59 protein-coding genes (1 of these 59 cut by a window edge) are annotated in these 53,718 nt (G+C 74.2%); 25 read left to right on the forward strand and 34 right to left on the reverse strand.

Annotation, left to right across the window (positions count from 1 at the left end; all coding sequences use genetic code 11):
* The 3 genes from ACFCZN_RS01020 to ACFCZN_RS01030 form a co-directional block, all read right to left on the reverse strand.
* The coding region (locus tag ACFCZN_RS01020) for a cation-translocating P-type ATPase (protein WP_430555534.1) at positions 1 to 2,839 on the reverse strand (2,839 nt) is incomplete at its 3' end.
* 42 nt (positions 2,840 to 2,881) lie between these two features.
* Entirely contained in the window at positions 2,882 to 3,343 is a 462-nt protein-coding gene (locus ACFCZN_RS01025) for a nitroreductase family deazaflavin-dependent oxidoreductase (RefSeq protein ID WP_430555535.1), read from the reverse strand.
* The gene (locus tag ACFCZN_RS01030) at positions 3,340 to 5,052 is read right to left on the reverse strand and encodes an FAD-dependent oxidoreductase (protein ID WP_430555536.1); all 1,713 of its coding nucleotides are present in this window, start codon (positions 5,050 to 5,052) and stop codon (positions 3,340 to 3,342) included. The genes ACFCZN_RS01025 and ACFCZN_RS01030 overlap by 4 nt, the downstream gene beginning before the upstream one ends.
* Positions 5,053 to 5,303: 251 nt before the next feature.
* On the opposite strand from ACFCZN_RS01030, the gene ACFCZN_RS01035 reads away from it, so the two are divergent.
* On the forward strand, positions 5,304 to 5,681 hold the full coding sequence (locus ACFCZN_RS01035) for a hypothetical protein (protein WP_430555537.1): 378 nt from the start codon (positions 5,304 to 5,306) through the stop codon (positions 5,679 to 5,681).
* Here the strand turns inward: ACFCZN_RS01035 and ACFCZN_RS01040 are convergent.
* A complete protein-coding gene (locus ACFCZN_RS01040) occupies positions 5,657 to 6,430 on the reverse strand; it encodes a response regulator transcription factor (protein ID WP_429762940.1) in 774 nt (257 codons plus the stop codon). The genes ACFCZN_RS01035 and ACFCZN_RS01040 overlap by 25 nt on opposite strands.
* Before the next feature lie 99 nt (positions 6,431 to 6,529).
* On the opposite strand from ACFCZN_RS01040, the gene ACFCZN_RS01045 reads away from it, so the two are divergent.
* Positions 6,530 to 6,817: a UBP-type zinc finger domain-containing protein gene (locus ACFCZN_RS01045; RefSeq protein ID WP_429762938.1), complete on the forward strand. Its 288-nt coding sequence runs from the start codon at positions 6,530 to 6,532 to the stop codon at positions 6,815 to 6,817.
* A gap of 133 nt (positions 6,818 to 6,950) precedes the next feature.
* Here ACFCZN_RS01045 and ACFCZN_RS01050 read toward each other — a convergent pair whose 3' ends face one another.
* The gene (locus ACFCZN_RS01050) at positions 6,951 to 7,559 is read right to left on the reverse strand and encodes a TetR/AcrR family transcriptional regulator (RefSeq protein ID WP_429762937.1); all 609 of its coding nucleotides are present in this window, start codon (positions 7,557 to 7,559) and stop codon (positions 6,951 to 6,953) included.
* 126 nt (positions 7,560 to 7,685) lie between these two features.
* Between ACFCZN_RS01050 and ACFCZN_RS01055 the strand changes: the two genes are divergently transcribed.
* Entirely contained in the window at positions 7,686 to 9,158 is a 1,473-nt protein-coding gene (locus ACFCZN_RS01055) for a serine hydrolase domain-containing protein (protein WP_430555538.1), read from the forward strand.
* A 34-nt stretch (positions 9,159 to 9,192) separates the two neighbouring features.
* Positions 9,193 to 10,365: a serine hydrolase domain-containing protein gene (locus ACFCZN_RS01060; protein WP_430555539.1), complete on the forward strand. Its 1,173-nt coding sequence runs from the start codon at positions 9,193 to 9,195 to the stop codon at positions 10,363 to 10,365.
* A 27-nt stretch (positions 10,366 to 10,392) separates the two neighbouring features.
* On the opposite strand, the gene ACFCZN_RS01065 is transcribed toward ACFCZN_RS01060, so the two are convergent.
* The 3 genes from ACFCZN_RS01065 to ACFCZN_RS01075 are packed head-to-tail and all read right to left on the reverse strand — an operon-like array spanning position 10,393 to position 14,670.
* Positions 10,393 to 11,694, reverse strand: coding sequence for an alpha-hydroxy-acid oxidizing protein (locus ACFCZN_RS01065; protein WP_430555540.1), 1,302 nt, complete (start codon positions 11,692 to 11,694; stop codon positions 10,393 to 10,395).
* Complete coding sequence (locus ACFCZN_RS01070; RefSeq protein WP_430544727.1) at positions 11,691 to 12,002, reverse strand: DUF1330 domain-containing protein; 312 nt, start codon at positions 12,000 to 12,002, stop codon at positions 11,691 to 11,693. The genes ACFCZN_RS01065 and ACFCZN_RS01070 overlap by 4 nt, the downstream gene beginning before the upstream one ends.
* A 34-nt stretch (positions 12,003 to 12,036) precedes the next feature.
* Entirely contained in the window at positions 12,037 to 14,670 is a 2,634-nt protein-coding gene (locus ACFCZN_RS01075; RefSeq protein WP_430555541.1) for a family 78 glycoside hydrolase catalytic domain, read from the reverse strand.
* Between the two features lie 133 nt (positions 14,671 to 14,803).
* On the opposite strand from ACFCZN_RS01075, the gene ACFCZN_RS01080 reads away from it, so the two are divergent.
* Positions 14,804 to 15,913 (forward strand): GntR family transcriptional regulator, encoded by a 1,110-nt coding sequence (locus ACFCZN_RS01080; protein WP_430555542.1) that lies wholly within the window; start codon positions 14,804 to 14,806, stop codon positions 15,911 to 15,913.
* A 32-nt stretch (positions 15,914 to 15,945) separates the two neighbouring features.
* Here the strand turns inward: ACFCZN_RS01080 and ACFCZN_RS01085 are convergent, their stop codons facing one another.
* From ACFCZN_RS01085 to rpmB, 11 genes are all read right to left on the reverse strand, one after another.
* Positions 15,946 to 17,097 (reverse strand): glycoside hydrolase family 76 protein, encoded by a 1,152-nt coding sequence (locus tag ACFCZN_RS01085; RefSeq protein ID WP_429762930.1) that lies wholly within the window; start codon positions 17,095 to 17,097, stop codon positions 15,946 to 15,948.
* Entirely contained in the window at positions 17,094 to 18,359 is a 1,266-nt protein-coding gene (locus ACFCZN_RS01090) for an ABC transporter substrate-binding protein (RefSeq protein WP_430555543.1), read from the reverse strand. The genes ACFCZN_RS01085 and ACFCZN_RS01090 overlap by 4 nt, the downstream gene beginning before the upstream one ends.
* The gene (locus tag ACFCZN_RS01095) at positions 18,343 to 19,302 is read right to left on the reverse strand and encodes a carbohydrate ABC transporter permease (protein WP_430555544.1); all 960 of its coding nucleotides are present in this window, start codon (positions 19,300 to 19,302) and stop codon (positions 18,343 to 18,345) included. Before ACFCZN_RS01095 ends, ACFCZN_RS01090 begins: the two co-directional genes overlap by 17 nt.
* Entirely contained in the window at positions 19,299 to 20,249 is a 951-nt protein-coding gene (locus ACFCZN_RS01100; RefSeq protein WP_430555545.1) for a carbohydrate ABC transporter permease, read from the reverse strand. Before ACFCZN_RS01100 ends, ACFCZN_RS01095 begins: the two co-directional genes overlap by 4 nt.
* A 37-nt stretch (positions 20,250 to 20,286) precedes the next feature.
* Positions 20,287 to 21,609, reverse strand: a complete 1,323-nt coding sequence (locus tag ACFCZN_RS01105) for a glycoside hydrolase family 125 protein (protein ID WP_430555546.1) — start codon at positions 21,607 to 21,609, stop codon at positions 20,287 to 20,289.
* 126 nt (positions 21,610 to 21,735) lie between these two features.
* Entirely contained in the window at positions 21,736 to 21,903 is a 168-nt protein-coding gene (gene rpmF / locus ACFCZN_RS01110; protein WP_429762925.1) for a 50S ribosomal protein L32, read from the reverse strand.
* A gap of 41 nt (positions 21,904 to 21,944) precedes the next feature.
* Positions 21,945 to 22,067, reverse strand: a complete 123-nt coding sequence (gene ykgO / locus ACFCZN_RS01115; protein ID WP_079573901.1) for a type B 50S ribosomal protein L36 — start codon at positions 22,065 to 22,067, stop codon at positions 21,945 to 21,947.
* Positions 22,064 to 22,342 (reverse strand): type B 50S ribosomal protein L31, encoded by a 279-nt coding sequence (locus ACFCZN_RS01120; RefSeq protein ID WP_429762924.1) that lies wholly within the window; start codon positions 22,340 to 22,342, stop codon positions 22,064 to 22,066. Before ACFCZN_RS01120 ends, ykgO begins: the two co-directional genes overlap by 4 nt.
* 14 nt (positions 22,343 to 22,356) lie before the next feature.
* A complete protein-coding gene (rpsN, locus tag ACFCZN_RS01125; RefSeq protein WP_429762923.1) occupies positions 22,357 to 22,662 on the reverse strand; it encodes a 30S ribosomal protein S14 in 306 nt (101 codons plus the stop codon).
* Complete coding sequence (rpmG, locus tag ACFCZN_RS01130; RefSeq protein WP_079573907.1) at positions 22,662 to 22,829, reverse strand: 50S ribosomal protein L33; 168 nt, start codon at positions 22,827 to 22,829, stop codon at positions 22,662 to 22,664. The genes rpsN and rpmG overlap by 1 nt, the downstream gene beginning before the upstream one ends.
* On the reverse strand, positions 22,829 to 23,065 hold the full coding sequence (gene rpmB, locus ACFCZN_RS01135) for a 50S ribosomal protein L28 (RefSeq protein WP_430555547.1): 237 nt from the start codon (positions 23,063 to 23,065) through the stop codon (positions 22,829 to 22,831). The genes rpmG and rpmB overlap by 1 nt, the downstream gene beginning before the upstream one ends.
* Positions 23,066 to 23,159: 94 nt before the next feature.
* On the opposite strand from rpmB, the gene ACFCZN_RS01140 reads away from it, so the two are divergent.
* From ACFCZN_RS01140 to ACFCZN_RS01160, 5 genes are all read left to right on the forward strand, one after another.
* On the forward strand, positions 23,160 to 24,317 hold the full coding sequence (locus ACFCZN_RS01140) for a CobW family GTP-binding protein (protein WP_430555548.1): 1,158 nt from the start codon (positions 23,160 to 23,162) through the stop codon (positions 24,315 to 24,317).
* A 107-nt stretch (positions 24,318 to 24,424) separates the two neighbouring features.
* A complete protein-coding gene (gene nhaA / locus ACFCZN_RS01145) occupies positions 24,425 to 26,248 on the forward strand; it encodes a Na+/H+ antiporter NhaA (RefSeq protein ID WP_429762921.1) in 1,824 nt (607 codons plus the stop codon).
* Positions 26,249 to 26,304: 56 nt separating this feature from the next.
* A complete protein-coding gene (locus ACFCZN_RS01150) occupies positions 26,305 to 26,811 on the forward strand; it encodes a nucleoside deaminase (protein ID WP_430555549.1) in 507 nt (168 codons plus the stop codon).
* A 19-nt stretch (positions 26,812 to 26,830) separates the two neighbouring features.
* On the forward strand, positions 26,831 to 27,676 hold the full coding sequence (locus ACFCZN_RS01155) for a hypothetical protein (protein WP_430555550.1): 846 nt from the start codon (positions 26,831 to 26,833) through the stop codon (positions 27,674 to 27,676).
* A 52-nt stretch (positions 27,677 to 27,728) separates the two neighbouring features.
* Complete coding sequence (locus tag ACFCZN_RS01160) at positions 27,729 to 28,163, forward strand: arsenate reductase ArsC (RefSeq protein WP_429762918.1); 435 nt, start codon at positions 27,729 to 27,731, stop codon at positions 28,161 to 28,163.
* A gap of 99 nt (positions 28,164 to 28,262) precedes the next feature.
* On the opposite strand, the gene ACFCZN_RS01165 is transcribed toward ACFCZN_RS01160, so the two are convergent.
* Positions 28,263 to 29,681: an FAD-dependent oxidoreductase gene (locus tag ACFCZN_RS01165; protein ID WP_430555551.1), complete on the reverse strand. Its 1,419-nt coding sequence runs from the start codon at positions 29,679 to 29,681 to the stop codon at positions 28,263 to 28,265.
* A gap of 85 nt (positions 29,682 to 29,766) precedes the next feature.
* Between ACFCZN_RS01165 and ACFCZN_RS01170 the strand changes: the two genes are divergently transcribed.
* The gene (locus ACFCZN_RS01170) at positions 29,767 to 30,147 is read left to right on the forward strand and encodes an ArsR/SmtB family transcription factor (protein WP_430555552.1); all 381 of its coding nucleotides are present in this window, start codon (positions 29,767 to 29,769) and stop codon (positions 30,145 to 30,147) included.
* Here the strand turns inward: ACFCZN_RS01170 and ACFCZN_RS01175 are convergent.
* Positions 30,116 to 31,378 (reverse strand): MFS transporter, encoded by a 1,263-nt coding sequence (locus ACFCZN_RS01175; protein WP_429762915.1) that lies wholly within the window; start codon positions 31,376 to 31,378, stop codon positions 30,116 to 30,118. The genes ACFCZN_RS01170 and ACFCZN_RS01175 overlap by 32 nt on opposite strands.
* Before the next feature lie 86 nt (positions 31,379 to 31,464).
* Entirely contained in the window at positions 31,465 to 32,340 is an 876-nt protein-coding gene (locus tag ACFCZN_RS01180; RefSeq protein ID WP_430555553.1) for a LysR substrate-binding domain-containing protein, read from the reverse strand.
* Between the two features lie 95 nt (positions 32,341 to 32,435).
* On the opposite strand from ACFCZN_RS01180, the gene ACFCZN_RS01185 reads away from it, so the two are divergent.
* From ACFCZN_RS01185 to ACFCZN_RS01200, 4 genes are all read left to right on the forward strand, one after another.
* A complete protein-coding gene (locus ACFCZN_RS01185; RefSeq protein ID WP_430555554.1) occupies positions 32,436 to 33,683 on the forward strand; it encodes an MFS transporter in 1,248 nt (415 codons plus the stop codon).
* 2 nt (positions 33,684 to 33,685) lie between these two features.
* Complete coding sequence (locus ACFCZN_RS01190; RefSeq protein WP_430555555.1) at positions 33,686 to 34,459, forward strand: alpha/beta fold hydrolase; 774 nt, start codon at positions 33,686 to 33,688, stop codon at positions 34,457 to 34,459.
* A gap of 124 nt (positions 34,460 to 34,583) precedes the next feature.
* Entirely contained in the window at positions 34,584 to 35,168 is a 585-nt protein-coding gene (locus tag ACFCZN_RS01195; protein WP_430555556.1) for a hypothetical protein, read from the forward strand.
* A gap of 155 nt (positions 35,169 to 35,323) precedes the next feature.
* Positions 35,324 to 35,740 carry a VOC family protein gene (locus ACFCZN_RS01200; protein ID WP_429762910.1) on the forward strand — a complete coding sequence of 139 codons (417 nt, stop codon included), beginning with the start codon at positions 35,324 to 35,326 and terminating at the stop codon, positions 35,738 to 35,740.
* A gap of 39 nt (positions 35,741 to 35,779) precedes the next feature.
* Here the strand turns inward: ACFCZN_RS01200 and glmS are convergent, their stop codons facing one another.
* The 4 genes from glmS to ACFCZN_RS01220 form a co-directional block, all read right to left on the reverse strand.
* Positions 35,780 to 37,618 (reverse strand): glutamine--fructose-6-phosphate transaminase (isomerizing), encoded by a 1,839-nt coding sequence (gene glmS / locus ACFCZN_RS01205; protein WP_429762909.1) that lies wholly within the window; start codon positions 37,616 to 37,618, stop codon positions 35,780 to 35,782.
* A gap of 28 nt (positions 37,619 to 37,646) precedes the next feature.
* Positions 37,647 to 37,907 (reverse strand): hypothetical protein, encoded by a 261-nt coding sequence (locus ACFCZN_RS01210; RefSeq protein ID WP_429762908.1) that lies wholly within the window; start codon positions 37,905 to 37,907, stop codon positions 37,647 to 37,649.
* Between the two features lie 89 nt (positions 37,908 to 37,996).
* Positions 37,997 to 38,242: a DUF2180 family protein gene (locus ACFCZN_RS01215; RefSeq protein WP_429762907.1), complete on the reverse strand. Its 246-nt coding sequence runs from the start codon at positions 38,240 to 38,242 to the stop codon at positions 37,997 to 37,999.
* A 171-nt stretch (positions 38,243 to 38,413) separates the two neighbouring features.
* Positions 38,414 to 38,890 (reverse strand): MarR family winged helix-turn-helix transcriptional regulator, encoded by a 477-nt coding sequence (locus ACFCZN_RS01220; RefSeq protein WP_430555557.1) that lies wholly within the window; start codon positions 38,888 to 38,890, stop codon positions 38,414 to 38,416.
* 85 nt (positions 38,891 to 38,975) lie between these two features.
* On the opposite strand from ACFCZN_RS01220, the gene ACFCZN_RS01225 reads away from it, so the two are divergent.
* Positions 38,976 to 40,460, forward strand: a complete 1,485-nt coding sequence (locus ACFCZN_RS01225) for an MFS transporter (protein ID WP_430555558.1) — start codon at positions 38,976 to 38,978, stop codon at positions 40,458 to 40,460.
* Positions 40,461 to 40,566: 106 nt separating this feature from the next.
* Here ACFCZN_RS01225 and ACFCZN_RS01230 read toward each other — a convergent pair whose 3' ends face one another.
* Positions 40,567 to 40,920, reverse strand: a complete 354-nt coding sequence (locus ACFCZN_RS01230) for a nuclear transport factor 2 family protein (protein ID WP_429762904.1) — start codon at positions 40,918 to 40,920, stop codon at positions 40,567 to 40,569.
* A gap of 115 nt (positions 40,921 to 41,035) precedes the next feature.
* Here ACFCZN_RS01230 and ACFCZN_RS01235 point away from each other — a divergent pair, with 115 nt between their 5' ends.
* Positions 41,036 to 41,821 (forward strand): helix-turn-helix domain-containing protein, encoded by a 786-nt coding sequence (locus ACFCZN_RS01235; protein WP_429762903.1) that lies wholly within the window; start codon positions 41,036 to 41,038, stop codon positions 41,819 to 41,821.
* Positions 41,822 to 41,854: 33 nt separating this feature from the next.
* Here the strand turns inward: ACFCZN_RS01235 and ACFCZN_RS01240 are convergent, their stop codons facing one another.
* Positions 41,855 to 42,910, reverse strand: a complete 1,056-nt coding sequence (locus tag ACFCZN_RS01240; protein ID WP_430555559.1) for a YdcF family protein — start codon at positions 42,908 to 42,910, stop codon at positions 41,855 to 41,857.
* Between the two features lie 71 nt (positions 42,911 to 42,981).
* Between ACFCZN_RS01240 and ACFCZN_RS01245 the strand changes: the two genes are divergently transcribed.
* Entirely contained in the window at positions 42,982 to 43,413 is a 432-nt protein-coding gene (locus tag ACFCZN_RS01245; RefSeq protein WP_430555560.1) for a VOC family protein, read from the forward strand.
* On the opposite strand, the gene ACFCZN_RS01250 is transcribed toward ACFCZN_RS01245, so the two are convergent.
* Genes ACFCZN_RS01250 through ACFCZN_RS01260 form a run of 3 tightly spaced genes read right to left on the reverse strand, consistent with a single transcriptional unit; the run spans position 43,367 to position 45,741 of the window.
* Positions 43,367 to 44,584: an MFS transporter gene (locus ACFCZN_RS01250; RefSeq protein WP_430555561.1), complete on the reverse strand. Its 1,218-nt coding sequence runs from the start codon at positions 44,582 to 44,584 to the stop codon at positions 43,367 to 43,369. The genes ACFCZN_RS01245 and ACFCZN_RS01250 overlap by 47 nt on opposite strands.
* The gene (locus ACFCZN_RS01255) at positions 44,577 to 45,146 is read right to left on the reverse strand and encodes a TetR/AcrR family transcriptional regulator (RefSeq protein WP_429762900.1); all 570 of its coding nucleotides are present in this window, start codon (positions 45,144 to 45,146) and stop codon (positions 44,577 to 44,579) included. Before ACFCZN_RS01255 ends, ACFCZN_RS01250 begins: the two co-directional genes overlap by 8 nt.
* A complete protein-coding gene (locus ACFCZN_RS01260) occupies positions 45,139 to 45,741 on the reverse strand; it encodes a sugar O-acetyltransferase (protein WP_430555562.1) in 603 nt (200 codons plus the stop codon). Before ACFCZN_RS01260 ends, ACFCZN_RS01255 begins: the two co-directional genes overlap by 8 nt.
* Positions 45,742 to 45,818: 77 nt before the next feature.
* Between ACFCZN_RS01260 and ACFCZN_RS01265 the strand changes: the two genes are divergently transcribed.
* A complete protein-coding gene (locus ACFCZN_RS01265) occupies positions 45,819 to 46,667 on the forward strand; it encodes an alpha/beta hydrolase (protein WP_430555563.1) in 849 nt (282 codons plus the stop codon).
* Here ACFCZN_RS01265 and ACFCZN_RS01270 read toward each other — a convergent pair.
* Complete coding sequence (locus ACFCZN_RS01270; protein WP_430555564.1) at positions 46,591 to 47,838, reverse strand: low temperature requirement protein A; 1,248 nt, start codon at positions 47,836 to 47,838, stop codon at positions 46,591 to 46,593. The two genes, ACFCZN_RS01265 and ACFCZN_RS01270, sit on opposite strands and share 77 nt — an antisense overlap.
* Positions 47,839 to 47,895: 57 nt before the next feature.
* On the opposite strand from ACFCZN_RS01270, the gene ACFCZN_RS01275 reads away from it, so the two are divergent.
* The 6 genes from ACFCZN_RS01275 to ACFCZN_RS01300 all read left to right on the forward strand — a co-directional run bounded on the left by ACFCZN_RS01275 (position 47,896) and on the right by ACFCZN_RS01300 (position 52,461).
* On the forward strand, positions 47,896 to 48,561 hold the full coding sequence (locus tag ACFCZN_RS01275) for a hypothetical protein (protein ID WP_430555565.1): 666 nt from the start codon (positions 47,896 to 47,898) through the stop codon (positions 48,559 to 48,561).
* Between the two features lie 82 nt (positions 48,562 to 48,643).
* Positions 48,644 to 49,123: a DUF2975 domain-containing protein gene (locus tag ACFCZN_RS01280; RefSeq protein ID WP_429762895.1), complete on the forward strand. Its 480-nt coding sequence runs from the start codon at positions 48,644 to 48,646 to the stop codon at positions 49,121 to 49,123.
* Positions 49,123 to 49,359 carry a helix-turn-helix domain-containing protein gene (locus ACFCZN_RS01285; RefSeq protein ID WP_429762894.1) on the forward strand — a complete coding sequence of 79 codons (237 nt, stop codon included), beginning with the start codon at positions 49,123 to 49,125 and terminating at the stop codon, positions 49,357 to 49,359. Before ACFCZN_RS01280 ends, ACFCZN_RS01285 begins: the two co-directional genes overlap by 1 nt.
* Positions 49,349 to 50,497 carry an FAD-dependent oxidoreductase gene (locus ACFCZN_RS01290; RefSeq protein ID WP_429762893.1) on the forward strand — a complete coding sequence of 383 codons (1,149 nt, stop codon included), beginning with the start codon at positions 49,349 to 49,351 and terminating at the stop codon, positions 50,495 to 50,497. Before ACFCZN_RS01285 ends, ACFCZN_RS01290 begins: the two co-directional genes overlap by 11 nt.
* Positions 50,498 to 50,591: 94 nt before the next feature.
* A complete protein-coding gene (locus ACFCZN_RS01295) occupies positions 50,592 to 51,815 on the forward strand; it encodes a Fic family protein (RefSeq protein WP_430555566.1) in 1,224 nt (407 codons plus the stop codon).
* Positions 51,816 to 51,819: 4 nt separating this feature from the next.
* Positions 51,820 to 52,461: a LysE family translocator gene (locus tag ACFCZN_RS01300; RefSeq protein WP_430555567.1), complete on the forward strand. Its 642-nt coding sequence runs from the start codon at positions 51,820 to 51,822 to the stop codon at positions 52,459 to 52,461.
* Positions 52,462 to 52,473: 12 nt separating this feature from the next.
* Here the strand turns inward: ACFCZN_RS01300 and ACFCZN_RS01305 are convergent, their stop codons facing one another.
* Both ACFCZN_RS01305 and ACFCZN_RS01310 read right to left on the reverse strand, forming a co-directional pair.
* Entirely contained in the window at positions 52,474 to 53,493 is a 1,020-nt protein-coding gene (locus ACFCZN_RS01305) for a zinc-dependent alcohol dehydrogenase family protein (RefSeq protein ID WP_430555568.1), read from the reverse strand.
* Positions 53,494 to 53,519: 26 nt separating this feature from the next.
* A protein-coding gene (locus ACFCZN_RS01310) for a multidrug effflux MFS transporter (RefSeq protein WP_430555569.1) crosses the window boundary here: on the reverse strand, positions 53,520 to 53,718 show its end. It continues 1,043 nt past the right edge of the window; 199 of the gene's 1,242 nt are visible here — the last part of the coding sequence; the start codon falls outside the window, past its right edge; the stop codon is at positions 53,520 to 53,522.

Below are 53,718 nucleotides of genomic sequence, written 5' to 3' on the forward strand. Positions count from 1 at the left end.
GGGGCGGGTGGGCACAACGGTGGGGTGGGGGGGGGGGGGGGGGGTGGGTGGGGGGGGGGGAGGGGGGGGGGGGGGGGGGGGGGGGGGGGGGGGGGGGGGGGGCCGGGGGGGGGCGTGGCCGCCCCCGGCCCACCGCCTTGACCACCTCGACGAGCAGGAAGACGACGACGGCCAGGCCGAGCGTCTTGCCCCACTCCTCGATGCCGATGGGGGCGGCGTCGAACCAGTCGTGCATGAACGGCGTGTAGACGAACACGCACTGCAGGGCGAGGAGCGCGACGGCCGAGATCCAGATGACGCGGTTGCCGCGCAGGACGTCGAGGGTGAGGCTCGACCGGTCCAGGAACCGGCAGTTGAACAGGTACGCGAGCTGGCCGAGCGCCAGCATCGTCACGGCCGTGGTCTGCGCCTCGGCGAGCGGCGCGCCCTGCGCCCGCTCGGCGTAGAAGACGAGCAGCGTGGCGCCGCCGATGAGCAGGGACACGATGAGGATGCGCCGCACGAACGCGGCGTCGAGGATCGAGGCCTTCGGGTCGCGGGGCGGCCGGGACATCACGTCCGGCTCGGCCTTCTCGTACGCGAGCCCGAGGGACAGCGTGACGGCCGTGATCATGTTGATCCACAGCACCTGCACGGGCGCGAGCGGCAGCACCAGGCCGAACAGCACGGCCACGAGGATGACCAGCGACTGCGCGCCGTTGGTGGGCAGCAGGAAGAGCACGGACTTGCGGATGTTGTCGTAGATCCGCCGCCCCTCCTCCACGGCCCGCTCGATGGTGGCGAAGTTGTCGTCGGCGAGCACCACCTCGGCCGCGTCCTTCGTGGCCTCCGTGCCCTTGATGCCCATCGCGACGCCGACGTCGGCCTGCGTGAGCGCGGGGGCGTCGTTGACGCCGTCGCCCGTCATCGCGACCACCTCGCCGTGCGCCTGCAGCGCCGACACGATGCGGATCTTGTGCTCCGGGCTCGTGCGGGCGTACACGTGCACGTCCTGCACGACGCCGCGCAGCTGCTCGGTGCTCATCGCCTCCAGCTCCGCGCCGGTGAGGACGGCGGGGCCCGTGCCGTCCGGGCCGACCTCGTCGTGGACGATGCCCATCTCGCGGCCGATCGCCACGGCGGTGCCGGCGTGGTCGCCGGTGATCATCGTGACGGCGATGCCGGCGTCGCGGCACTGGGCGATGGCTTCGATCGCCTCGGGTCGCGGCGGGTCGACGATGCCGACCAGGCCGCACAGCTCGAGGCCGGTGAGCGAGTCGGCGAGCTCCCCGGCCGGCGCTCCGCGACGGGCCGCCGCGAGCACCCGCAGCCCCCGGCCGCCGATCTCGTCGATCTGCGCCTCCCAGAACGCGCGGTCGATCGGCTGCGCCGTGCCGTCCGGCGCGGTCTGCGTGGTGCACCGGTCGAGCACCCGGTCGGGCGCGCCCTTGAGGTGCACGACCTCCGCGCCGTCGGGCGCCCGGTCGAGGGTCGCCATGTACTTGTTCTCGGACTCGAACGGCACCAGGTCCCGCCGCGACCAGCCCGTCGTCTCGAAGCCGGCCTTCATGCCGAGGCTGCGCAGCGCGCCCTCCGTCGGCTCGCCGACCAGCCGCCAGTCCTCGCCCTGCCCGCCGGGCTCCCCCGGCACCACGCGCGCGTCGTTGCACAGCATCATCGCGGCGACGACGGCGGTGAGGTCCCGGTCGTCGACGAGGTCGGCGTGCCGCGACCCCTCGCCCGCGAGCGTGAGCTCGCCGACGGGTGCGTAGCCCGCGCCCGCGACGTCGAACGACCGGCCGGCGGTGCGCACCGTCCGCGCCGTCATCTCGTTCTTGGTCAGCGTGCCCGTCTTGTCCGAGCAGATCGTCGTGACGGAGCCGAGCGTCTCGACGGCGGGCAGCTTGCGCGTGATGGCGCGGCGGCGCGCCATCTGCTGCACGCCGAGCGCCAGGGTGATCGTCACCAGGGCGGGCAGCCCCTCGGGGACGGCGGCGACGGCGAACCCGATGGACGCCGAGACCAGCTCCGGCACGGAGAAGTCGTGCACCACGCGCCCGACGACGACCATCACCACGGCCATGCCGAGGATGAGCACCGCGAGCAGCTTGCCGAACCGGTCGAGCTGCTTGGTCAGCGGCGTCTCCAGGCTCGTGACCTCGGAGATCATCGTCTGGATGCGGCCGATCTCGGTGCGCTCGCCGGTGGCGGTGACCACCCCGACGCCCTGGCCCGCGGCCACGAGCGTGCCGGAGAACAGCATGCTGGTGCGGTCGCCCACCCCGGCGTCGGGGTCCACGGGGTCGACCCGCTTGCTCGCCGCGACCGACTCCCCCGTGAGCGCCGACTCCTCGACGCGCAGGTTGGTGGCCTGCAGCAGGCGCACGTCGGCGGGCACCCGGTCGCCGGAGCGCACGCGCACCACGTCTCCCGGCACGACGTCGTCGGCGTCGATCTTGGCCCACGCGCCGTCGCGGCGGGCCTCGGCGTGCACGGACAGCATCTGCCGGATGCCGTTCAGCGCGCTCTCGGCGCGCCCCTCCTGGATGAAGCCGATCGCCGCGTTCACCACCGCGACCAGCAGGATCACGGTGAAGTCGACCCAGTCGCCGAGGATCGCCTTGAGCACCGCGGAGACCAGCAGGATGTAGATGAGCACGTCGTCGAAGTGCACGAGGACCCGCTTCCACAGCGGGTCCTTCTCCGGCGGCGGCAGCCGGTTGGGACCGACCTCCGCGAGCCGCGCCGTCGCGTCGGCGGCGCTCAGCCCGCCGTCGTCCGTGCGGAGCGCCGCGAGCACCTCGGCGGGCGGTCGTGACCAGGGGCTCGCGTCCGTGGCGACGTCCTGCGCAGATCCCATGCCGCCCATTCGACCGCGGTTCGTCCCGTGCCGCGCGGCGGGTCAGCGACCTGTGTCGTACGGCACCAGCTCGAACACCGGGTGCCGGTCCGCCTCGGCGACGAAGGCCTCCACCGGGGAGTCGACGGTGGCCGCGAAGTACGGCCGGGTGGGCCGGGACCGGCGCACGTACTGCCGCAGCACCGGCCCGGCCTCCTGGGCCGAGGCTGCCCGTACCACGAAGACGTGCCGCGAGAACCCCCGGCGCAGCAGCACGCGCGGGTCGGCGCGCACGTTGTGCACCCACGACACCGCGCCGTAGGGGGCCACCAGCCAGCGGCGCCCGCCGAGGGTGACGAGGGTCGCGGGGTTCGTGCGGGGCAGCCCGGAGCGCCGGCCCCGGGTGGTCAGCAGGAAGGTGTCCGGGACGAGCCCGAGCCGGACGAGCACGCCGATCACCGCGTCGCCCACGTCGCGGGACCGGCTGCGCCGGAACGTCCGCGGCTCGTGCGGGCCGTCGGTCATGCCGGGCTCCCTCCCCCGAACTCCTGCGCCCGCAGCCAGGCGAGGTGGGTGTGCACCAGCGGCAGCACGGACGCGCCCTCGCCGCTGGCCGACGCGACGCGCTTCATCGAGCCGGCCCGCACGTCGCCGACGGCGAACACGCCGCGCAGCGTCGTCTCCAGGCTGGCGGGCGGACGCCCGTCCACCCAGCGCTCCTGCGGCACGTCGCGGCCGGTGAGGACGAAGCCGTGGTCGTCGCGCGCGACGCCGTCGGGCAGCCAGCCGCAGTCCGGCTCCGCGCCGAGCAGGCAGAACAGGCCGTCGGCGTGCGTCTTCGTCCGCTCGCCGGTGTCCAGGTCCTCGGTGATCAGCCACTGCAGGCGCCCGTCCCCGCCGCCGTCCGTGATCACCGTGCGCGGGCGGACGGCGATGGTGGGCGTCGCCGCGATCTCGCGCACCAGGTAGTCCGACATCGTCTCGGCGATGCTCCCCCGCCGCACGAGGATCGTCACCGAGCCGGCGAACTTCGCCAGGTGCACGGCGGCCTGGCCGGCGGAGTTGCCGCCGCCCACCACGACGACGTCCCGGTCCGTCATCTCGCGCGCCATCGAGCTCGCGGCGCCGTAGTGGACGCCGGTGCCGACGTGCTCGTCGACGCCCGGCACGCCGAGCCGGCGGTAGGAGACGCCGGTCGCGAGCACGACGGTGCGCGCGCACAGCTGTGCGCCCTCGACGTGCACGTGGTGGTGCTCCGGCTCGTCCGCCGGGCCGGGCTCGATGCGCGCCACCGGGCGCCCGGTGTAGAAGCGGGCGCCGAACCGCCCCGCCTGGATGCGCGAGCGCAGCGCCAGCCGCATCCCCGAGATGCCGCGCGGGAACCCGAGGTAGTTGCGGATCATCGAGCTCGACCCGGCCTGGCCGCCGATCGCGTCGCGCTCCAGCACCACCGTCGACAGCCCCTCGGACGCCGCGTACACGGCGGCCGCCAGCCCGGCCGGCCCCGCCCCGACCACGGCGACGTCGGCGATCTCGCCCGGCGGGATGGAGTCGTAGCCGCCGTACATCGCCTCCGCCACGGCCGACGCCGTCGCGCCCGACAGCACCCGCCCGGCGAACGTGCGCACCACGGGCAGGACGGCGCCCGGGCCCGCCGCCAGGAGGATGTCGCGGGCGTCTGCGGCGTCGGGTGCGAGCACGCGGTTCGGGACGCCGAGCCGTTCGAGCAGGTCGCGGACGGCGGCCGCGTCGCGGTCGCCGGGGGGCGCGACGATCTCCGTGGACGTCACGGTGGGGCGGGCCACCGACCAGCCCCACTCCGACAGCAGCTCGACCAGGGCGGTGTGGAACTCCTCGTCGCGGGCGCCGCGCGGGATGCCGACGAACGTGTCCATGTCGCGGCGCAGCAGCGCGGCCCGCATCTCGTCCAGGGCGTCGGCGTACTCGTCGCCGGAGATCAGCGCCACCCGTCGCGCCGTCGAGACGACCGCCGGCACCTGGTGCAGCAGCTCGACCCCTGCCGCGTCCGGCAGCCGCCGCTCCGCCGCGATCATCGCGACCGGCTCCCGCGCGGCCACCAGGTCGCGCAGCCGCTCCAGCGCCGCGTCGGCGGTCCCGACGAGCTCGACCCGGTAGTCCCGGTCGTACCGGGCGCGGAACTCCTGCTCCACCTCGGACGCGTGCGCGTCGGCGACGAGCAGGATCACGGGACGCGCTTCCGGACGCTCGGGCATGCGGTCAGGGTAGGCGGCACCGCAACCCTGAGCAGATCTTGAGGCGATCTTGTCCTGCCGCGGAGGTCGCCCCGAGGTCCGCAGCGCAGGATCGAGTCCGTTCAGCCCCTGATCACCTCCCGGAGCACCATGTCCGCCTCGTCGACCGGTCCCCTCGGGGCCGCCGCGCGCACCTCCCCCTGGGCGCGCGGGCGGGTCCCGCGGCCGGCGAGACGCGTGGTGCTCCGGGAGGAACACCCCGGCGAGCCCCGATGACGCCCGCCCTGCCCCCGGGCACGGCGGCCGCGTGGCAGTCTCTCGTCGACGACCTCGACGGCGACCGGGCCGCGGTCGCCGGCTTTGCGGGCTCCTGGGCCGGCCTCCTGCCGCACCGCACCGGCGCGCTCCTGGGAGCCCTCGCGCGGACCGACGCCGACGGCGCCCGCGACGTGCTCCTGACGCTCGCCTGCACGGCGGACATGCTCGGGATGGACCGGCTCGCGGACGCCGCGTCGCAGGGGCTCGACGCCCTCGAGGAGGACGGGGTGGACGGCGCACAGCGGCACACCGACCGGATCACCGACGAGGCCCGGACCGCCGCGATCGTCATCGCGAGCGCCCTCGCTCAGGAGGGGTGGTCGAACCTGTAGCCCACACCGCGCACCGTGCGGATCCAGCGGGGCGACGCCGCGTCGTCGCGGAGCTTGCGGCGCAGGTTGGTCACGTGCACCTCCACGCTGCGCCGGTCCTGGTCCGTGACCAGGGTGCCGGTGTCGTACTCGCCGGCCCACAGCACCCGGACCAGGTCGTCCTTGGGGATCGCGCGCCCCGGGGCGCCCGCGAGCGCGGCGAGGAGGTCGAACTCGCTGCGCGTGAGGTGCACCTCCGCGCCGTCGACGTCGACGGTGCGCGCCGCCACGTTCACGACGAGCCCGTCGAAGGACGGGACGGCGGTCGCCGGGGCCGCCGGCGGCGCCTCCCGGCGAGGGCGGCGGAGCATCGCCTCGATCCTGGCCCGCAGCTCCCGGGGGCGGAACGGTTTGGTCTGGTAGTCGTCGGCGCCGGCGTCCAGCCCCATGAGCGCGTCGATCTCGTCCGTGCGGGCCGTCAGCATCACGACGTACGTGTCGGACACCGCGCGGATCCGGCGGCACACCTCGAAGCCGTCGATGTCGGGGAGCCCCACGTCGAGGGTCGTGACGAGCGGGTCGAAGCTGCGCACCAGCTCCACGCCCTCGCGGCCCGACGCCGCGGTGCGCGTGACGAAACCCGCCTGCGTCAGCACCGCGTGGAGCAGGTCGCGGACGTCAGGGTCGTCCTCCACGACGACGGCGGTGCGCTCGTAGGCGTCGCCGCTCGAGGGGGCGTCGCCGCTCGAGGGGCGGGGTCCGGCCAGCATGACGACACGCTAGCGGGACGTCGTCCAGGACGCAGCGCACGTGACACGTCCCTAGACTCGCCGAGGGCGGCGTCCGGAGCCGCCGGCGAGGGAGTGATCATGACGAGCACGTGCACGCACCTGGACCGGATCGTCCCCGTCGCGCCCGAGGCGCTCGGCACGTGCCCCGAGTGCGTGGCCGCCGGCGGCACCTGGGTGCACCTGCGGGCCTGCCTGGAGTGCGGCCACGTCGGGTGCTGCGACTCGTCGCCGGCGAAGCACGCGACGGCGCACTTCCACGCCACCGACCACCCGGTGATGCGATCCCTCGAGCCCGGCGAGCACTGGGGCTACTGCTTCCCGGAGGAGCTCCTCATCTCGGGCCGAGACATGCCCGCGACCGCCTGACCCGGGCGCCGCGTCCGACCTGCTGGCCTGTTCCCGGACCGCCGTCGGGCGCACAGCCTTGCCTTGGAGCGCGCTCACACTTCTACCGTGGCGGTCATGACGAGACACCCCTCGTGAACGCGGGCGTCCGCGGTCAGGAAGCCGCCGCGGCGGACCGGAGGACGTGGTCGACGAGCGTCCGCAGCTCGTCGGTGGTCTGCAGCTCGCCCTGGTGGAGCAGCAGCCGGTAGTACACGGGCCCGTACAGCAGCTCGATCACCAGGTCGAGGTCGGCGTCGGCGCGAAGCTGGCCGGCGTCACGGGCCACGGCCAGACGCTGCCTGGCGTCCTCGACGCGCGGGCGGTACAGGTCGTCGACGAGGCCCCGGGCGAGCTGCGGGTCGTGCTGCGTGTCGGCGATCAGGCCGACCAGTGCCCGGCCGAACCGGCGGTCGGCCAACAGCCCGCGCAGCAGACCCTCCATCTGCTCGACGAGGTCGGCCCGCAGGTCGTCGGTGTGCGGGAAGTCGGCCGACGGGTTCGCCGCGTCGTCCAGCGCCTCGAGGACGACCGCGCCCTTGGAGGGCCACCAGCGGTAGATGGTCTTCTTGCTGACGCCCGCGCGCGCGGCGATCGCCTCGACCGTCACCGCGCCGTACCCGTGCTCCCCGCACAGGTCCAGGCTCGCGTCCAGGATGGCGCGTCGGCTCGCCTCGCTCCGAGGCCGGTGGGGGGCGGCAGGTGAGGCGCTCGGATCGGGCATGACACCGATCTTAAAGGAAACGGTACGGAGCGTATTGACACCCCCCACGCGTCCGAGCACACTTCTCAAGACGAAACGCATCGTGTCGTTTCTTCCTCGACGCCTTTCGACCTTCAGGAGCTCATCGTGACGAGTCAGCGCCCACGGCCCGCCGTGCCGCTCCGGCCAGAAACGCTCCCGCGATCGGCGCCGGCCGCCGTCGGGGTGTCGTCGCGGGCCGTGCTCGCCCTGCTCGACCGGCTCGCCGGCGACTCGGTCGAGTGCCACTCGCTCATGATCGTGCGGCGCGGCCACGTGGTGGCCGAGGGGTGGTGGGCGCCCTTCACGGCGGAGCGACCGCACCTGCTGTACTCGCTCACCAAGTCGTTCACGGCCATCGCGGTCGGGCTCGCCATCGAGGACGGGCTGCTCTCGCTCGACGACCGGATCGTGGACGTCCTGCCCGACCACGTCCCGGACGACGTCTCCGACCAGGGACGTCGCCTCACGGTGCACCACCTTCTGTCCATGACGACCGGTCACGACACGGACAGCCTCGCCGAAGCGTGGGAGCTGGAGCCCCGCGACCTGACCCGGGGCTTCCTGCGCGTGCCCTTCCCCCACCGCGAGGGCACCCGGCACGCCTACGACAACGCCACGACCTACGTGCTCGCTCGCATGGTCGAGCGCGCGACCGGGAGCGGCCTGCCCGAGCTGCTCGCCGAGCGCCTCTTCACGCCCATGGGCATCACCGACGCCGAGTGGGACCGCGTCGGCGACGGTGCCGCGTTCGGGTTCCACGGCCTGCACCTGACGACCGAGGCCGTGGCCGCCTTCGGCGAGCTGCTGCTCCGCCGCGGCCGCTGGGGCGACCGCCGGCTCGTCCCGCCCTCGTGGGTCGAGGTCGCGACGGGGCGCCGCGTCGCGACGCACCAGGTCGACGGCTGGTCGGACAACCCCGACACCCGGTGCGGGTACGGGTACCAGTTCTGGATGTCACGCCACGGCTATCGCGGCGAGGGCTCGTTCGGCCAGCTGTGCGCGGTCGTTCCCTCGCACGATCTCGTCGTCGTCGCGACGAGCGCGCTCAGCGGAGGCGGCGAGACGCTCCTGGAGCCGATCTGGGAGTGCCTGCTGCCCGGGCTGGACCGCCCCGACGACGCCGCGGACGACGCGCAGCTCGCCGACCGCCTGCGAGGCCTGGCGCTCGCCCGCCCGAGCGGCACGCTCGGACCCCGGCACCCGACCGGCGCGCGGGTCGTGGCGTCCGCCGCCGACCCGGCCCTGCCCGAGGGGACCCCGGTGACCGTCGACCCCGCCGAGCGCGGGTGGCTCGTGCGGTTCACAGCCTCCCCCGGCGTCCAGGTCGATATCGAGGTCGGCCACGACGACTGGCGGGAGAGCGAGCCGCTCGGCCGCCCCGTGGTGGCGGCCGGCGCGTGGCAGGGGGACGTCTTCGTCGCCGACCTGTACGTCATCACCACTCCGCACCGCCTGCGGACGGTGGTCGACACCCGCACCGGCGCCGCGTCCGTGACGTGGAACGTCGTGCCGCTGACGGGCCCCGACCTCCTCCGCCATCTCCAGTCCCCGCTGATGACCCGGCCCGACGTGGCCTAGCGACCCCTTCACCACCACCGTAAGGAGCTCCCTCATGACCCACCAGGACCTTGCCCGGCGCGGACCTCAGGACGACACCGCGCACGACCGCCCCGAACTGCGCCGAGCGCTCCAGGACGTCGTCGACTCCGGCTTCACCGGTATCCAGCTCCGCGTCGACGACTCCCGCGGCACCTGGAACGGTGCCGCGGGCTCGAGCGTGCTCGGCGAGCCCGGCGCGCCGTCGACCGACGGACACATCCGCATCGGCTCCAACACCAAGACCTTCGTCGCGGCCACGGTCCTGCAGCTCGTCGCCGAGGGTGCGGTCGATCTCGACCGCGCGGCAGCCGACTACCTGCCATCCCTGCCCGTCGATCCCCGGATCACCGTGCGGATGCTGCTGCAGCACACCAGCGGGATCTTCAACTTCACCGGCGAGATCTACGGTCCCGACGCCGCCGTCGAAGGCGGGGTGCCCTGGAACGGGCTGACGATGGTGCGCGGCATCCCCTGGCAGGGCAAGGAGTGGGTCGACGCGCGGTTCCGGCACTACCCGACCGAGGAGCTCGCCCGCCTGGCGCTCTCCCGCCCGGCCCGGTTCGAGCCGGGCACCGACTGGAGCTACTCCAACTCCAACTACGCGCTGGCCCGGCTGATCGTCGAGGGGGTGACCGGACGCTCGCTCGCCGACGAGATGGACCGCCTGGTGCTGTCCCCCCTGGGGCTCACGCAGACCTCGGTGCCCGACACGTCGACGTTGCCCGCACCCCACGCCCACGCGTACTACCGGTACGAGGAGGACGGCCAGGAGACGACGGTCGACGTCACGGCCCAGGACCCGTCCTGGATCTCGAGCGGCGGCGACATGGTCTCCACCACCCGCGACCTCCACCTGTTCGTCTCCGGTCTGACGGGCGGCCGCCTCCTGCCCGCTCCTCTGCTCGCCGAGATGCTCGCGCCGCACCCACCCGCCGGGTACGGGCTCGGGGTCTTCGTCCAGGACACCGCTCACGGCACCCTCATCACGCACAACGGAGGCATGGGCGGCCACGGCGCGCTCATGTACTCCACCCCCGACGGCAGCACCACCCTCACCGCGGGGATCAACTACGTGGACGACGCCGACCAGTCCCTCGGCGCTGCTTTCCAGAGCGCGCTGCAGCGACTCGTCGACGTCGTCTTCGGCGGCCGGGAGACGGCACCGGGACCGACGGCCCCGAGGTGACCCCGGCCGGGCGGACCGCCCGGCGCCTCACGCCCCTCGCGGCGCCGGGGCGGGGCTCACCAGGTCGCGCGTGATCGCCGCGACGTCGCGCGCGCCGACGAGCGCCATGGTGAGGTCCAGCTCCGCGAGCACGTTGCGGATCACCTCCTCGACGCCGTCCTGCCCGGCCACGGCGTACCCGTAGAGGTACGGCCGCCCGAGCAGGACGGCGTCGGCCCCCAGGGCGAGGGCGACCAGCACGTCGGCCCCGGTCCGCACCCCGCTGTCGAGCAGCACCGTGGGGCCGGGCCCGACGGCGTCGCGCACGGCGACGAGGGCGTCGAGCGACGCGACGGCGTTGTCCACCTGCCGCCCCCCGTGGTTGGAGACCACGATCCCGTCGACGCCGAGGTCGAGGGCCCGGCGCGCGTCGTCGGGGTGCAGGATCCCCTTGAGCACGACCGGCAGCCGGGTGCGGTCGCGCAGGGTGGCCAGGTGCTCCCACGACAGGCCCGGGTTGGAGTACACGTCGAGGAACGTCTCGACGGCCGCGCGCGGCTCGGGCGAGCGCAGGTTGTCGCGGAACCGCCCGGGGTAGGCGCGCGTCATCGCGAGGAGCGAGCGCACCGCCCCGGCAGTGACCTGCACGGCGTCGCGCGCCCCGGACGCCGCGGCCCGCGCGACCCGCTCGCGCACCAGCTCGCCGAAGCGCGGGTCGCTCGTGTACTGCGCGATCCCGAGGCCGCGGGCGAACGGCAGCGAGCCGAGGTCGAGATCTTGCGGGCGCCAGCCCAGCACCGTCGTGTCGAGCGTGACGACGAGCGCCCCCGCGCCCGCGGCCTCGGCCCGGGCGATCAGCGAGTCGACGAGGTCCTCGTCGGTGCTCCAGTAGAGCTGGAACCAGCGGGCCGCGGCGCCCATCTCGGCCGCGCAGGCCTCCATGGGATGGCACGCCTGGTTGGACAGCACGAACGGGACGCCGGTCGCGGCGGCCGCGCGCGCGACGGCGAGGTCGGCGTCGGCGCCCAGGAGGGCCGCCGCGCCCACGGGCGCGAGGAGCAGCGGGCTCGCGTGCCGGGTGCCGAACAGCTCGACCGACGGGTCGCGCTCGACGGCGCCGGCCGCCATGCGCGGCACGACCGCCCACCGGTCGAACGCCTCCCGGTTGCGCCGCATCGTGCGTCCCTCGCCCGCGCCGCCGGCGACGTACGCCCAGGCCCGCGCGCTGCTGGCGCGGCGGGCGGCCCGCTCGAGGCCCGCGGCGCTGGTCGGGACCCGGGGGCGCCGGCCCAGCACGCCCGCGCGGTAGATCGCAGACTGCCGGGCCAGCCCCGCCCCGGGCGCGCTCATCCCACGGGGCGCACGCGCAGGATCTCGGTGCGCGCGATCGCGCGGTCGCGCACGTCGAGCCGCGCCTCACGGTCGGGGTCGGCCATGAACGCCGCGAGCGCCTCCTCGTCGGGCATCTCGATGAGCTGCACCTCGGTGGGCTGGACGGCGCCGTGCGCCGCGTCGTCGGTGTGCGCCACGTTCGTCACGCGGTGCAGCACCCGTCCGCCGTGCCGCGGCACCAGCGCCAGCACCTCGGTCTCGTAGTCCGCCAGCGCCGGGGCCTCGCCGTCGGCCGCCCACAGCAGCACGCACAGGGTGATCGCCATCGTCCACCTTCTCTCTCGTCGTCCGCCGATCCTGTCAGTCCCGGGCGGTCCGCGCGGGCGACCCGCCGGTCGTCGCGCCGGTCGTCCCGCCGCGGAGCGGGTGCCCCACGGGCGCCCACCGGCCGGCCACGTGGTGCACGCCCGGGCCGACCGTGCGCCCCGGCTCGTCGAGCGGGAGGTCCAGGTGGGCGGTGACCCCCGGCGGCACCTCGAGGTCGAGCTCGAACCGCCCGGCCGCCAGCCGCCAGGAGACCTCGATCGGCCCGTACGGGCTGTCCAGCCGGGCGGACGCCCGGTCGAGCTGGCCGGTCACCAGCGGGCGCACCAGCACCTCGCGGTAGCCGGGTGCCGCCGGCGCCAGACCGGCGACCGAGCGGTGCAGCCAGTCGGCGACCGCCCCGTACGCGTAGTGGTTGAACGACGTCATCTCGCTGGGGTGGATCGAGCCGTCGGGCAGCAGCGAGTCCCATCGCTCCCAGACCGTCGTGGCGCCCATGCCCACCGGGTAGAGCCAGGACGGACGGGTGCGGGTCAGCAGCATCGCGTGCGCCAGCTCGGGGTGGCCGGCGTCGCACAGGGCGTCCAGGATCAGCGGGGTGCCGAGGAACCCCGTGCTCACGTGGAAGTCCGCCTCGCGCACCAGCGCCACCAGCCGGTCCTCCGCGCGGCGGCGCTGAGCGTCGGTGTCGAGCAGGCCCCAGACGATCGCCAGCGCGTAGACGGTCTGGCAGTCGCTGCGCACCGTCCCGTCGGCCGCGACGTACGCGCCGCGGAACGCGGCCGCGACGTCGGCCGAGAGCCGTGCGTACCGCCGGGCGTCCGCCTCGTGCCCGAGCACCTCGGCCGCGCGGGCCAGCAGGTGGGCGCTGCGCGCCAGGTAGGCCGTCGCGACGACCGCGGGGTCGGCCTTCACCGCCGCCGAGTCGTCCGGCGGCGCGTCCGGGTCCAGCCAGTCGCCGAACTGGAAGCCGGTGTCCCACAGCAGGGTGTCGCCCGCCAGGGCGCGGGCCCGGTCCACCCAGGCCCGCATCGAGTCGTACTGACGCTCCAGGACGCCGACGTCGCCGTAGCGCTCGTACAGGGTCCACGGCACGTGCACCGCCGCGTCCGCCCAGCCGGCGGCCGGCGTGTGCTCCCCGCCGTCCGGCCCGGGTCCGCGCAGCTCGCGCACGACGTCGGGCACCACGTACGGGACGCCCCCGTCGGGACGCTGCTCCGCCGCGAGGTCCTGCAGCCACGAGCCGAGGAACCCGCCCACGTCGAACAGGAAGCTCGCCGTCGGGGCGAACACCTGGATGTCGCCCGTCCACCCGAGCCGCTCGTCCCGCTGCGGACAGTCTGTGGGTACGTCGAGGAAGTTGCCGCGCATGCCCCACACGACGTTCTCGTGCAGCCGGTTCACGTCCGGCTCCGAGCACTCGAACCACCCCGTGCGGCGCAGGTCGGAGCTCACCACCACCGCCTGGGCGTCGCCGGCACGGACCTCGGCCCCCGTCACCTCCGCGTAGCGGAACCCGTGGAACGTGTACGCGGGCTCCAGCACCTGGGTGCCGCCGGCGAGGACATAGGCGTCCGTCGCCTTCGCCGCGCGCAGCGGCCGCACGCCCAGCTCGCCGTCCTCGAGCACCTCCGCGTGCCGCACCGTGACGGTGTCCCCGCGCTCCCCCGCCACGCGCAGGCGCACCCATCCGACGACGTTCTGGCCGAAGTCGACGATCTGCCTGCCGGTCGGCGACGTGCGGACCTCCCGCGCGGGGACGGTCGCGACCTCGCGCACCGGCGGTCCCGTCGGCGCGACCAGCCGCGCGATGTCGGTCGCGGTGTCGGCATCGAGCACGTCGACGGGGCCGTCCGCGACGGCGTCCGGGGCGAGCGGCAGCCGCAGGTCGGTCGTCTGGCCGTCGTACAGGTCGTCGGCGAGGACCCCCGTCGTCCCGGCACGCCAGGCCTCGTCGGTGACCACCGTCTGACGGCGACCGTCCTCGAGCGTGATCTCCAGCTGGGCGAGCAGCGCCAGCCGGTCGCCGTAGGAGTCGCGCTGGTGGGTCCACGTGAGCTGCCCCCGGTACCAGCCGTTGCCGAGGCCCACCACGAGGCGGTCCGCCCCGGGCGCGCGCAGGTGCTCGGTGACGTCGAAGGTCTGGTAGCGCAGGCGTGCGTCGTACGCCGTCCACCCCGGGTCGAGGAGGTGGTCGCCCACGCGGCGGCCGCCGATCCACGCGTCGTAGACCCCGTGCGCGGTGACGTACAGGCGGGCGGACGCCACCGGGCCGCCGAGGTCCAGGTCGCGGGCGAGCACCACGGCGCTGCCGTCCAGCCCTCCGACGTGCCGGGGGCTGACGAACCGCGCCTCGACGTCCTCCGGCCTCAGCAGCCCGGCCTCGATCGCGAGGCGCTCGCTCCAGGGCGACCACCCGTCGTCGGACTCGATCCGCACCTGGACCTCGACCCGCTCGCGCGAGCGCAGGTCGCGGAACGGCCAGGGCACGAGCACCTGCTCGGGCCCCGTCTCCCGCCGCTCCGCCGCGGCGCCGTCGGCGGTGCGCAGCCGCACCTCGTACGCGCGCTGCACCCCGCCCCCGGTCCGCGTCCAGGACAGCCGGGGGGCGGCGGAGCCGATCCCCACCTCCGGGGCGCCGTACTCGGCCACGAGCCGGTCGATGCGCATCGTCGCGCCTCCTCGCGGGACGGACCCGCCGTCGGGATCTTCGAGCGTCCTGGACGCGGGGTGCCCCACAATGGACCAGGAGCGGAGATCATATTCATTCGACTGTTCATACGGTCCGAGGACGGGAGCGAGCTTGACCGAGGCGCTGTACGCCCAGGTGCACGAGGCGCTGCGGGCACGCATCGTCGGCGGCGACCTCGCCGTCGGGGACCGGCTGCCGGCGCAGGCGGAGCTCGTCGAGGAGTTCTCGGTCAGCGCGATCACGATCAAGCGCGCGCTGGACATGCTGCGGGACGAGGGCTTCGTGACCCGGCGTCCGCGCATCGGCACGATCGTCGTCTCCACGACGCCCGCCGGCGGCGCGCGCCCGGACGGGAGGAGCCGCCTGCCGCTGGTCGGCTACGTCGTGCCGGGGTTCGACGACGCCTTCGGGTCGCACCTGCTCGGAGGGCTCCTCGACGCGTCCAGCGAGCGGGCCCACGTCGTGGTGGGGATGTCGCGCGGCGACTCCGAGCTGGAGGAGCGCCTCATCGAGGAGCAGCTCGACCGCGGCCTCGACGGGCTGGTGCTGCTGCCCACGTCGTCGCAGGCCATCCCGCAGAGCGTCGCGGCGCTCGTCGGCCGCGGCTTCCCCCTCGTCATCGTCGACCGCACCCTGACGGGCGTGCCCGTCAGCACCGTGACCTCCGACAACGTCACCGGCGGACGGCTGGCGGCGGAGTACCTCTTCGAGCTCGGGCACACCCGGATCGCGCTGGTCCAGTCCCCCAACGCCGTGTCGACCCTCGACGAGCGGCGGCGCGGGGTGGTGGCCGCGCACGCCGCGCACCAGGTACGCCTCGAGGAGTCCCAGGTGTACTCCGGCGTCCGGTCCGTGGTGCCGGGCTCGGACGTCACGCCCGAGGACGACGTCGACGGCCTGGTCGGGTTCCTCGAGGCCCACCCCGACCTCACCGCGTGCGTGGTCACGGAGTACCACTCCGCGCGCCTCGTGCTGCAGGCCGCGCAGCGGCTGGGCCGTGCCGTGCCGGGCGACCTCTCCGTGATCTGCTTCGACGCCCCGCCGGAGTACGTGGACGCCGCGGTCCCCCTCACCCACGTGGAGCAGGACCAGCACGCGCTCGGGGCGCGCGCCTTCGAGCTGCTCGAGCGGCAGCTCGCCGAGCGGGGCGACGTCTCGCAGGACACCGTGCCCGTACGGATCCTCGCGGGCGGGTCGACGGGACCGGCCCCGGCCCGGTAGCGCGCGGCCCGGCCCGGGCCGCGCGCTGCCCGTCATCCCCGCGCCGCCCGGACCTCGAGCGCCATCACGGCGCTCAGCACGGTCGAGTACCCCACCTGTGTCGGTGCCGGCCGGGTCCAGTCGTCCCCCGGCCGCAGCACCACGCCCGCGTGCCGCAGGCTCTCGACCGCGGCCATCGGCGCACCGTCCGCCGGGCGCGCGCCGCCGTACGGCACCAGGCCGTGCTCCCACAGGGCGTCGGTGCTGGTGCGCACCAGGTCCTCGACCGCGGGGACGGACCGCTCCTCGAGCAGCAGCGCCGCGTACCGGTACCAGACGCCCTTGAACAGGCCGACGTCGCCGCCCGCCGTGTCGGGCACGTCGTCGTCGACCAGGTCTCCCTCGCGCCGGAAGACGCCGCCCGTGGCGAGCTCGCGCACCGACGTGAGGGCCGTCCGCTCGGCGGCGTCCAGCCAGCCGGGGTCCCCCGTGCACCTGTACAGCTCGACGCAGGCCCCGATGTACAAGCCCTGGTTGTAGGTGAAGCGCCAGTGCGTGTCGACGTCCGTGCCGCCCTCGCGGCCGAGCCCGTCCTCGACGAACCCGTCCGGCCCGACCAGGTGCTCCTCGAGCCATGCCACCGTGCGCAGCGCACGGTCGAGGTAGGCGCCGTCGCCGGTGCGCCGCGCCAGCCGCGCGCCGAGGATCGCCAGGGGGCCGTTGGCCGGGGTGTTCTTGTAGTCGGGCTGCTGCTTGCGCCACGACAACGACGGCCCGTGGACGTCGTTCCACCCGAGCGACACCACGTGCTCCCACAGCGCGACGACGTCCGCCTCGAGGGCCGCGCGCTCGCCGTCGTCCGGCGTCGCCTCGGCCAGCCGCAGCAGGGCGAGGGCGTACCAGAGCATGTCGTCGAAGTAGTCGTTGAACAGGCTGCCGCCGTTGCGCTCGCGGATGTTCGCCGCGGTCGCCCGCGCCGCGTCGAGGCACGTGCCGTCGCCGGTCCGGGCGAAGGCGTCGAGCCGGCAGTCGACGACGTGCGCCAGCCACCAGTAGTTGAACGTGGCGTCGGCGGGCTCGGGGTGCCCGTTGTGCAGCAGCTGCGGCGTGGCGGCCCCGTAGAGCAGGTCGATGCTGTGCTGCGCGACGTCGGCGCGCCCCGTCCAGGTCAGCGCGCGCGCGGCGTCGTCGGTCGTGGTCGTCATCGGTTGGCCTCCAGGATGCGGTCGCCCTGCGCGGCGGCGTCGGCGAGGGCGGCGGGGCCGTCCAGGGATCCCGACATCACCTCCTGCAGGGCGGGGATGAGGGCGAGGGTCTCGACGTCCGAGTACCCGGGGACGGGCGGGCGGACGGAGGCGACCTCGATGGTCTCGACCATCGGGGCGAAGCGGTCGTCGACCGTGCCCACCGCGCGTCGCGACGCCTCGACGTTCGCCGGGATGTTCTTGCTGATCTCGGCGAACGCGAGGCTGTTCCCCTGGTCCGCCGCCCACCACTTCATGAGCTCCCACGCACCCTCGGGGCAGGGGGCGTCGGCGGGGACGACGAGGCCGAACCCGCCCATGGAGGCGCCGGAGTCGCCCCGCGGCCCCACGACGGCCGGGACGACGCCGTACTCGAGGCCGTCGACGGCGTCCCAGGTGGGGAGGTTCCAGGGCCCGTCGTACTTGATCGACACCGCACCCTGGGCGAAGGCGTCGATGCCGTCGGAGAAGCCCAGCTCGTACACCCGCCGCTCGTGCAGCAGCTCGTCCCAGAAGTCGAGGACCTCGAGGCCCTGCGGGGAGTCGAAGGCCGTGTAGCGCTCCGTCGGGTCGAGGAGCTCGCCGCCCGCCTGCTTGAGCCACATGCTGAACAGCCCGACGTCCTGGATCTCGAAGCCCGCCCGCGTGAGCCGCCCGCCCTCGCGGACCGTCAGCGCCTCGGCGGCGTCGGCCAGCTCCGCCCACGTCGTCGGCGGGCGGATGCCGGCCTCGTCGAGGTGCGCCTTGTTGTAGAAGAGCGCCCGCGTGTCGACGATGAGCGGCAGGCCGAAGGTCTCGTCGCCGACGCTCATCTCCCGCACCGACTCCGCGTAGAAGGACCCCAGGTCCACGCCGTCGCGCGCCGCCCAGGAGTCGATCGCCTGCAGCGCACCGCGGCGGCCGTACTTGGCCGTCTGCCACCGGTCCCACAGCACCAGGTCGGGCACGTTGCCCGACGCGATGCCGGTGAGCATCTTCTCCTCGAGCACGCCCTGCGGCACGTATCGGAACTCGTACTCGGACTGCGCCGCGTTGAACGCGTCGAGCTGCGTCGTGATCTGCGCGGCCTGGTCGCCCGCCCAGCTGCCCCACATGGTCAGGCGACGGGCGCCCGCGTCCGTGTAGCGGGGCTGGTTCGGCGCGGCGCAGGAGGACAGGACGGCGGCGCCGGCGCCCAGGCCGAGCGCCCGCAGGATCGCGCGGCGGCTAACGGGCGTTGACATGGGAGACCCCCTCGATGATGTAGCGCTGGGCGAAGACGAACAGCAGCAGCACCGGCAGGCTGGTGATCACGGTCCCGGCCATGAGCGGGCCGTAGTCGGTGGCGTAGTCGGTGACGAACGACGCCAGCCCCACCTGCACCGTCCACATCTCCTGGACGTTGAGGACGATCAGCGGCCACATGAAGGAGTTCCAGCCCGCCTGGAACGTGAGGATCGCGAGCACGGCAGCGCCCGCCTTCGCGAGCGGCAGGTAGACCTGCGCGAAGATCCGGAACTCGGACGCGCCGTCGATCCGCGCGGCCTCGCCCAGCTCGTCCGGGACGGAGGAGAAGAACTGCCGCATGAAGAACACGGCGAACGCCCCGGCGGCCCCGGGCAGGATGATCGCCCACCAGGTGTTGAGCAGGCCGACGCCGCCCTGCCCGACGACGTCGTTGCCGCCGGCGAACGGGATGGCGCGCAGCACCAGGAACGAGGGCACCATCGTCACGATGCCGGGCACCATGAGCGACCCCAGCAGGGTGACGAAGAGCGCCCGCTTGCCGCGGAACTTCAGCTTGGCGAACGCGTACCCGGCGAGGGAGCCGAAGAACAGGTTCAGCACGACCCCGGCGACGGCGAGCAGCATGGAGTTGGCGAAGTAGCGGCCGAACGGCACCTCCGTGAGCACGCGGTCGTAGTTCTCGAGCGTGACGGTGCGCGGGATCAGGTCCAGCGCCCCGGACAGGATGTCGCCGGCCGGCTTGAGCGACGTGACCAGCGTCCAGAACAGGGGGAAGACGGTGAGGACCGCCACCGCGACGACGGCGATCCACCAGGCGACGGCGCCCACGCGCTGCGCCGGGGTCCGGTGCTTGGTGTGCAGCACGGCCGGCCGGGAGGCCCCGTCGGCAAGGGTGGCGGTGGCCGCGACGGACAGGCCGGGTGCGGTCTGCGCGCTCATGTGTTGTCCCTCCCCGTGACGCGGGCGTTGATGACCGCGAAGATCGCGATGATCGCGAAGAGCACGAACGAGATCGCCGACGCGTAGCCCATCTCGAGGTTCCCGAAGCCCTGCGTGTAGATGTAGTAGACGAGCGTGATCGTCGAGTTGCCCGGGCCACCCTTGGTGAGCACGTAGGCCTGGTCGAACACCTGGAACGCGCCGATCACCAGGAGGGTCGAGACGAGGAACGTGGTGCGCGACAGGCTCGGCATGACGACGTAGCGCAGCTGCTGCCACCAGCCCGCCCCGTCGATGCGGGCGGCCTCGTAGAGCTGCGGCGGGATCCCCTGCAGGCCGCCGAGGTAGATCATCATGTTGGTGCCGAAGCCGGCCCAGACGCTCATGATGACGATCGCCGGCATGGCCCAGTTCGAGTCGTACAGCCAGGCCGGGCCGTCGATGCCGAACCAGCCGAGCGCGACGTTGACCATGCCGAACTGCGGGTTGAGCAGCCACAGCCAGATCGTCGCGGTCGCCACGGTCGACGAGACCACGGGGACGTAGAAGAAGGTGCGGAAGAGCGTCGAGACCCGCACGTTGCGGTGCAGCAGCAGTGCCGTCGCCAGCGCGACCACGATCCCGAGCGGCACGAACAGCACCGTGTAGTACGCGGTGTTCCGCAGGGCGATGAAGAAGTACGGGTCGAGGAAGAGCCGGCGGTAGTTGTCGAGACCTACCCAGCCCGAGTCGCCGATGACCGAATAGCTCGTGAAGCTCATGACGAGCGCCATGCCCGCCGGGATGACCACGAAGATCGCGAACAGGGCGATCGGGAGGGCCACGAAGAGCCACGCCCACCTCTCCTGGATCCTCCACTGCCGTGAGGGTCTGCGTGGTGCCTGGGCCGGGGGCGCGGGCTCCGCAGCCCTGCCCGGCGGCGCCGTCGCCGCCGTCGTCACCGTCATGGTTCAGATCGCCTCCTTCGCCGATCCGCACGTCCGCCTATGCGTCGTGCCTGAACACTTCCGCCCCGGGTGCTCCGGGGACGTGGTACCCGACGACGTCGAGCACGAGTTCGCAGAACATCGAGTCCGCCCAGCTGAACCACTCCCTCGTGAACTCCTCGGGGCGGTCCACGTGGTACGACTCGCACATCCGCCCGCGTGCCGCGTTGGCCGCGAGCATCGACGCGACGAGAGCGCGCTTCTCCGCCGGGTCCGTCGAGGTCAGGCCCCGGACGGCGGCCGAGATGGGCCAGACGTAGCGCGGCGGCGTGTGCGGGCTACCGAGACCGTCACCGGTCGTGCCGCGCACGTAGGTGGGGTTGTCGTCGCTGAGGGCGAAGCGGCGCGTCGCGACGTAGAGCGGGTCGTCGAGCGCCACGCCGCCGGTGAGCGGCAGGGAGAGCAGGCTCGGCATGTTCGAGTCGTCCATGAGCAGCCGGTGGCCGAGGCCGTCCACCTCGTAGGCGAAGATCCGCCCGTGCTCGGGGTGGTCCACGACGCCGTGCCGGCGGGTGGCGGCATCGAGCTCGGCGGCGAGCTCCTCGGCCCGCGCGGCCAGGCCCGGGTCGGCGAGAGGGCCGAGGGCGAGCTCCGCGAGGTCGCGCAGCGACGCGGCGGCGAACAGGTTGCCGGGCACGTTGTAGTGGTAGACGCACGCGTCGTCGCTGGGGCGGAACGCGCTCCAGGTCATGCCCGTGACGGCGACGGGCGACCCCTGGCCGTCGCGGACGAGCGTGTCGGTCGGCGGGCAGCCGTCGCGCTCGAACCGGTAGTCGGACCGCGCGTCGTGGTCCTGCTCGGTCCGGACCGTGGCGACGACCAGCTCCGCGGCCTTGCGGAACGTGTCGTCGAGGTGGTCCGTGCGCCCGGTGGCGAGCCACAACTGGTGCGCGAGCTGGAGGGGGAACGCGAGCGAGTCGACCTCGTACTTGCGCTCCCAGACGCCGGGCGTCATCGCCGTGCGGTCGGCCTGGTGCCCGGCGCCGTCCGGCGTCCGGTTGAAGGCGTTGGCGTACGGGTCGTGCAGGATCTGGGTGCTCTGGCGCCGGACCAGGGCCGCGACGACGTCGCCGATCCCCGGTTCGAGGTCGAGCAGGGCGAGGTACGGGCGCATCTGTGCCGCGCAGTCGCGCAGCCACATCGCCGGGATGTCGCCGGTGAGTACGAAGGCGGTGCCGTCGGGCTCGAGCACGACGGCGTCGCGCAGGGTGCGCCGCATCGCCTCGGCGAAGACGGCGGCCGTCGGGGCGTCGAACGCCGCGGCGACGCGGTCGGTCACCTCGCGCAGCACGCGCTCGTCGAGCATCTGGTCCGTCACCACGCACTCCATCGTTTGGATATATCGAATAGGCGGGAACATACCAGCGTCGACGGCGGGTGACCAGAGCGGGCACGACGAAGCCCGCGGCGCGTCGCGCCGCGGGCTCGCCCTCGGGTCCCGGCCCCGTCAGCCCGGGTCCACGTCTCCTCGCCGCACCGCCCGCAGCAGCCGGGGCGGGACCTGCACCGTGCGGCCGGCCACGACCACGGGGACGAGCGCCGGCGGGTCGGCCTTCCACCGCGCGCGCCGGCTGCGGGTGCGCGAGCGGGAGGTCTTGCGCTGGGGGACGGCCACGGCCGCTCCTCTCGTCGGGTCGGTCTGGGGGAACCCCCGGCTCAGCCCTGGCGGGCCTTGAACCGGGGGTTCTGCTTGTTGATCACGAACGTCCTGCCGCGGCGGCGGACGACCTTGGCGCCCGGCAGGCGCTTCAGCGACCGCAGCGAGGCCCGGACCTTCATCGGGCGCCCTGCCCGTAGCGCCGACGGAACTTCTCGACGCGGCCCGCGGTGTCGACGACGCGCGCAGCCCCGGTCCAGAACGGGTGGCTGGCGCTCGAGATCTCGACGTCGACCACGGGGTAGGCGTTCCCGTCCTCCCACTCGATCGTGCGCGCGGGGCGGCCGGGCCCGGAGGCGGCGTCCCCCGCCAGCGTGGAGCGCGTGAGGAACGCGGTGCCGGCGCTGGTGTCGCGGAAGACGACGGGGCCGTAGGTGGGGTGGATGCTCTGCTTCATGGTGGTGTCTCCTCTCACCAGCTGGACTTGGTGACGCCGGGCAGCTCGCCCCGCAGCGCCAGCTGGCGCAGACGGATGCGGGACAGACCGAAGCGGCGCAGGTAGCCGCGTGGGCGGCCGTCGACGACGTCGCGGTGGCGCAGGCGGGTGCGGCTCGCGTCGCGGGGCTGGCGCTGCAGCTCCATGACGGCCGTGGCCCGCTCCTCCGCCGCGGACGACGGCGACGCGACGACGCGCTTGAGCTCGGCCCGCCGGGCGGCGTACCGCTCGACGACGTCGCGGCGGCGCGCGTCGGCGGCGATCTTGGACGTCTTGGCCATCAGCGCTCCTCGCGGAAGTCGACGTGCCGGCGCACGACGGGGTCGTACTTGCGCAGCACGACGCGGTCGGGGTCGTTGCGGCGGTTCTTGCGGGTGACGTACGTGAAGCCCGTGCCCGCCGTCGAGCGGAGCTTGACGATCGGGCGCAGGTCGGTGCGGGTGGCCATCAGACCTTCTCTCCTCGTGCCTGGATCCTGGCGACCACGACGTCGATGCCGTCACGGTCGATGGTCTTGATGCCCCGGGCGCTCACCCGCAGCGTGACGGTGCGGCCGAGCGAGGGCACCCAGTAGCGCTTCTTCTGGACGTTCGGGTCCCAGCGGTGCTTCGTCCGCACGTGCGAGTGCGAGATCGCGTGGCCGAACCCCGGGACCGTGCCGAGCACCTGGCAGCGGGCGGACATCGATACCTCCATTATGAGAACGGTTCTCATCAGGGCGCTACAGTGACAGACTTGAGAACTGTTCTCAAGTACCGTCATCCCCAACCCACCGGAGGTGCTCGTGATTCCCGACCGCCCGCACGCGCCTGCCACGCCCGCCGCACCGGCGCTGAGCGTGCTCGTCGCCGTCGACCCCGTGCTGCGCGACGCCGCCGCGGCGAGCCTGACCCTGGGCGCTCCCGACGTCGTCGTGGTGCGCCACGACCTGCTCCCTGACGACGGCGCGCTGCGCCGCGTCGTCGTCGACGCGACCGGCGTCCTGGAGGACGAGACGGTGGCGCTCGAGCACGCGTGCGTGTCGTGCAGCGTGCGCGAGGACGCCGTGCCTGCCCTCGCCCGCCTCGCCGACGACGGTCGCTGGGCCCACCTCGTGCTCGCCCTGCCGGTCACCGCCGAGCCGCTGCCCGTGGCGCGCTCCCTGGCGGCGCAGGCCGAGCCGGGCGGGGTGCTCGAGACCCTCCGGCTCGCCGCGACGGTCGGCGTCGTCGACCTCGACGCCCTGGAGTCCGACCTCCTCGGCGACGACCTGGTCGACGAGCGCGGGCTCGCGCTCACCGACGACGACCAGCGGCCCGTCGGTGAGGCGCTGGCCGCGCAGCTCGAGCAGGTGGACGTGGTCGTCACGAGCGGCGCCTCGGCCACGGGCGGCGGCCTCGTCGACCGGCTGCGCGCCGTCGACAGCCACCGCGTCGAGGGCCTGCACGACCTCGACCCCGTCGCGCTCTCCGCCCGTTCGCACGCCCCCGCCGCGGCCGAGCGCCGCGCCCACCCGCTCGGCGCGCGCGGCGCCCGCCGGCGCGCCAAGGACCCGCGCGACCGGAGCTGGAGCCTGCTGCTGCGCAGCGACCGCCCCTTCCACCCGGAGCGGCTGCTGGCGCACGTCGAGGACCTCGGCACCGGGCCGGTGCGCAGCAGGGGCGTCTTCCACGTGCCGAACCGGCCCGACTCCGCGTGCCTGTGGGACGGCGCGGGCGGCGCCCTGTGCGTCGCGGACCTCGGCACCTGGGACGAGGTCGCGGCCGGGCACCCGCCCGTCACGCGCATCCTCGTGGTGGGGGCGGGCGAGCCGCGCGACGCCAGAGAGGTGCACGACCGCATCCTCGACGCCTTCGGCGAGGCCCTGGCCACCGGCGCCGAGGTGGCGGACGGCGGCCTGCGCTGGCTCGGTCGCGAGGACGTCCTGGCGCCCTGGCTGGGAACACGGACCGCCTGAGCGCTGTTCCTCCCCGCGCGGGCCACGTGCCGGTCCCCGCGACCGGAGCGCGGGGTCGTCATAGGCTCCTCGCGGACCCGCACCCACGACGGACGGGAGGCACCCGCATGGCCGCACGCGCGCTCGCCGAACGGCTGCGCACCGAGTCCGGGGCCGCGCTGCTGCTCGTGGGCGTGACGCTGCTGGCGCTCGTGTGGGCGAACTCGCCGCTGTCCGGCTGGTACGAGCACCTGTGGGAGCTGCCGATCCACGTCGACGTCGGCGACCTGCGCTTCGACATGGACCTGCACCACTGGGTCAACGACGGGCTCATGGTGCTGTTCTTCTTCGTCGTCGGCCTCGAGGTGCGCCAGGAGCTGGCGATCGGGTCGCTGCGGCAGCGCAGCTCGCGCCTCGTGCCGCTCGTGGCGGGCACGCTCGGGGTGATCGTGCCCGCGCTCGTCTTCCTCGCCGTCGCCGGCCACGCCGACCCGCACGGCTGGGGCGTCGTCGTCGGCACGGACACGGCGTTCCTGCTGGGCGTGCTCGCGCTGGTCGGGCCGGCGATGTCGAGCCAGCTGCGCGTCTTCCTGCTCACGCTGTCCGTGGTGGACGACTTCCTCGCCGTCGGCATCATCGGCGTCGTCTACTCCGAGGAGGTCCGCCTCGCGCCGCTCCTCGTCGCCGTCGCCGCGCTCGCCGTGCTGTGGCTGCTGGGCCGGATGCGCGAGTGGCGCAGCTCGCCGTACGTGCTCGTCGTCGTGGTGCTCTGGGGCGCGACCGTGCAGGCGGGCGTCCACCCCTCGATCGCGGGCATGCTCGCCGGGCTGCTCGTGCCCGCCGTCGCCACCCGGCGCGACGACGTGCTGCAGGCCAAGAGCCTGTTCCGCGACTACTGGCAGTCGCCCAGCGCCAGCGTGGCGCGCAACGCCCGCGTCGGGCTGGCCCGGTCCATCTCGGTCAACCACCGTCTCCACGACGTCCTCCGCGGGCCCGTCTCGCTCGTCGTCGTGCCGCTGTTCGCGCTGGCCAACGCGGGGATCGACCTCCGCGGCGGCGCACTGGGCGCGGCGCTCGGGTCGGTGATCACGTGGGGGGTCGTGGCGGGCCTGGTCGTGGGCAAGCTCGTGGGCATCGGCCTCGGCACGTGGGGCGCGGTCCGCGCCGGGCTCGGGCGGCTGCCCGACGGCGTGGGCCCGGGCAGCGTGCTCGGCGGCGCGGCCCTGTCCGGCATCGGCTTCACCGTGTCGCTGCTGGTGGTGGACCTCGCGTTCGACGGCACGCCCGCGGGGCAGGCCGCGACGGTCGGCATCCTCATCGCGATGGTGCTGTCCACCCTGCTGGGGTGGACGATCTTCACCGTCGCCCGCGTGCGGTACGGCGAGGCGAGCGCGGACCTGCCGGTCACGCTGTCCCCCGCCGTCGACCCCGACCGCGACCACGCGAAGGGCGACGTCGACGCCGCGCACACCGTCGTCGAGTACCTCGACTTCGAGTGCCCGTTCTGCGCCCGCGCGACCGGGATGGGAGCCGAGCTGCGCGAGCACTTCGGCGACCGCGTGCGGTACGTCGTGCGGCACCTCCCGCTGCGGGACGTGCACCCGCACGCCTACCTCGCGGCCGTCGCCGCCGAGGCCGCGCACCGGCAGGGCCGGTTCTGGGAGATGCACGACGAGCTGTTCGCCCACCAGTCCCGGCTGGAGCCGGACGACCTGCGCGGGTACGCCGCCACGCTCGGCCTCGACCTCGAGCGGTTCGACGCCGACCTGGCGGACGAGGCCCTGCACGCCCGGGTCCGCGCGGACGAGGCGAGCGCCGCGGCGTCCGGCGCCCGCGGCACGCCGACGTTCTTCCTCGACGGCGTCCGGCACCGCGGCCCCCACGACGCGCGCACGCTCATCGCGGCGCTCGAGGCGAACGAGGACGACCCGGCGCTGCGCCGCCGTTCCTGAGATCGAGGCCGACGGGGCCCGCCGCGCCCGGTCGTCGGGTGCGAGAGGATGGGGATATGGGATACCAACCGGAGCCCGTGACGGACGCCGACCTGCCGTACCTGCGCCGGTGCGTGGACCTCGCGCGCGAGGCGCTGGACGACGGCGACGAGCCCTTCGGCTCGCTGCTCGTCGACGCGACCGGAGCCGTCGTGTTCGAGGACCGCAACCGCGTGCAGGACGGCGACCAGACCCGCCACCCCGAGCTGGAGATCGCCCGCTGGGCGGCCGCGCACCTCACGCCCGAGGAGCGGGCGGGCGCCACCGCGTACACGTCGGGCGAGCACTGCGCGATGTGCAGCGCGGCGCACGCCTGGGTGGGGCTCGGCCCGATCGTCTACGCCTCGAGCACCGCCCAGCTCACCGCGTGGCTGCAGGAATGGGGCGTGGCGCCCGGGCCGGTGACCCCGCTGCCCGTGGGCGACGTCGCGCCCGGCGTCCCCACCCGCGGGCCGGCCCCGGAGCTCGCCGACGAGGTGCGCGGCCTGCACGCCCGCCTGCACGGCGTGCGCGACCCCGCCTGACGGTGTTTGCCTGGGGAACATGAGCGACTCCCCCACCCCCGGTCCGACCTCCGCCCGCAGCCCGTGGACGTGGCGCGCGATCGTGCTCGCCGTCGTCCTGGTGGCCGCCGCCGTCGTGTGGCTGGTCGTGCGGGACGACGGCGGCGACGGCGCGACCGCCGCGTCGCCGTCGCCCACCGCGACAGCGACCGCGACGGAGGCCCCCTCCGCGTCCCCCGACCCGTCCTCCTCGCCCACGACGACGGGCGAGGCCGGCTGCGCCGAGACCGACGACGGCACCCCGGAGGGCGCGGACACGCACGAGGTCGTCGACGTGGACGGCGACGGCGAGGCCGACACCGCGTGGCTCACCGGCGGCGCCGAGCGCCGGTTCGGGATCACGACGGCGTCGGGCGCCACGTTCTCGACCGCGATCGACTCGGCGAGCCCGCAGCGCGCGTCCGCCGTCGTGAACGTCGTGGCGGCCGGGGACAGCACTGCCCCGATCGCCCTCGTCGACACGGGCCGCGAGGTGCTGCTCTTCTCCGCCGCCGACTGCGACCTCGCCGCGACGCAGAACCTCGCCGGCGCGCCCTACACGTTCGACAAGGGCTTCACCGGCCAGGGCACGGGCGTCGGGTGCACCGAGGTCGACGGCGCCCTGCGCCTCGCGGGCCTGGACGCGACGTCGCCCGACGGCAGCTCCTTCACGGTCACGCGCACGTTCGTGGACCTGGACGACGCGGCGCTGAACGCGTCGAACGGCGACGAGGCGACCGTCGCGGACGACGCCGGCCCCGACGATCCCGTGGTGGTCACCGCGCAGGAGACCAGCTGCGGCGAGGCGGTCGTGGGCGAGGACGGGCCGGTGGAGCCGGAGTCCTGAGGACCAGCGCCAGAGTCTTGCATCGCGCATCGACGTCGATCAATATGAGGGCATGTCCGCCCTCCCCGACGACGGCGCCCGGCCGTCCGCCCTGTTCGTCTGCGTGCACAACGCCGGCCGCTCCCAGATGGCCGCCGGCTTCCTGCGCGCGCTGTCCGGCGGCGCGGTCGAGGTCCGCTCCGCGGGGTCGATGCCCGCCGACCGCATCAACCCCGTCGCCGTCGAGGCCATGGCCGAGGCCGGCATCGACATCACCGCCGAGCAGCCCAAGGTGCTCACGACCGAGGCCGTGCAGGCGTCGGACGTCGTGATCACGATGGGCTGCGGCGACGCCTGCCCGATCTTCCCCGGCAAGCGCTACGAGGACTGGCAGCTCGACGACCCCGCCGGCCAGGGCATCGACGCCGTCCGCCCCATCCGCGACGAGATCCGGCGCCGGGTGCTCGCGCTGCTCGCGTCCCTCGGCGTCGACCCCGTCGCGCACTGACCCCCGACGCCCCCTTCGAGCAAGGGATCCGTACCGCCAAGAGCACGTTTGGCGATACGGATCCCTTGCTCGAAGGGGGCGGTGGCGACAGGTGTCTGGTCAGGCGTTGTCGTCGTCGCCGGAGCGGCCGTGGGCGACGCCGGTGGCGAAGCCGACCCCGTCCGGCGCGCCGACGCCGAGCGTGACGAGCTGCGGCTCGGCCGGCGCGGTTCCGCAGCAGGACCCGGCCGACGACTCGCCGTCGGCGGCCAGGGCCAGGTCGCTGGAGCACACGCCGGTGGCGGGCAGGTCCAGCTCGACGGCGTCGGCGGCCGCACGGTCCCCCGCCAGCGCGGCGGCGACCGAGCGCACCTGCTCGTACCCGGTGGCCAGCAGGAACGTCGGCGCTCGGCCGTACGACTTCATGCCGACGAGGTAGAAGCCGTCGTCCGGGTGGCGCAGCACCTGCTCGCCGTGCGGCGGCACCGTGCCGCAGGAGTGCTGGTTCGGGTCGATGAGCGGCGCGAGCGCGCTCGGCGCCTCGACGACGGGGTCGAGGTCGAGGCGCACCTCGCGCAGCATGTCGAGGTCGGGGCGGAACCCGGTCGCGTTGACGATCGCGTGCACGTCCAGGGTCAGCGGCTCGTGCTCGGCGGTGCCGAGCACCCGCACCGACCCGGCGCTCGGGACGAGCTGCTCGATCGAGACGCGGGTCAGCAGGCGCAGGCGGCCGGCGTCGACGGCCTCGCGCAGCCGGGTGCCGAGCAGCCCCCGCGCGGGGAGCTCGTCGTCGGTGCCGCCGCCGAACAGGCGGCGCGCGGAGCCGCCGCGGATCGCCCACGTGACCGTGGTACCCGGTGTCGACTCCGACAGCTCCACCAGGCTCAGCAGGGTGTTCGCGGCGGAGTGGCCCATGCCGACCACCAGGGTGTGCCGGCCGGCGAACCGGCCCCGGTCCGCTCCGAGGACGTCGGGCAGCGGCCCGGTGACGAACGGCGCGGCCTCGGCCTCTCCGGCCGCGGGCAGGCCGCTGACGCCGAGCGGGTTCGACGTCGAGAACGTGCCGGAGGCGTCGACGACGGCGCGTGCGAGGACGTCGGCGACGCGGCCCGTGGCGTCCACGGTCCGCACCCGGTAGCCGGCGCGCTCACGACCGAGCGAGCGCGTCTTGTCCGCCCCGTCCCGGGCGACCGCGAGCACGCGGGTGCCGGTGCGCAGCCGGGACGCGATCTCGGGCGTCGCGGCGAGCGGCGCCAGGTAGCCCTCGACGAGCTCGCCGCCGGTCGGCAGGGCGTCGGCGTCGGGCGACGTCCACCCGGCCGGCTCGAGCAGGCGGCGGGCCGCGGCGTCGACGTCGTACCGCCATGGCGAGAAGAGTCGCACGTGCCCCCACGACGCGACGGCCGCGCCGACGCTCTCGCCGGCCTCCAGCACCAGGGGCTCCAGGCCGCGCTCCAGCAGGTGCGCCGCGGCCGCGAGGCCCACCGGGCCCGCGCCGATCACGACCACCGGCAGCTCGGCCCGCACCGTCTCGACCATCTCGCACTCCCTCGTATCGATGAACTTCGATGACTGAACGGGGAACAACGTATCCACATTCTTCGATGCGTGGCAAGATGGACGCATGACGACGATCGACCTGCCGCTCGCGCCCGTGGCCACCGACGGCGGCTGCTGCGGCACGGCCGCTCCCCCGGTGGACGTCACCGAGGCGCGCGCCCTCGCCCGCACGTTCAAGGCGCTCGCCGACCCGACGCGCGTGCAGCTCCTGTCGATCGTCACCGCGCACGAGGGCCACGAGGCGTGCGTCTGCGACCTCACCGAGCCGGTCGGCCTGGCGCAGCCGACCGTCAGCCACCACCTCAAGATCCTCGTCGAGGCGGGTCTGCTCGAGCGCGAGCAGCGCGGGCGCTGGGCGTACTACCGCGCCGTGCCGGGCGCCGTCGCCGGCCTCGCCGGCTCCCTCTCCTCGCTCACGCCGTCGCCCGCGACGGCCTCCGCGTGAGGAACAGCACCGGGATCAGCAGCAGCGACAGGACCCCGCCGCCGAGGGCCAGGGTGGCGTAGCCCGACCCGGCCATCACGACGCCGGACATCGCGCCCCCGCCTGCGCCGGCGAGCGCGATGAGCACGTCGACCGTGCCCTGGGTGCGTGCGCGGGTGGCGGGCGTCGTCGCGTCGACGATGAGCGCCGTGCCCGCGATGAGGCCGAAGTTCCACCCGAGCCCGAGCAGCGCGAGCGACAGCACGAGCAGGACCATCGAGTCGCCCGGCGCGACGGCGCCGGTGATCCCCGCGAGCAGCAGCGTCACCCCCGACGCGACCGCCATCGGCACCCGTCCGACCTTGTCGACCAGGACGCCGGTCACCAGGGACGGCAGGAACATCGCCGCCACGTGGATGCCGATGACGAGGCCGACGTCGCCCAGGTCGTGGCCGTGGCCACGCATGTGCACGGGCGTCATCGTCATGATCGCGACCATCGCGATCTGCGTCAGCACCATCACCGTCGCGCCGACGACGACGCCCGCAGGCACGGTGCGCCGTGCGCCGTCCGGAGCGCCGCCCGTCCCCGCCGGCGCGCCGTCGTCCGCGCCGTCCGCGGCGCCGGCCAGCTCCTTCGCGACGAGGAAGGGGTCGGGCCGCAGGAAGGCGAACAGCGTGCCGCCGGCGGCGAGGAAGGCGACGGCCGCGAGCAGGAACGGGCCCGCGAGCGCGGGCAGCCCGAACGACGTCGCGAGGACGCCGAGCGGCTCCACGAGGTTCGGCCCCGCCACGGCCCCGAGCGTGGTGGACACCATCGCGACGCTGGCCGCCGTCGCGCGGCGGTCCGGGGCGGCGAGGTCGGTACCCGCGTACCGGGCCTGCAGGTTCGTGGACGTGCCCGCGCCGTAGACGAACAGCGACACGAGCAGCAGCGGGACGACGCCGAGGGCCGCGGCCACCACCACACCGATCGCGCCCAGGCCGCCAGCGGCGAAGCCCAGCCCCAGGCCCACCCGGCGGCCCGCCCGCTGCGTGACCCGCCCGACGAGGAACGCCGCGAGCGCCGAGCCCAGCGTGAACAGCATGGTCGGCACGCCGGCGAGGCGGTCCGTGCCGAGCATCTCCTGCGCGAGGAGCGCCCCGACCGTGACGCCCGCGGCCAGCCCCGCGCCGCCGAGCACCTGGCTCGCGACGACGACGGTCAGCGTGCGGCGCTGCAGCGTGCGCAAGTCGTCGGGCGAGGGCAGCACCGGGTACCTCCAGGGTCGGCGGACGGGCCATCGGCAGGGTAGCCGCCCACCCACGCCGACCATGCGGTGGCGCACCTTCTGGGGGCTCAGGACGGACGCGGCTCCACGGTCGGCGACGGTCGGACGACGGTGACGGCGTCCGGTGGGCGCGCGACGTCGGCCCACGCGATGCCGAGCCGCCGGGTGGTGCGCGGCTCCAGCGGCACGTAGACGGGATCGGCGGCGTCGGGCCGCTCGGGCCGGGGCAGCACGGCCACGCCCATCCCCGCGGCGACGAGGCCGCGGATGGTGTCGACCTCGCTGGACTCGAACGCGACCTCCACCTCGACGCCGGCCGTACCGAGCATGCCCTCGACGACGCCGCGCAGCTCGGTGGTGCGCGAGAAGGCGACGAACCGCTCCCCCGCCAGGTCGTCCACGCCCACGCCCGTGCGCCCGGCCAGCCGGTGCCCCGGCGGGACGGCGACGCACAGCACCTGCTCGTGCAGCAGCCGCCAGCCCGTGGTGCGGGTGGGCGGCGGGGGCGTGACGAGCGCGAGGTCGAGCACGTCGTCGTCGAGCCAGCCGAACAGGTCCTGCGCGAAGCCCTGGCGCAGCTCGAAGCGACGGTCCGGGTCGTCACGACGCAGCTCGGTCACGACGCGCGGCACCAGCCACCGCGCCACGGACTGCAGGAAGCCGAGCCGCACGGTACGCGCGCCGAGCACCTCCTGGCGCACGTGCCGGCGCGCCACCTCGATCTCGTCGAGCACACGGGCGGCGTCGCCGCGAAAGCTCACGCCGGCACGGTTGAGCGCGATGCGGCGACCGTGCCGGCGGAACAGCTCGACGCCGAGCCCCGCCTCGAGGCGGGCGAGCGTGCGGGAGACCGTCGACTGGTCCACGCGCAGCAGCGCCGCCGTGTCGCGGGTGCTCTCCGTCTCGCACAGCGACAGGAACACCCGCAGGGTCTGCTCGTCCATCTCGCCCCTTCCTCGGCCCGACAGATGCAATTCTGGCATCACGACCGGCGTCCGGATCATTTGGCGCATCGAAGCGCCGGGCGCATCGTGGTCCGGTGACCACCGCTCCGCCCGCGCCCGCCTCGACGCGCGACACCACCGCGCCCGCGGGCCACCGCCCCGGGTCGCGGGCGTACCGCCGCACGCTGCTGGGGCTCGCCGCGGGCGGGCTCGCGAACTTCTCGCTGCTCTACTACGTGCAGCCGCTGCTGCCCCAGGTCGCGGCGCACTACGACGTCTCGGCGGGCGCGTCCGCGCAGGTGCTGTCGGTGACGACGGCGGCGATGGCGGTCGCGCTGCTGGCCGTCGGCCCGGTCGCCGACCGGTTCGGGCGGGTCGAGGTGATGCGCTGGTCGCTGCTCGCCTCGGGCGTGCTGGGGCTCGCGAGCGCCTTCGCCCCCACCTGGGGCAGCCTGCTGGTGCTGCGCGGGCTGGCCGGGGTGGCGCTGGCCGGCCTGCCCGCCGTCGCGCTCGCGTACCTGCGCGAGGAGATGCACCCGGGCGCGCACGCCCGCGCCAATGCGGCCTACATCGCGGGCACCGCGGTGGGCGGCGCGGTCGGGCGGCTCGTGCCCGGCCCGCTCGCCGCCCTCGGCGGGTGGCCGCTGGCCACCGAGGTGCTGAGCGTCACGACGCTCCTCGCCGCCGTCGCCCTGTGGGCGCTGGTACCCCGCTCGGCACGGTTCACGCCGCGGCCGCTGCGGCTCGGCAGCGTGCTGACCGGGACGGCGTCGGCCTTCCGCGACCCGGTCGTGGCGCTGCTGTGCGCCGTCGGCTTCGCGAGCATGGGCACGTTCGTCGGCGTGTACAACGCGGTCGCGTTCCGGCTCGAGGCGCCACCGTTCTCCCTCGGGCACGCGGTGACGCTCGTGTACCTGGCGTACCCGGTCGGCATCGTCACGCCGTCCGTCGCGCAGCTCCTGGCCCGACGGCGCGGGCGCGGCCCGGCCGTCGTCGCGGGCCTGGTGCTGCTCGCCGCCGGGGTCGCGGTGACCGTGCCGCCCTCCGCCGTGGCCGTCGTCGCCGGGCTCGGCCTCCTCACCGTCGGCTTCTTCTGCGCCCACTCCCTGGTCAGCGGCTGGGCCGTGGACCGCGCGCACCGGCAGGGGCGCGGCACCGCGCAGGCGTCGAGCGCCTACCTCTTCGCGTACTACGTGGGCAGCGCCGTGATGGGCGCGGTCGCGACGCACGTCTGGGAGGACGCCGGCTGGGCGGGCGTGGTCGTGACGGCGACCACCACCACCGCCGTCGCCCTCACCGCCGCCGCGGTCGCCGCGCGCCTCGACCGCCGCCCTACGCTGTGACGGTGCCGCACGCGATCGCCGACGACTCCGCCGAGATCGCCTACCAGGTGCGGGGCGACGGGCCGCCGCTCGTGCTGCTGGCCGGGCAGGCGAACTCCCACCGCTGGTGGGACCCGGTGCGCGACGGGCTCGGCGCCGGGCGCCGCACGATCACCCTGGACTGGCGCGGCACCGGAGCGTCCGGCCCCACGGACCGCGAGTTCACCACGCGGCGCCTCGCGGGCGACGTCGCCGCCGTCCTCGACGACCTGCGCGTCGAGCGCGCCGACGTCTACGGCACGTCGATGGGCGGGCGCGTCGCCCAGTGGTTCGCCGTCGACCATCCGCACCGGCTCGGGCGGCTCGTGCTGGGCTGCACGACGCCGGGCGGCGCGCACGCCGTCGAGCGCTCGCTCGAGGTGCGCCGCGCCATGGTGCAGCCCGACCGCCGCGCCGCCCGGCGCGCCCTGCTTGACCTCATGTACACGCCGGCGTGGCTGGCCGCGCACCCCGGCCCGACGACGGTCGAGGGCGACCCGTCGATGACGCCGCCGGCGCGGCGCGACCACCTGCGCGCCAGCGACGGCCACGACGCGTGGGACGCCCTGCCGCGGGTGCTGGCGCCCACCCTCGTGCTGCACGGGGCGGACGACGTGCTCGCCCCCGCGGTGAACGCTGACCTGCTCCGGCGGCGGATCCCCGGCGCGCACGTCGAGGTGCTGCCCGGCCTGCGGCACGCGTACTTCCACGAGGGGGAGGCCGTCGCGACGCCGCTGGTGCGCGAGTTCCTCGGGTGATCCCTCCGGCGAACCCCTGAGCCGGCCCTGAGCCTGGCGTCCTCCCCGGGTCGTACGCGCCGACCGCGAGGTTCCGCTCCGAGGCCGACGACGCCGCCGCCTGCGCGTTCGTAGCGTCGAGGGCATGACGCAGCACGAGAACCACCACGACCACCGCAGCACCCACCGCGCCGACGTCTCGACCGTCACCACGTCGCCCGTGCGCCGCCACCGCGGCGTCGGCGTGCTGGCGCTCGCCTCCGTCGTCGCCGTCACGACGACGGCGTGCGGCGCCATCTCGGAGGCGCTGCAGGACCGGAGCTCCGGCCACACCAAGGCGTTCACGTACGACAGCGGCGCGGACGGCAAGGCCGACGAGGGGCTGCCCTCCTGGGTGCCCGACGACGCCTCCGACGTCCGCGGCGTCTTCCGCACCACCGGCGACGAGATGATCCTCACGATGGACGCCGAGGTGACGTCCCTGCCGACCGACTGCACGTCCGTCGACGCCGACCACCCGCTCGTCGCGAAGCCCGCGCGCGGGACCCTCACCGCCGACGACTACCGGACCGGCTCGACGCTCGAGGCGGGCTGGTGGACCGCCGGCCAGGAGCAGGACGCCTCGCTCCAGTGCGGCCGCTGGTGGGTGGGCGCGAAGGACGGGGCCCTGTTCGCGTTCACCCCGGAGCTCAAGGCCGTGCAGATCGAGGACCAGCCCGACCCGGCGTGACCGGGACGACGCCACGGGCCGGCCGAAGTTCACCCGCCCCCGGTCGTCCGGGCAGCGGCGTGGACGGGACGACGGACGGATCCTGGAGAGGTCCGGCACCCTCGTGGCGGCTCCCCACGCCCGGGGACCGGCGGTCACAAGGGAGTGGAACGGCGATGGTCACGACTCGACGCGGGTTCTCCAGCTTCTCGGTGGACGACCTCGACGCGGCACGCAGCTTCTACGCGGACACCCTCGGGCTCCGCGTCACGACCCTGGACGAAGGCATGGGCCTGGTGCTCCACCTCGACACGAGCTCCCCGGTGTTCGTGTATCCCAAGGAGGACCACACCCCGGCGGCGTTCACCGTCTTCCACCTGGCCGTGGACGACGTCGACCCGGTGGTGGACGACCTCGTCGCGAAGGGCGTGAGCCTGGAGCGCTACGAGGGCTTCGACCAGGACGAGAAGGGCGTCGCCCGAGGCTTCATGGAGGGCGGCGACGGCGCCTGGTTCACCGACCCGGCGGGCAACGTCATCGGCCTGATGGACGGCGAGGGGGTGCGGCAGCTCCTCGACGAGGTCGGCGGATGACCTCCACGGCGAGCCACCGCACCAACCCCGCCGTCGTCGTCACTCGACGGTGACGGACTTCGCGAGGTTGCGCGGCCGGTCCACGTCCTCGCCGAGGGCGACGGCCGCGTGGTAGCCGAGCAGCTGGGTGGGGATCGTCAGCAGGATCGGGTCGAGCTCCACCTCGTTGCGCGGCACCTCGATGCGCGCCGTCGCGGCGTCGCCGAGCTCGACGCCCGGGTGCGTGATCGCGACGACGGCGCCGCCGCGGGCGCGGATCTCCTGCGCGGCGGTGATGTTGCGCTCGAGCAGGTCGTCGGCGGGCATGATCGCGACCGTCGGCAGCTCCGGGCTGATGAGCGCGAGCGGCCCGTGCTTGAGCTCGCTCGTCGGGTACGCCTCGGCGTGCCGGTAGGTGATCTCCTTGAACTTCTGCGCGCCCTCGCGCGCCACCGGGTAGCCCCGCACGCGGCCGATGAAGAACAGGCTCGGCGCCTCGGAGAGCTCCTTCGCCGCGGCGGACAGGTCCTCCTCGTCGCCCAGGATCTGCGCGATCTGCCCGGGGATCGCCCGCAGGCCGGCGATGATGCGCTTGCCGTCCGCGAACGACAGGTCGCGCACGCGCCCCAGCGCCAGCGCGAGCAGCGCGAACCCGACGCCCATGTGCGTGAGCGCCTTGGTCGACGCGACCGCCACCTCGGGCCCGGCGTGCAGGTAGATGCCGCCGTCCACCTCGCGGGCGATGGAGGACCCGACGGCGTTGACGAGCCCGACGACGGTGCCGCCCTTGCGCTGCACCTCGCGGACGGCGAAGAGGGTGTCGGCGGTCTCGCCGGACTGGCTGACCACGACGTACAGGGTGCTGGGCTCGATGATCGGGTTGCGGTAGCGGAACTCGCTCGCGGGCTCGGCGTCGGCCGGGATGCGCGCCAGGTCCTCGATCATGGACGCCCCGAGCTGGCCCACGTAGTACGCGGAGCCGCAGCCGAGGATCTTCACGCGGGCGAACCGGCGCATCTCGCGCGGGTCCAGGTTGAGGCCGTCGAGCTTGGCGGTGCCGAACCGGTCGTCGAGGCGGCCGGACAGCATCCGCTCCACCGTCTCCGGCTGCTCGTGGATCTCCTTGTGCATGAAGTGGGCGTGGCCGCCCAGCTCCAGCTCCTCGACGGTGAGGTCGATCGTGACGGCGTCGCGCGCCGTGTGCTCCTCGTCGTTGGTGAAGGTGCGGAACCCGTCGGCCGTCACGGAGGCGAAGTCGCCGTCGTCGAGCAGCACGACCTGGCTGGTGTGGCGCACGATCGCCGCGGCGTCCGAGGCCACGAACATCTCACCGTCGCCGACGCCGAGCAGCAGCGGCGAGCCGTTGCGCGCGACGACGACACGGTCCGGGTTCTGCACGTCGGCCACCGCGAGGGCGTAGGTGCCGTCGATCTGCGCGACGGCGGCGCGCACGGCGTCCTCGAAGCCCAGCCCGGCCGCGAGCTCGCGCGCCACGAGGTGCGCGATGACCTCGGTGTCCGTGTCGGAGGTGAGCTCGACGCCGTCGGCGGTGAGGCGCGAGCGCAGCGCGTGGAAGTTGTCGATGATGCCGTTGTGCACCACGTGCACGCGGCCGTCGAACGAGGTGTGCGGGTGGGCGTTGCGCTCGCTCGGCTCGCCGTGCGTCGCCCAGCGGGTGTGGCCGATGCCGACGGTGCCGGCGAGGCGCGCGGGCAGGGCGGCCTCGAGGTCGCGCACGCGACCCTTGGCGCGCACGACGCGCGACGGGTGCGCGCTGGAGCGCGGGTTGAGCACGGCGATGCCGGCCGAGTCGTAGCCGCGGTACTCCAGCCGCGTGAGGCCCTCGACGAGGACGGGTGCTGCCTGCTGGGGGCCGACGTAGCCGACGATTCCACACATGGGTCTGGGTGCTCCTAGCCGTAGGTGTTCAGCCGTAGATGGTGCGACGGACCTGGCGCTCGCTGAGCTCCGGCGCCGCGACCAGGCGGTCGCGGAGCTCGGCGGCGATCTGCGCGTAGATCTCCTCGTTGCGGCGCCCATAGGTGCGCAGCGACGCGTGCCGACGCCGGACGTACTCCTCCACCGGTTCGCGGTACCAGGCGAGGACGTCCTCGACGACGCGTTCCGCCTCGGCCGGGGAGAGCCCCGTGGAGGTCGCGATGCGGGCGACAAGATCGACGTCGGTCACCGGGACATCATGCGCCCCGCCGCCCCGACATGCCAGATCCTGCCCGAAATCGGGCAGGATCTGATCCGAGGGCCACGGACGTCACGGCGTCAACTCGCCGGCACCGTGCCCTCCATGGCCTCCTGCGGCGTGACCGACCCCGGCGGCGCGCAGGTCACGTCGTACAGCCTCCGCCCCGGCAGCCGGTAGTCGGCCGGGTTGCCGGGCGAGTGCTCGTGCACGACGGCGGCCCCGACCCGGACGTGCTCCACGCAGGCCGCGGCACCGCACGTGGAGCAGCTCGCCACCGCCACCGTCTCCCGACGGTCGCGCATGGCGCACTCGTAGCAGTTCATCGCACTCCTCCTTCCCCACGGGTCACGGCCTGCCCTGCGGGCGCCGGTCGAGGAGGGTCGGCGGGCGTCAGCGCCGGGCCGTCGGCGGCCCCGCGGTGATCCAATCGATGCCTCCACGGTAGGACGGCGCCCGCCCGCTCGCGGTGACCTGGGTCACACCCGGGTCGCGCGTCACGCCTCCCGGACGGCGTCCCCGTAAGCGTCCGCGAACCGCTCCAGCTGGTCGAGGAAGGCGCCCACGTCGGCGCCGAGCACGGCGAGCCCGTCGGCGTACGCGCCGAGCGCCCGGCCGGTCGCCTCCTCGAACCGGGCGAGACCCTCCTCGGTCGGCTCGAGGAGGCGGGCCGACCGGCCGGGCGCGGTGAACCGCCGCAGCAGCCCGGCCGCGAGCGCCCCGTTGACCTGACGGTTGACCGTGGACTGCTCGAGCCGCAGCGCCTCGGCGATCTCCCGCAGCGTGCGGGGCCGGCCGTCGGAGAGCAGCCACAGGAGGCGACCGTCGGCGGTGCCGAGCGGGCTGCGGTGCTCCGCGAGGCGGCGGTGGAGGTCGAGCCGGAAGAGCAGGCCCGCGACCCGGCGGTCGTCGGTCAGCCCGGCAGGGTCGGACGACGAGGGCGACGGCGCGGACGACGGTGTCACGGTCGGCATCGGGATCCCTTCGGAGGGTTGACGCTGGTCGATATGCAGGTAGCATACACACAGTATTATGTAAGTTACACATTTGAGGTGTGCCGTGAGCTCTTCCCCGTCCCCCGCCCCCGACGCGCCGCCGCGCACCGATCGGCGGGCCGTCGCCGTCGTCGTGGTCGTCTGCTTCAGCAGCCTCTGCGCCGCGCTCATGCAGTCGCTCGTCATCCCGATCCAGAGCGAGCTGCCCGAGCTGCTGTCGACGTCGGCCAGCACGGCGTCGTGGGTGGTCACGGCCACGCTCCTCGGCGGCGGCGTCGCGATGCCGGTGACCGGCCGGCTCGCCGACCTCTACGGCAAGAAGCCGGTGCTCGTCGTCTCGGCCGCCGTGCTGGTGGTCGGCTCGCTGGTCTGCGCCGTCTCCGACTCCGTGGGCCCCGTGCTGGTCGGCCGGGTGCTGCAGGGCGTCGCGATGGGGTACATCCCCGTCGCGATCAGCATGGTCCGCGAGATCGCGCCGCCGCACCTGCGCAACACCGCCGTCGCGGGCGTCAGTGCCACGCTCGGCGTCGGCGGCGCGCTCGGCCTGCCCCTGGCCGCGTGGATCGCCCAGGACTTCGACTGGCACATGCTGTTCTGGGTCTCCGTCGTCCTCGCCGTCGTCATGACGGCCCTCACCGCGACGGTCGTGCCGCACGTGCGCGACGCCCACCCCGGCCGCCTCGACGTGGTCGGCGCGATCGGGCTGGCGATCGGCCTCGTGGGCGTCCTCGTCGGCGTCTCCAAGGGGAACGACTGGGGCTGGGGCGCCGCGAGCACCCTCGGCATGGTCGTGGGCGGCGTCGCCGTCCTGCTGCTGTGGGGCTGGTACGAGCTGCGCCACGACGACCCGCTGGTCGACCTGCGCACCACCGCCCGCCGTCCCGTGCTGCTGACCAACCTCGCCGCCGTCCTCATCGGGTTCGGCATGATGGCGCAGTCCATCGTCGTGCCGCAGCTCCTCGAGATGCCGGAGGCCACCGGCTACGGCCTGGGTCAGACGATCCTCGAGGCGGGCCTGTGGATGGCCCCGGCGGGCCTCATGATGATGCTCTTCACGCCGGTCTCGTCCCGGCTGCTCACCCGGCTCGGCGGCCGCAGCACCATGGCGATCGGCGCGGGCGTGCTCGCGCTCGGCTACGTCGTCGCCGTCTTCCTCATGGACGCGCCGTGGCAGCTCATGCTCGCCTCGTGCGTGGCGTCCGCGGGTGTCGGGATCGGGTACGCCGCGATGCCCACGCTCATCCTCACCAACGTGCCGGCCGCCGAGTCGGCCGCGAGCGTGGGGCTGAACAGCCTCATGCGCTCCATCGGCACCACCGTGGCGGGCGCCGTCATGGCGATCGTGCTCACGAGCCGGACCACGGTGCTGGCGCCGGGCACGCCACCCATCCCCACCGGCGGCGCGTTCCAGCTCTGCTTCGTCATCGGCGCCGTCGCGGCGGCCGTCGGCGCGGCGATCGTGCTGTGCATCCCGCGGCAGCGCAGCGGGCAGGAGGAGGGTCGGTACCTGGCCGCCGTCCCCGACGACGAGCCCGCCCTGGTGGGCTGAGCCGCGAGGGCGCCACGCACGCCCCGGCCGTGCCACCCGACCGAGGTGTCCGGTCCTCGACCTCGCGCCGGGGACCGGACCTTGTCGGCATCGGTCGGGCGAGGGGTCAGGCGGGAACCTTGTCGAGGAAGCCGCGGACGTCGCGGATGCGCCGGTCCGCGTCGACCACGAGCACGTCGAAGCCGATCACGACCGGCTCTTCGCCCGCCGGTCCGAGGCCCCACCGGAAGCGGACCTGCTGATGGTGAGCATCGATGTCGCCCACGGGGGTGAACACGAACCCGGGGAACTGAGCCTGGACGGCCTGGATGGTCGTCTCGACCGCTTCGCGGCCCTGCGCCTCGGCGAGCGGGTCGACGTAGGCGCAGTCCTCGGCCCAGTGGCTGGTGAGGAGCTCGGCGCGGGCCGACGTGTCGGTGGCGTTCCAGGTGTCGAGGTAGCGGGTCACGATCTCGTTCATGGCGTCTTCCCTTCTCGAATGACGTTGCACCCGAAGGTTCGCCGCTCGTCGGACGTCCGGTCGATGACCTCTGAGGTCATGGTGCCCTTCGACGGGTGCTGCCTACGCTCCTCTCATGACCTCGACGGTGATGGCTCCCTCGGTCGGCAACGAGCTGCGCCGCTGGCGTGAGCTGCGATCCTTGAGCCAGCTCGCGCTCGCCAACCAGGCGCAGGTGAGCACCCGGCACGTGAGCTTCATCGAGAACGGAAGATCCCGGCCGACCCCGGAGATGATCGTCCGGCTGGCCGAGGTGATGCGGGTACCCATGGGCGAGCAGAACCGCCTTCTGCTCGCGGGGGGCTTTGCTCCCCGTTACCCGCACCGTGCGACCGACGACGAGGCGCTCGCGCCGGTGATGGCCGGGTTGCGGTCCTTGCTGGACGCCCACGCGCCGTACCCGGCGTTGCTCCTCGACGACCGTTGGGACGTGGTCGATGCCAATCGACCCGTCGATGCGCTGGTCGCCGGCTGTGACCCGAGGCTGCTCGAGCCCCCGCTGAACGTGATCCGACTCTGCCTGCATCCGCAGGGGCTCGCTCCACGCATCCGCAACCTGCCCACCTGGCGCGAGCACCTGCTTCACCAGCTCGAGCAGCGCATCGCCCGCACCGGCGGCGACCACGACCTGGTCGCGCTCCGAGAAGACGTCATCGGCTACCCCTGCGACGACGGCGAGCCCCCCACCCGACCGTCGGGCGACCCGGTCGTCCCGCTGGAGATCGAGGCCGGTGGGGAGGTGCTCCGGATGTTCAGCGTGGCCAGCCAGATCGAGGGCGCCTCCGACGTCACCCTCCACGGTCTCCACCTTGAGACCTTCCTGCCTGCCGACGACCGCACCCGGCAGCTCCTGAACCCCTGACGCCCGCCGCACCACCCCTCGGGGAGACGGGCCCTAGGCCCCGGCGACCGCCACGACGGTCACCAGGACCACCACGACGGCGATGCCCGCCGCCGCCACGACGTGCACCGCGGGGCGGCGGCGCAGCACCGCGACGAACTCGCGCAGGTAGGCGCTGGGGAAGAAGTAGCCCGCCGTCGGCGCCCCCACCGCGTGCACGTCGAGGCCGAGGTCCATCGCCTCCATGGCCGCCCGCGGCGCGTGATAGTTGTTCGTCGCGACGAGGTACGGTCCGTCGGTGCCGTGCTCCCGCAGCACGGCGACGCCCAGGGTGAGGTTCTCGCGGGTGGTCCGCGCCCGGTCCTCCACGAGCACGCGGTCGGCGGGCACACCGTGGTCGACGAGCCACTCCCCCATCGCGACGCCCTCCGGCCGGTCCTCGTCCGCGCCCTGCCCGCCGGAGGGGACGATCGGCACCGGGACGCCGTCGGACCCCAGCCGGTCCGCGGCGTCCCGACCGGCCGTGAGGCGGGCCGCGAGCAGCGGCGGCACCCGGCCGCCCACCACCTTGGAGCCCAGCACGATGACGCCGCGGGCGGGCACACGGGCCGCGTACCGGCGGTACAGCAGCGTCTGGGTCACGAACCCCAGGAACACGAACCCGAGCCACGCCGTACCCATCGCCAGCCCCACGACCAGCCCGATGGTCCAGGGCACCCGCAGCAGGAACGGCGCGGCGGCGACGAACGGCGCGGCCAGCATGGCCACCCCGACCAGCAGCGACAGGAGGTTGCCGAGGCTGCGGCGCTCGCGGCGCACCATCGTCAGCCCGTTGGCCACCAGGAAGACGGGCAGCACCAGAAGCCCCAGGCCGAGGACGCCGAACAGGAGGAGGCTGAGCCATCCCATGGCCGTGGTGCCGCCGGGCACCAGCGCGACGAGCTGCCCCAGCAGCCCCACGCCCGTGTAGACGACGGCGAGGGCGAGGAACCCGTTGCGCAGGCGGCGCCGGTCCACCCGCAGCGAGTGCACCAGCCAGGCGACCCACAGGCCGCAGATCACCGCCGAGACGAACACGGACCAGACGGTGGCGTTGACCTCGGCACTCACGTCCGCAGGATAGGGCGGACCGGCCGCGATAAAGCCTGGGTGCGCGTGGCGCGTCGTGGTCGGATGCGGGGATGACCTCACGCATCTCGCACACGACGTTCGACTGCCGCGACGCCTACGCCCAGTCCGAGTGGTGGAAGCAGGTGCTCGGCTACGTCGACGTGCCGGGCGACCCCAACCTGCCCGGCCACGAGGAGTGCATGATCGTGCCGCCCGCCGGCCACGACGCGCCCGCCGAGAGCCACGGGCACCTGCTGTTCATCGAGGTGCCGGAGCCCAAGACGGTGAAGAACCGCGGCCACCTCGACCTGCGTCCCACCGACCGCACGCAGGCCGAGGAGGTGGAGCGCCTGCTCGCCCTCGGCGCCACGCAGGTGGCGGACCGTCGCAGCCCCGAGGGCCAGGGCGGCTGGGTGGTGCTCGCCGACCCGGAGGGCAACGAGTTCTGCATCCTGCTCAGCGAGCCCGAGCGGGCCGCGGTGCTGGCGGCCCGGGAGGCGTGACCCGGGGGCGCGGCGCGGCGGCGCGGGCGGCGAAGGCCGCCGCGACGAGCAGCACGACGACGGCGAGCATCGCGAGCCGCAGCCCCAGGTGCTCGCCGAGGAAGCCGAGCAGCGGCGGGCCCACGAGGAACGCGAGGTAGCCGCTGGTGGCGACGGCGCTGACGCGCTCGGCGCCGCGCTCCGGGTCGTCGCCCGCCGCGGAGATCGCGACCGGGAACCCGAGCGAGGCCCCGAGGCCCCACAGCGCCACCGCGACGCCCGCCACCACCGGGCTCGGCGCGAACACCACGGCGAGGATGCCGGCGATCGCGCACACGGCGCTCACGGACAGCACCGCGGCGCGGCCGAACCGCTCGACCACCGGCCCGCCCGCGAACCGGCCCACCGTCATCGCCGCGGCGAAGCCGGCATAGACCAGCGACCCGTGCGTGGCCGACATCCCGTGGCCGTCGACCATGAGCAGGGGCAGCCAGTCGTTGGCGGCACCCTCCGCGAACGCCATCGCGAGCACGACGACGCCGATGAGCACCAGGCGCCCGTCGCGCCACACGCTGGGGCGGCGCTCGCGTGGGGCGCTCTCCCCCGCCTCCCGGACCTCCTCGCGCCCCGTGCCCGCCGGGATGCCCGGCATCGCCCAGGCCACGAGCGCGGCCATGACCGCCGCCATCGCGAGCAGGTGCCACACCACGGGGAAGTCCAGCGCCGTGAGCGCGATGCCCACGAGGGCGCCGACCACGGTGCCGAGGCTGAAGCTGCCGTGCAGGGCGGGCAGCACCGGCCGCCCGGACTCGACCTCGAGGGCCGCGCCCTCGATGTTGAGGCCGATCTCGCCGAGCCCGCCGCCCAGGCCCACGAGCAGCAGGCCGGCGAACGCCCCCGCCGCGAGGCCCGCGGCGGCGGCCAGGCCGATGACCACGACGCCGGCCACCACCAGCAGGGAGCCGACGAGGATCACCGGGCGGGCGCCCCGGCGGCGCACGACGGGCCCCGCCGACAGCACGCCCGTCATCGAGCCGACGGACAGCCCGAAGAGGACCAGCCCCATCCCCGCCGTGGAGGCGCCGAGCGCGTCCCGGACGTCGGGCGTGCGCGTGATCCAGGACGACATGCCGAGCCCGACGAGCAGCGTCAGCGAGAACAGCGACAGGCGGCGGCGGTTCGGGTCAGGCACGGGTGATCCTCTCGACGGCGTCGGCCACCAGGCCGGCGTCGTGCGGCCCCCCGTCGCCCCGCTCGTCTGGACGGTCGAGGGCGCGGTGCAGGACGAGGCCCTCGACGAGTGCATCGAGCAGGCGGGCCGTCGTCGGGTCGAAGTGTCGTTCGAGCGCACGGCGCGACCGCGCCATCCATGCGTTCGTGATGTCGCGGAACGACGGCTCGCGCGCCGCGAGCGTGTACAGCTCGTGGGTGAGCACGAGGTCGCGGCGGGTGGTGGACAGGTCGGTGACGAGGCCGACCACCGCCGCCCGCGCCTCGTCGGGGCTGGTGGCGCCCGCGAGTCGTCGCTCGAACTCGTCGCTCCCCGCGTGCGCGAACCGGGTGAACGCCTCGCGCAACAGCTCGTCCATGCCGGTGAAGTGGTAGGTCATGGAGCCGAGCGGCACGTCCGCCGCCTGGGCGACCCGGCGGTGCGACGTCCCGCTTACGCCCGCGGCGACGACGACGTCGAGGCAGGCGTCGATGATCCGGTCGCGCCGCCCAGGGTCGGTCCGGCGAGCGCGGCGCTCAGCCACGCGGGGCGTCCTCCTCGATGCTGCGGACCACGCGCGCAGGGTTGCCCACCGCGACCACGTTCGCCGGGACGTCACGCGTGACGACGGAGCCCGCTCCGATCACCGAGTTGTCGCCGATGGTGACGCCCGGGCAGACGATGACACCACCACCGAGCCACACGTTGTCGCCCAGCGTGATGGGCTTCGCGGCCTCCAGCTTGTCGCGGCGCGGCGTGGGCTCGACGGGGTGCGTCGGGGTCAGGAGCTGCACGTTGGGGTCGATCTGGCAGTCCTCGCCGATGACGATCGGCGCCACGTCCAGCGCGGTGAGGTGGTAGTTGACGAACGTGCGCGCGCCGACGTGGAGGTTCTCCCCGTAGTCCACGAACAGCGGCGGCCGGACCACCGCCCCCTCCCCCAGTGTGCCGAGCAGGTCGGCGAGGATCGACCCGGCGGCCGCCGGGTCGCCCGGCGCGGTCCGGGCGTACTCGTCCTGGAGCCGGGCGGCGCGCTGGGCGCGTCGTTCGATCTCCGGGTCGTCCGCGATGTACAGGTCACCGGCGATCATGCGCTCGTGGTTCGTGCGCGAGTCACCGGCGAAGTGGTCGGTCGTCATGCGTACGATCGTACACAGTGCTCCCGGCCCGCCCGACACCGGTGGCCGCCGACCGGGAAGTCGCTATCGTCCCTTTCGTGAATCCGACTCTCGTGCTGGTCCACGGCGCCTTCGCCAACTCCTTCTCGTTCGCGCCGCTGCAGGCGGAGCTCGCCCTGCGGGGCCTCCGCTCGCTCGCCGTCGACCTCCCCGGCCACGGGTTCGCGGCCACGTTCCCGGTGGAGTACCAGGCGCCGCAGGATCTCGCCGGGCTCGCGTCAGCACCCGGGGCGATCAAGGGCGTGACCCTCGCGGACAACGCCGCGCACGTGATCGACGTCCTCGAGCGGGCGCGCGAGCACGGGCCCGTGGTCCTGGTCGGCCACAGCCGTGGCGGCGTCACCGTGACCGCGGTCGCGAACGCCCGCCCCGACCTCGTCGACCGGCTCGTGTACGTGTCGGCGTGGGCACCGGTGGACCTCGACGTGGGCGACTACTACGCCGAGCCGGAGATGGCGTCCTTCGACCCGGCGGCGGTCGCCGGCGCCGCGGCGGCGAACCCCGCCGACGTCGGCCTGCTGCGCTGCAACTTCCGCACCGCCGACCCGGACGTGCTCGGCGGCCTCAAGGCCGCATTCCTCGCCGACGGCACCGACGACGAGTTCCGCACCTTCCTCAACAGCTTCCAGCCTGACGAGAACCTCGACGTCGGCACCTCGGACGACCGGGCGCAGGCTGCCACGTGGGGCAGCCTGCCGCGCACCTTCGTGCGGCTCACCCACGACGCGAGCATGCCGCTCGCCATGCAGGACCGGATGATCCGCGAGGGCGACGCGCTGACCCCCGACAACCCGTACGACGTGCGCGACCTCAGCTCGAGCCACCTGGGATGGCTGGTGCACCCGGCCCCTGCCGCCGACCTGCTCGCGGAGGTCGCGTCGCACTGAGCGGCGGGTGCAGCACCAGCACCACGACGATCACCACCATGATCAGGGCGGTGAGGGTGACGGGCACCGGGATCACCGGGTCGCACAGCACCAGCAGCGCGCCCACCGGGACCACCGTGTTGACGACACGGTCGGCGTTGTCGCGGATGGCGAGCCACCAGACGCCCAGCACGAACACGGCGATGGGGATCGTGACCGTGAACGACGCCCCGACGTCGGACAGCGCGGTGTGCCCGGTGAGCGCGTCGATCTCCACCTCGATGCCGGCGGAGAACGCGCCCGCGGCGGCGAAGACGAAGTAGTGCACGTAGCCGTAGCGCAGCGACCGCGACAGGCGGGCGTCCTCCCCCAGCGCGCGGTGGTGCGGGGGCCAGAAGTAGATCCACCACAGCGCGGCCGTCACGACGACGGTCAGCACGGCGATCGAGATCAGGGACCCGAGGTCCTGCTCGTCGTGCAGCGCCTCGATGATCGCGTTGGACGACGCGAGCAGGCTCTCGCCGAGCAGGATCAGGGTGAACAGGCCGTACCGCTCCGTGATGTGGTGCGGGTGCCAAGGAGTGCGACCGCGGCGCTCGGCGACCACCGGGACGGCCAGCTCGGCCGCGGCGAGCACGACCCACGCCGCGCCCTGCCAGCCCGGGGGCAGCGCGAGGAAGGCCAGCCAGCAGACCTGGACGACGGCGATGCCCGCGGCATAGGCGCGCGTCGCAGCGCGGGTGGGTCCGTCCGTGCCGGACGCGCGCAGCCACTGCGCGATCATCGCCACGCGCATGAGGACGTACCCGGCGACGACGACGGTGAAGTCGCCGTCGACGAACACGCTCTCGATCCCCGCGGCGAGCACGAGCACGCCCGACATCTGCACGATCGTCAGCACGCGGTAGAGCCAGTCGTCGGTGTCGAACGACGTGGCGAACCAGGTGAAGTTCATCCACGCCCACCAGATCGCGAAGAACACCATCCCGTACGACAGCAGCCCGCTCCCGACGTGCCCCTCCGTGAGGGCGTGGTGCAGCTGGACGGACGCGACGCTCACCGCGACCACGAAGACCAGGTCGAAGAACAGCTCCAGCGGGCTCGCGGTGCGGCCCGGCTCGTGCGGGTCGCGGGCGGCCATGCGTACCAGGCGGGACCGCGGCGGCGTCTCGGGCGTGCTCACGCGAGCCATCGTGCACCCGTCGTGCCCGACGGGCCACGGGTCGCGGGCCCGGCTACGCTGCCGGGGATGTTCTCGGACCGCAGACGTCGGCGCGCCGCGCGCCGGATCAGGCCCGGGGACGGGCACGCCCTGCAGCGCTTCCGGTGGTGGCAGCCGCTGTCCCGCGCCCTCTTCCACCTGGACCTCGTGGGCGACCGCGGCGTGCCCGAGCGGTGGTCGGTCGACGTGCGGCTCTGGGGCGACTCCGACGACGGCGACGTGCGGGCCCGGCTCTACCGCGACGGCGTGCACGCCGCCACGTCGCGGCTCCCCGCCGAGCTCCCCGTCACCGGCGGCGTCGTCCAGGTGGCCACCAGCAGCTACGGGCTCCGCCGCTGCCACTACGTGACCCCCGACGGCCGCGAGCGCCAGCTCGCGCCCGACCCCGCCTCCGCCGAGGGGCGCCGCGCCCGCCTGGAGCGCGACCGCCCCGGCCTGAGCCGCGGCATCGGGGCGGTCGCCTGGGTCGTCCTCGCGGTCGCGCTGGTGCTCGGCGTCCCGCAGATCGTCGAGCAGATCTCGCAGGTCCCGCCCGTCGCCGAGCGGTTCGGCGCGTTCACCTCGCCGGTCCGGCTGCCCGCGGGCCTCAACGTCGCGCTCCTGGTCGCGACGATCCTGGCGAGCACCGAGCGCGCGCTGCGCCTGCGCTACCACTGGCTGCTCGACGGCGGGCTGTTCGAGGGCGACGACTGACCGCGGGGAGATCCTGCGGAGACACTGCGAAGCGATCGATACCTATTGACTTTCGATAGGTAAGGGCGGCACTCTCGTCGCCATGTCCCGCACCCAGCGCCTCGTCGGACCGCTCCGCGGCCTGCTCGTCGCCGTCTTCGCCGCCCTCGTCGCCACCCAGGTCGCCGTGCTGCCCGCCGCGTTCGCGCGGATGGCCGACGAGTCCCCCGACCTCGCTCCCCTGCGCTGGCCGCTCCTCGTGCTCGCCGTCGTCGGCCTCGCCTGCGTCGAGGCGGTCATCGTGTGCACGTGGCGGCTGCTGACGATGGTGCGCGACGACCGGATCTTCTCCGACCACGCGATGGTCTGGGTCAACGGCATCGTGGCCGCCGTGGCCGGGGCGTGGCTGCTCGTGCTGGTGGCCTTCGCGCTGCTCGTCGCCGCGGAAGGGCTGGCGGGGCTGGCAGCGCTGCTGCTCGGGGTGCTGCTCGTGGGCGCCGCCGTCGGGCTGCTGATGGTGGTGCTGCGCGCGCTCCTGCGCCAGGCCACCGAGCTGCGCACCGACCTCGACGGGGTGATCTGATGCCGATCGTCGTCCGCCTCGACGTGGAGCTCGCCCGGCGCAAGCTGAGCGTCGGCGAGTTCGCCGAACGCGTGGGGCTCACGCCCGCCAACGTCGCCGTCCTCAAGAACGGGCGGGCAAAGGCCGTCCGCTTCGCCACCCTCGAGGCCATGTGCCGTGTGCTCGGCTGCCAGCCGGGAGACCTGCTGGAGTGGGTCGACGACGAGCCCGACGGGGGTGCGCACGATGCGGGCTGACGTGCTCGTGGTCGGGGCAGGGCTCGCCGGGCTGTGGACGGCGACGGAGCTCGCGCGGCACGGGCACGACGTCGTCCTCGCGGACCGGCGTACCCGCCTCGACACCACCGTGCGCACCACCGGCATCTTCGTGCGCCGCACGCTGGAGGACTTCGACCTGCCGCCCGAGCACCTCGGGCCGCCGGTCCGGCGGATGGTGCTCTACCCGCCGTCGCACCGGGACCCCGTCACCCTCGACAGCAGGCACGACGAGTTCCGCGTGGGCGACATGGCCGCGCTGTACCTGGAGCTGGCCGCGCGGGCCGCCGTCGCGGGCGTGCGGATCGAGCTCGGCACCCGCTACCTCGGCTCGCGCGGCGACGTGCACCTGCTGCACGGTCCTGGCGGCCCGGTCGAGGCGCGCGCGACGTTCGTCGTCGGGGCCGACGGCGCCCGGTCCGCCGTCGCGCGGGAGCTGGGCCTCGACCGCAACCGCGAGCTGCTGGTCGGGGCGGAGGAGGTCTTCTCCGTTCCGCACCGGGCCGGCGTCGTGCCCGCCTTCCACTGCGTGCTCGACCCCCGCCTCGCGCCCGGGTACCTCGCGTGGGTGCTCGACGACGGCCAGCACGCGCACGTGGGTGTCGCCGGGTATCCCGACCGGTACCCGCACGGCCTGCGCGACGCGCTGCGCCGCTTCGCCGCCACGGCGCCCGGCCTCGCGGGCGCGCCGGTGCCCGACGCCGTCGAGCGGCGCGCCGGCCCTATCCCCGTGGGCGGGCTGCTGCGCCGGATCGCCGGGCCGCGCGGCCTGCTCGTGGGCGACGCCGCGGGCGCCGTCTCGCCCCTCACGGCGGGCGGCCTCGACCCGTGCCTGCGGCTGTCCGCGCACGCGGCCGACGTCCTCGACCGTGCCCTGCGCACCGGCGACAGGCGCGAGCTCTCGCGGTACGACGGCGCGGCGCTGCGCGCCCGGTTCCGCGGGCGGCTCACGATGCGCCGCGGGCTGTCGCTGGTGCGTACGCCCGCCGTCGCCGCCGCGGGCGTCGCCGCGCTGCGCACCCCGCCCGGTCGCGCCGCCGCCCGGCGGATCCTCTTCGGGCACGGGTCGTTCCCCGATCTTCACCCTGTCACCAAGCCACAGTTAAGGCTAGCGCGCTAGGCTTAACTGTGGCTTGGTGAAGGGAAGGGTTGACGTGTCCGCCGACGAACGCACGTTGTGGGTGCGAGAGGTTCAGGAACCTGACCTCGGTGCCATGCGGTCGGCCGACCGGCGTGGCGGCGCGTACCGGCGCTACTTCCCGGTCGGGTTGGACCTGCGGATGGCGCCGTTGCTGGACGCCGACGCTCTGGAGGCCATCACCGACGTCTCCGCCGGCATCGCCCGCACCGCCGAGCGGCTCCGCGCTCGACCTCAGCCGATCCTCTACGCGACGCTGGTGCGCTCCGAGTCCATCTCCTCCTCGTGGGTGGAAGGGCTGCGCGAGACTCCTCGGAACGTCATGGTCGCCCAGCTCAAGGACCTGGATCCCGGCCTGGAGGGCCATCAGTTCGACCGGCTCGACACCGCCCACGCCATCCTCGGCAACCTGAACTCCGTGCGCGACGGCGTGGAATCTCTCCGCGACCCGTGGGACGACGTGTCGGTGCACGACATCCACCGTGCCATCGCGCCGCACGTGCACAAGGGTGGGTACCGCGAGGTCGACGTCCAGATCGGCGGTTCGTCGAAGCTGACCGCTTCCTACGTCGCGCCGCCGGCCGAGCGCGTGCCGCCGCTCATGGGCGACCTGCTGGACTACGCCAACCGCAGCCCGGACAGTCCGCTGGTCAAGGCAGCGCTGATCCATGCCCAGTTCGAGACGATCCACCCGTACGAGGACGGCAACGGACGCACCGGGCGCGTGCTCGTGCACGGCTACCTCGCCCGCGCCGCCGTGCTCGAGCGGGGCGTGCTCCCTCTGTCCGTCGTGCTGCGCCGGGACACCGACGAGTACGTCCGCCGCCTCACGGACTTCCGGCACGGAGACCCTGCCGACAGGTCCGAGGCGGTGAGCCAGTTCGTCGCCTACTTCGCCGACATCCTGGCCGATGCCTGCGACGAGACCGAGCGCATCCTGACCGAGGCTGCCGAGGTGCAGCACGACTGGGCCGGGCAGGTGTTCCGATTCCGCTCCGACTCGAAGGTGCACGACGCCCTGCGCATCCTTGCCGAACAACCGGTCGTCACCGCCCGCTACCTCCAGCGGGCCCTCGGAACATCCGGGGTCACGGCCCGGAAGGTGATCGACAACCTGCTCGACGCCCAGATCCTGGAACCGTCCGGCGGCCGGTTCCGGCGCTCGGAGGTCTACCAGGCCCCGAGCCTGCTGCGGATGATGGACCGCCTCGTTCCTGGCATCCAGCCCACCGCCCTGCCGACCCCCCGCCCCGCACCGCGGCGCCCGGGTTCCTCCGGGCCCGGTGCGGGGCTAGGTTGAGCCCGTGCCGCCCCTCGAGTCGCTCCTCGCCTTCGCGCTCGCCTCGGTCGTGCTCGTCGCGATCCCGGGGCCGAGCGTGCTGTTCGTGATCGGCAGGTCGCTGTCGCTCGGTCGACGGGGCGGGCTGCTGAGCGTGGTCGGCAACGAGCTCGGGTCGCTGGTGCCGATCACCCTGGTGGCGCTCGGCGTCGGCTCGGTCGTGGCGCAGTCGGTCGCCGTGTTCACGGTGGTCAAGCTGCTCGGCGCCGCCTACCTGGGGTACCTCGGGGTCCAGGCGATCCGGCACCGCCGCGAGGGCGCCGACGTCGCGGTCGACCCGCGGGTGCGTCCCGCGTCGTCGTGGACCACCCTGCGGCAGGGCTTCGTCGTCGGCGCGACCAACCCCAAGACGATCGTGTTCTTCGTCGCCACGCTCCCCCAGTTCGTCGACTTCCACGCCGGCGCCGTGCCGTTGCAGATGCTCGTGCTGGGCCTGGTGTTCACGCTCATCGCGCTGGTGCTCGACGGCACCTGGGCGGTGCTGGCCGGCACGGCGCGCGCGTGGTTCGCGCGGTCGCCGCGCCGGCTGTCCGCCGTCCGCGCCACCGGCGGCGGGATGATGCTCGGCCTCGCCGGCACGCTGGTGCTCACGCCCGCGAAGGCCTGAGCGCCGGCCGGCTCAGACGGTGAGCAGCACCTTGGTGGCGCGGCGCTCGTCCATGGCCGCGTAGCCCTCCGCCGCCCTCTCGAGGGGCAGCGTGAGGTCGAAGACCTGGCCCGGGTCGATCTCGCGGTCCCAGATCAGGCGGATCAGCTCGGGCAGGAAGCGGCGCACGGGCGCGGGCCCGCCGTGCAGGTGGATGCCGGCCATGAACATGTCGTCGCCGGGCAGCGCGACGTCGTGGGAGACGCCCACGAAGCCCATGTGGCCGCCCGGGCGGGTCGAGTGCACGGCCTGCATCATCGACTCCTGCGTGCCGACGGCCTCGATCACGGAGTGCGCGCCGAGCCCGCCGGTCAGCTCCTTGATGCGGGCCACGCCCGCGTCGCCGCGCTCCTCCACGATGTCGGTGGCGCCGAAGCGGCGGGCCAGCGCCTGCCGGTCGGCGTGCCGGGACATCGCGATGATGCGCTCGGCGCCGAGCTGCTTCGCGGCGAGGACGCCGAGCAGCCCGACCGCTCCGTCGCCCACGACGGCGACCGTCTTGCCGGGGCCCGCCTCGGCGGCGACGGCCGCGAACCAGCCCGTGCCCAGGACGTCGGAGGCGGCGAGCAGCGACGGCACGAGGTCGGCGTCGGGCATGCCGGGCGTCGCGACGAGCGTGCCGTCCGCGAGGGGGATGCGGGCCCGCTCGGACTGGGTGCCGAGGGTGCCCATGAGCACCCGGTGCACGCAGTAGGCCTGGTAGCCGGACTCGCAGATCTCGCAGGTGTTGTCCGACGCCCAGAAGGAGCCGACGACGAAGTCGCCGACCTTGATGGCCTTCACGTCGGCGCCGATCTCCTCGACGACGCCCACGTACTCGTGGCCCATGACGGCGTCGTGGACGTCCTCGACGCCGCGGTAGGGCCACAGGTCGGACCCGCAGATGCAGGTGGCGGTGACGCGGATGATCGCGTCGGTGGGCTCGATGATCCGGGGGTCCTCGCGCTCGATGACGCGCACGTCGCCGGGGGCGTGCAGGACGACTCCACGCATGGTGGTGCTCCGTTCGTTGGTGTGACTCAGTAGCGGATCGGGGTACGCCGGCGGGCGGCGGAGGTGGCGGCGGAGGTGGCGACGGCCGCGGTGAGCGCCACGGCGACGACGGTGACGAGGCCCAGGGGCAGGATCGTCGCGGCGCCGGCGAGCCCGACCAGCGGGGCGGCCACGCCGCCGAAGCCGAAGCGGACCATGCCGAGCAGGGACGACGCCGTGCCCGCG

The organism is Isoptericola sp. NPDC056134, assembly GCF_042264825.1.
GTDB classification, from domain to species: domain Bacteria; phylum Actinomycetota; class Actinomycetes; order Actinomycetales; family Cellulomonadaceae; genus Isoptericola; species Isoptericola nanjingensis.

Excerpts from the sequence above, each read along its gene's own strand:
- ACFCZN_RS01030 (WP_430555536.1), bottom strand. The coding sequence starts at position 5,052 with ATGCCCGAGCGTCCGGAAGCGCGTCCCGTGATCCTGCTCGTCGCCGAC.
- rpsN (WP_429762923.1), bottom strand. The coding sequence starts at position 22,662 with ATGGCCAAGACGTCCAAGATCGCCGCCGACGCGCGCCGCCGCGACGTC.
- ACFCZN_RS01235 (WP_429762903.1), top strand. The coding sequence starts at position 41,036 with ATGACCTCGACGGTGATGGCTCCCTCGGTCGGCAACGAGCTGCGCCGC.
- ACFCZN_RS01025 (WP_430555535.1), bottom strand. The coding sequence starts at position 3,343 with ATGACCGACGGCCCGCACGAGCCGCGGACGTTCCGGCGCAGCCGGTCC.
- ACFCZN_RS01160 (WP_429762918.1), top strand. The coding sequence starts at position 27,729 with ATGTCCGCCCTCCCCGACGACGGCGCCCGGCCGTCCGCCCTGTTCGTC.
- ACFCZN_RS01280 (WP_429762895.1), top strand. The coding sequence starts at position 48,644 with ATGTCCCGCACCCAGCGCCTCGTCGGACCGCTCCGCGGCCTGCTCGTC.
- ACFCZN_RS01260 (WP_430555562.1), bottom strand. The coding sequence starts at position 45,741 with ATGACGACCGACCACTTCGCCGGTGACTCGCGCACGAACCACGAGCGC.
- ACFCZN_RS01195 (WP_430555556.1), top strand. The coding sequence starts at position 34,584 with ATGACGCAGCACGAGAACCACCACGACCACCGCAGCACCCACCGCGCC.
- ACFCZN_RS01040 (WP_429762940.1), bottom strand. The coding sequence starts at position 6,430 with ATGCTGGCCGGACCCCGCCCCTCGAGCGGCGACGCCCCCTCGAGCGGC.
- ACFCZN_RS01075 (WP_430555541.1), bottom strand. The coding sequence starts at position 14,670 with ATGCGCATCGACCGGCTCGTGGCCGAGTACGGCGCCCCGGAGGTGGGG.
- glmS (WP_429762909.1), bottom strand. The coding sequence starts at position 37,618 with ATGTGTGGAATCGTCGGCTACGTCGGCCCCCAGCAGGCAGCACCCGTC.
- ACFCZN_RS01305 (WP_430555568.1), bottom strand. The coding sequence starts at position 53,493 with ATGCGTGGAGTCGTCCTGCACGCCCCCGGCGACGTGCGCGTCATCGAG.
- ACFCZN_RS01065 (WP_430555540.1), bottom strand. The coding sequence starts at position 11,694 with ATGAGCGCGCCCGGGGCGGGGCTGGCCCGGCAGTCTGCGATCTACCGC.
- ACFCZN_RS01150 (WP_430555549.1), top strand. The coding sequence starts at position 26,305 with ATGGGATACCAACCGGAGCCCGTGACGGACGCCGACCTGCCGTACCTG.
- ykgO (WP_079573901.1), bottom strand. The coding sequence starts at position 22,067 with ATGAAGGTCCGGGCCTCGCTGCGGTCGCTGAAGCGCCTGCCGGGCGCC.
- ACFCZN_RS01050 (WP_429762937.1), bottom strand. The coding sequence starts at position 7,559 with ATGCCCGATCCGAGCGCCTCACCTGCCGCCCCCCACCGGCCTCGGAGC.
- ACFCZN_RS01285 (WP_429762894.1), top strand. The coding sequence starts at position 49,123 with ATGCCGATCGTCGTCCGCCTCGACGTGGAGCTCGCCCGGCGCAAGCTG.
- ACFCZN_RS01090 (WP_430555543.1), bottom strand. The coding sequence starts at position 18,359 with ATGTCAACGCCCGTTAGCCGCCGCGCGATCCTGCGGGCGCTCGGCCTG.
- ACFCZN_RS01045 (WP_429762938.1), top strand. The coding sequence starts at position 6,530 with ATGACGAGCACGTGCACGCACCTGGACCGGATCGTCCCCGTCGCGCCC.
- ACFCZN_RS01245 (WP_430555560.1), top strand. The coding sequence starts at position 42,982 with ATGACCTCACGCATCTCGCACACGACGTTCGACTGCCGCGACGCCTAC.
- ACFCZN_RS01290 (WP_429762893.1), top strand. The coding sequence starts at position 49,349 with ATGCGGGCTGACGTGCTCGTGGTCGGGGCAGGGCTCGCCGGGCTGTGG.
- ACFCZN_RS01275 (WP_430555565.1), top strand. The coding sequence starts at position 47,896 with ATGTTCTCGGACCGCAGACGTCGGCGCGCCGCGCGCCGGATCAGGCCC.
- ACFCZN_RS01270 (WP_430555564.1), bottom strand. The coding sequence starts at position 47,838 with ATGGCTCGCGTGAGCACGCCCGAGACGCCGCCGCGGTCCCGCCTGGTA.
- rpmG (WP_079573907.1), bottom strand. The coding sequence starts at position 22,829 with ATGGCCACCCGCACCGACCTGCGCCCGATCGTCAAGCTCCGCTCGACG.
- ACFCZN_RS01120 (WP_429762924.1), bottom strand. The coding sequence starts at position 22,342 with ATGAAGCAGAGCATCCACCCCACCTACGGCCCCGTCGTCTTCCGCGAC.
- ACFCZN_RS01180 (WP_430555553.1), bottom strand. The coding sequence starts at position 32,340 with ATGGACGAGCAGACCCTGCGGGTGTTCCTGTCGCTGTGCGAGACGGAG.
- ACFCZN_RS01215 (WP_429762907.1), bottom strand. The coding sequence starts at position 38,242 with ATGAACTGCTACGAGTGCGCCATGCGCGACCGTCGGGAGACGGTGGCG.
- ACFCZN_RS01295 (WP_430555566.1), top strand. The coding sequence starts at position 50,592 with ATGCGGTCGGCCGACCGGCGTGGCGGCGCGTACCGGCGCTACTTCCCG.
- ACFCZN_RS01220 (WP_430555557.1), bottom strand. The coding sequence starts at position 38,890 with ATGCCGACCGTGACACCGTCGTCCGCGCCGTCGCCCTCGTCGTCCGAC.
- ACFCZN_RS01200 (WP_429762910.1), top strand. The coding sequence starts at position 35,324 with ATGGTCACGACTCGACGCGGGTTCTCCAGCTTCTCGGTGGACGACCTC.
- ACFCZN_RS01085 (WP_429762930.1), bottom strand. The coding sequence starts at position 17,097 with ATGACGACCACGACCGACGACGCCGCGCGCGCGCTGACCTGGACGGGG.
- ACFCZN_RS01170 (WP_430555552.1), top strand. The coding sequence starts at position 29,767 with ATGACGACGATCGACCTGCCGCTCGCGCCCGTGGCCACCGACGGCGGC.
- ACFCZN_RS01100 (WP_430555545.1), bottom strand. The coding sequence starts at position 20,249 with ATGACGGTGACGACGGCGGCGACGGCGCCGCCGGGCAGGGCTGCGGAG.
- ACFCZN_RS01060 (WP_430555539.1), top strand. The coding sequence starts at position 9,193 with ATGACCCACCAGGACCTTGCCCGGCGCGGACCTCAGGACGACACCGCG.
- rpmB (WP_430555547.1), bottom strand. The coding sequence starts at position 23,065 with ATGTCCGCCCGCTGCCAGGTGCTCGGCACGGTCCCGGGGTTCGGCCAC.
- ACFCZN_RS01070 (WP_430544727.1), bottom strand. The coding sequence starts at position 12,002 with ATGGCGATCACCCTGTGCGTGCTGCTGTGGGCGGCCGACGGCGAGGCC.
- ACFCZN_RS01230 (WP_429762904.1), bottom strand. The coding sequence starts at position 40,920 with ATGAACGAGATCGTGACCCGCTACCTCGACACCTGGAACGCCACCGAC.
- ACFCZN_RS01095 (WP_430555544.1), bottom strand. The coding sequence starts at position 19,302 with ATGAGCGCGCAGACCGCACCCGGCCTGTCCGTCGCGGCCACCGCCACC.
- ACFCZN_RS01165 (WP_430555551.1), bottom strand. The coding sequence starts at position 29,681 with ATGGTCGAGACGGTGCGGGCCGAGCTGCCGGTGGTCGTGATCGGCGCG.
- nhaA (WP_429762921.1), top strand. The coding sequence starts at position 24,425 with ATGGCCGCACGCGCGCTCGCCGAACGGCTGCGCACCGAGTCCGGGGCC.
- ACFCZN_RS01155 (WP_430555550.1), top strand. The coding sequence starts at position 26,831 with ATGAGCGACTCCCCCACCCCCGGTCCGACCTCCGCCCGCAGCCCGTGG.
- ACFCZN_RS01035 (WP_430555537.1), top strand. The coding sequence starts at position 5,304 with ATGACGCCCGCCCTGCCCCCGGGCACGGCGGCCGCGTGGCAGTCTCTC.